Source organism: Acinetobacter sp. YH12145 (assembly GCF_013418335.1).
GTDB classification, from domain to species: domain Bacteria; phylum Pseudomonadota; class Gammaproteobacteria; order Pseudomonadales; family Moraxellaceae; genus Acinetobacter; species Acinetobacter amyesii.
Map to the genome: position 1 here is coordinate 230687 of NZ_VPCE01000005.1, position 55806 is coordinate 286492.

Genomic DNA, 55806 nt, shown 5'->3' on the forward strand with positions numbered 1-55806 from the left:
TTCAACCATACTGATTTTACTGCGAATGCTTTCACGACGAATCGCATCTTGCACATCCGTAGATTTGATCAGACCATGCATCACATTACGACGGTCAGATAAATCCGGACCCAAAACCACTTCACGCTGCGCATCTAAATAATCATTCAGTGTGCTGACAATATAAGTCGCAGGTGACAGGTTTGGATGTGTAGTTTTGGCATATTCAACCAAACGACGCAAAGACTGTGGCTCATGGAATTCAAGGTACGATTGACGACCGTGCAAACCAATATTCACCAACTGCTTCACTTTGCTTGGTGTAGACCATGTATCGGTAAATAATAATTTAAACCAAGAATCTTCTTTATCGGGTTCACGACCCCACAGCACGGTTACAGGAACGAGCTCAACATCCGCATCAGGATTTTTTTCCAAAACCTCAATTAAACGCAATAAACGAGGTGGAAAGGCATGTGGCGGTGGATTGAGTAAGTTGTCTTCATCATGATGTTGTAAAAACACCACAGATGCTTTTTCTGTTTGCGTACCCACTGTCATTGGGTCGAGTGCAGGGTGTAGCTTTAAACGACGGGTTTCACCATCGACAATTAAAGCATTACTCCGTGAATGATTTTGCAGAACGTAGCAGGTAATTTTCGTTGTCTGTACGCCGGTATCTGTATCGGTTTCAGTCACTACAGGTTCTACAGGGACTTCACCTAAAACATGCGGTGTTACCACAAGGTCAAGCAGTTTACTCGAAAGCTTTCGATACATCTGACCAAAGCCGCTCTTGGACATACAAACTCCTACTTTTCATGACCAAACCACAGAGATTCTGAGGGGAATCTATTCTGCGTAATTGTACTTAAAAACTGTATGTCATTTTCTGACAAATTGCATAGATATTGTAAGATTTTATCGTTAAAAAACGTATTTTTAGCAGTTATATTGCATCAGCAAGGTGACAGATCAGTCAGCGAATCTTTAGGGTTTTAGTCTGGATTTATGGCAAAATGGAAAATATATTTAAACATCTGTTGATGTTGCCTGCGTTAGCTTAATCCCGAATGATAGATAGGTTTGTTATGAATGCCTTAACACAAGAGTTGGTTGATTTACTCAGCCTTGAAAAATTAGAAGAAAATATTTTTCGTGGGCAAAGCCGAAATTTGGTCGGGAAACGTGTCTTTGGCGGACAGGTTTTAGGTCAGGCGCTACGTGCGGCATCTTATACGACAGATCGACCTGCTCATTCTTTACATGCCTATTTCTTATTTGGCGGTGATATCAATGCACCAATCATTTATGAAGTGGATCGTATTCGCGATGGACGCAGTTTTGTGAGTCGTCAGGTTCGTGCGATTCAACATGGTAAAACCATTTTTATGTGTATGGTGTCATTTGCAGAGCAAGAAGAAGGGTTGAACTACCAAGTTGCAGAGCCAGAATATCCAGCCGTCGAAGATTTAAAATCTGAAGCTGAGTTGAAACGAATGATGGTGGAGTTTGTCCCTGAAAACGTCCGTGCATCTTTTATGCGCGACCGCCATGTGGAAATTCGCCCGATTGATCCACAAAACCCGTACCAACCCCAGCCTGCTGCGCCATCGTATGCACACTATATTCGTACCCATGACACGATTGCTGCCGATGTTGATGACATCTCTTTACATCAGGCCATTGCAGCATTCTATTCAGACTTTACGCTGATGACGACTGCACTACGTCCACATGGTTTAAGTTATTTATCACCAAGTTTGCAGTGTGCGAGTATTGACCATGCCATGTATTTCCATAAGCCATTCCGTGTGGATGAGTGGATGCTTTATGACATGGATGCCACAGTCAGTGCTAGTTCACGTGGTTTAAATTTCGGTCGCATGTGGCAAAATGGTGAGTTGGTCTGTAGTACGACACAAGAAGGCTTGATCCGTTTACGCGAAATTGAAACCCAATAAGCTTTGAACAAGATGTGTTAAGTCGTACATGGTGAATACTCAAAAAACCGAATCTTCTGATTCGGTTTTTTATATCTGTCAATTTTGGGTATGAAGCTACTCACGGAATCGAGTTATCTAATTAGGGTACTGTACAAGTTGAACGGAGCTGAATTCATGCTTTGCAGAATTGTAGCAGTATATGTGACAAAAAATTCCTCGATTCCCAGTGGGGCGCATGGCATAGTGCCTGAATAAAGGAAGATAAATGCAAGGCACAATGAGCTTAAATACGCAGATTTTAATTGCCGCAATATTGGGTGTGGCATTTGGGTTTTTATTAATTCAGTTTCCAGAGACGCAGTTTTTATCCGCCAGCCTGTATGGCTTGGGGATTGCCAGTAGTATTTTTATTGGTTTGCTGAAAATGATCTTGGTTCCGCTGATATTTAGTTCGATCGTGGTGGGGGTATCGAATTTACAAGCGGGTGGTCAGCTGAGTCGAACGTGGAAAATTACCTTAGCTTGCTGTGTCACTACCACAACTTTGGCACTAATCTTAGGTCTAGCATGTGCGCATATTTTTAAAGTCGGGCAGGGCGTGGACATCGTCATGTTCCAAGATGCAATGCAACAGCATCAGAGCCCTGACACCCTCACAGCAGGTTCATTCTTTACCAATTTTATTCAAAATACACTGATCAATCCGTTTAAAGCTTTTAGTGATGGCAACGTACTCGCAGTCGTGGTGTTTTCACTATTTCTAGGTGTAGCCTTGGTCAAAGGTGGTGAAAAGTTCCGAAGTGTGAGAAAGCTCAGTCAGCAATTTTTTGACATTATGATGATGATTATCGGCTGGGTGATGAAGCTTGCACCGATTGGTATTTTTGCATTATTGGCTAAATTGATTGCTACAGAAGATATTTCGGTGTTGAGTCGCCTCGCGGAGTTTGCTGCCGTAGTCACAGGGACGACGATTTTCCATGGGGCAGTGGTGTTACCTCTGTTGCTTTGGATTTTTGGGAAAATGAGTCCACTGACATTTTTTAGAGGAACACGAGCTGCCTTAATCACTGCTTTTGCAACCAGTTCAAGTTCAGCAACGATGCCACTGTCGATGAAATGTGCGCAGGAAAATTTAGGCGTACGTCCTCAAACAGCAGGTTTTGTGATTCCATTGGGCACACAGTTAAATATGGATGGTACAGCGTTGTATGAAGCTGCTGCTGCGTTATTTATTGCTAACTTGATGGGCTTAGATTTAACCTTGGGTCAGCAGTTAATTGTCTGTGCAACCGCCATGATTGCGTCACTCGGCGCACCGGGCATTCCAAGTGCTGGAATGGTGACAATGATTATGGTTTTACAATCGGTTGGGCTTCCTGCAGAAGCCATTGCGATATTGCTGCCGATCGATCGTCTATTGGATACGGTACGGACTGTGGTGAACGTACAGGGTGATATGATGATTAGTGTGGTGGTGGATCGTCATACGCGAGATGTAGATGAACCAGCGTTGTCGAATTAAGCAGATAAACAGCTAAAATGTGGGTTGTAGACGATCTCCCACAGATGCCCATCTAAGTCTTGAAAATAGCCTGCATAACCACCGTAAAACGTGGGCTGTGCGGGCTTAATTGTTTTTGCACCTGCGCGTTGGGTTTGTTGCATGATTTGATCGACGGCTGCGGGACTGTTGACGTTATGTCCGAGAGACATTTGAGTTGGACAAAACGCTGATGTACTGATTCCGGTGTCATGACTCAGGCTATCTTGCGGCCAGAGTGCGAGCTTTAAACCGTGTTGTAAATCAAAAAATGCCACAGCGCCATGTTCAAATTCAGTCCCAATAATCCCCGCGCTATTAGGACCTAAACCCTCTTGATCAAACGCGAATGCAGCATGTAAATCTTTCACGGCCAGTGTAATGACGGAGATGTGAGCGTGCATGGAGATGCTCCTGAATGGCTTATTTTTATTTTAGGATGAGACTGAGTATAAATACATTTTAAAGAGAATAGGGAACTCGGAATAACTGTACTTTAAACCTTGAACTTATGAGCCTATCCATCTTGAGTTTGTTGATTGCTCAATAAAAAACGGAGCGTAATGGATGTGAGCACAAAAAAAGCAGGGCGAACCCTGCTTAATACAGATTTTAAAGTGGTGTTTAAGCGACTTTCAGTGCGGCACGTTTTGCAGCAGGAGAGTTGTCGAGGTATGCAATCGCATCTTCCGTTTTTGCTTCATGCACAGGATCGTACCAAGGCATTAAATACCCCAATTGCTGCGACACTAACCAAAGTGGATGTGGCAATAAGCGATTGTCTTTTTGCGCGATACGCGCCCATTCACGCCAAATCCACGGTTTATATACGGCAGGTTTAATCGATGCATAGCGCGAGTCTTGCTGCATGATATGTGCTGCACCATCGACCCATAGACCTAGTACGGCTGCAATTACGATCACACTTTGATAATAGCGAGAAATATAGCCCCCACCAAGATGACGATACAAATCAAAAGCCACGGTACGATGTTCTATTTCCTCTGCACCATGCCATTTTACTAGATCGAGCATATTCGGATCAGAGCCTAGTCGTTCCCACTCTTTGTTATATAAAGCATATTTACCTAGTACACAGGTCATGTGCTCAACTGTTGCAATCACCCCTAAACGAAAGAGATCCCATTGATGATCCAAGGCTTTGGGTACGTTGAGCCCTAAAGGTTGGTCCGCAAGCAGTTTGCCAAAGAGAAAGTCCATGATTTCGAGGTTGCGTTGAATACTGATATTGCGCTGAGACAGATATTCTTTATTGGCAGAGTTATGCGCCTGAGCATGCATGGCTTCTTGGCGGATAAATGCTTTAACGTCCTCTGCTAATTTTTCATCTCTAATTTGTGGCAATACTTTGTTATACAGACGGCAAAACCAAAATTCACCTGCCGGTAAGATCATATTAATTTCATTAATAAAATAGCTGACAAAAGGTTGGTTAGGCACCCAGTCAACTTGAGTATCTTGCCACTCAAATTTCACTTTACGTGGCTTAATTTTATATTCGATTGATGATCCAAGTTTTGTGTTTCTTAAGCGGGAGAGTAATTTCATGACCTATCCTTGTTTTTATGTGATCGAGTACACATCTGATTTATTCAGTATCCAAAAAAAATCCTGCATTGTGATTAGCAATACAGGACATTTCATTATCTTCAGATGATACTTTTTGTCAGACAATCATCCTTGCGCTGACTTTAAAAATAATGGATTAGTGGTCTGATTTTTTGTCTTCAGCTTGGGGTAAATCTTCAGATGTAGTGTGGAAGTCATTGAATGCTTCCGCGTCCACATCGATTTCAATATCATCTTCCGATGCTTCAGGTATGCTGTCGAGATCAAATTCTGTGGATTGTTCTAGAGTGAAGTTTAGACGACCCGCCATGACACTCGCTAACTCTTCTAAACCTTGTTTATTCAATGATGAGAACAGTTGAATAGAGAAGTTCAGCTTCATTTTTTTCAATGCTGCTTTCACTTCTTGTAGTGCTTTAGAGGCTGGGCCACGGTTTAATTTATCTGATTTGGTGAGCAGTACATGTACGAACAATTTACGTGAATGTGCCCATTCCAACATCATGACGTCAAAATGTTGTAGTGGATGACGGATATCCATCAACAGCACAAGACCTTGTAAACTTTCACGGTGTATGAGATAGTTTTCTAACTCTTTTTGCCACACGATTTTCATCGCTTCAGGTACAGCGGCATAGCCATAACCCGGTAAGTCGACCAAACGTTGATCAGGATTTCCTAGACTGAAAAAGTTGATCATTTGGGTACGACCCGGTTTTTTCGACGCACGTGCCAATTGTTTTTGGTTAGTGAGCGCATTAATGGCACTCGACTTACCCGCATTGGAACGGCCAGCAAAGGCAATTTCATAGCCGGTATCTTCAACGCAGAGGTTGAGTTTAGGCGCACTCATTAAGAACTCAGCTTTGCGTAGCCAGTTGAGCGAGCGCACAGCGTATTCAGTAATCGCAGAGTCTACTTTTTTCTCATAAGTAATCTTTTGCTTCGGCGCATTGGCCGCTTTACTGTTTCGTGATTTTCCTCTGTGCTGATGCATAACCCAACTTCAATAACTGATTTAACAACACGCATTATAAAGGAAGTCGGGCAGGCAAGCGAATTTTGTCGCAGGTAAAGTGAAATTAGAGATTGATCATTTGAATTGGAGATTGTGTTGTAAATTTAGATGCGCTGCTTGGTTGTAAGACGTCAGCAAGTTTGTACTGATCGAGACTTTGATAAAACTGTTCTAAAGCTTGGTCTAAGATGCTTTTTAAACCACACTGACTGCGCAGTACGCAGGGTGGGTCGTTACATTCAACAATCTGGTGATTACCTTGCAAAATTCGCACAATTTGACCGAGTTGAGCGTCAAGTGCTTCAGGGTTTAGACGAATACCGCCACCTTTGCCGCGGCTGGTGATTAACCAGTTTTGCTTTGCCATAAAATGCACAATTTTCACCAAGTGATTACGCGAAACGTGCAGGTCTTCCGCAATTTCAGCAATGTTATAAGGCACATCACGAGGGCGTGCGATATAGAGCAAAATGCGTAATGCATAATCGGTGAATTTATTGAGTTGCATGATAATACTGTGAATCTGAGAGAAATAAATAAGGGCTAGTCTAGCATAACTAAACTAACCCTTTGTATTTCAGGTGAATAGCTTAGTTAGTGTTTTACACCACCAGTGCCGAAAGCTTCGCTGTGAATATTGCTAGCAGGAATACCACGAGCAATTAAAGCTTTCTGTTGTTCAGCCATAAATGGCATTGGACCGCAAAGGTAATAATCCGCATTGATCGGTAACAGTGCAGTATCCATGCTGCCTAAGTCTAGACGACCAGCAGCATCATAATCTTCACCTAATTTATCATTAGCATGAGGGAACTCATACGCTGTAAAAGTGCTAAGACGTGGGTATTTTGCTTCCAAATCCTGAATGTGTTTATGCATTGCATGCACTTGTTTGCTACGGCAGGCATGGATAAAGGTTACAGGTTGTGGCATGTCTAAAGTCACCAACTGATTCAGCATCGCAATCATTGGTGTTAGACCTACACCACCACTGATAAAGACATTGCGTTTTTGTGAATCAATCAGGAAGAAATTACCTGTTGGTGCAGACACTTCGATTTCTGAACCGATCTCCAAGCCATGCAGTGTATTTGATACCCAACCTGGAACCAAGTCACCTTTCTGATCTTCACGTTTTACAGAGATACGTAAGTAGTTGTCTTGTGGGCTGGTAGACAGTGTATATTGACGTGGTTGTTTTAGACCCAGCTCATCGACCAATACACGTACAGAGATGTACTGACCTGCTTCATATTTTGGTAAATCACCACCATCAGAAGGCTCAAGGTAGAATGAGGTGATTTCATCACTTTCAGCCACTTTTTTCGCGATTTTGAAATTACGCCAACCTAACCAACTGCCTTTAGTTTGCTGATGTTGCTCATAAATCGCTTTTTCAGTGCTGATAAACAAGTCTGCCAATTGTCCATATGCTGCTGCCCAAGCTGCAATCAGTGGATCTTCCATTGAAATGCTTAATACTTCACTGATCGAGTGCAGCAAATTTTCGCCGACAATATTATAGTCTGGAGCTTGAATGTTAAGACTCACATGTTTATGCGCAATTAATTCTACAACTGGTAAAAGTACAGATGGGTCCTCAATATTTTCAGCATAAGCCAATACAGCACCCGCCAAAGCTTGTGCCTGAGCACCGCTGCGCTGATGTCCCATGTTAAAGGTTTCTTTGAGGTCAGGGTTATTGCCCAACATACGATTATAGAAGTAACCAGTCAGCGCGACACCATTTTCACGTAGAACAGGAACAGTAGCTTTTACTAGGTCAATTTGCTGCGGAGTCATAACTGATCTCTCATGGCTGTTATTTATAAGATGTATTTAAAATACATTTTTAAATACATCCGCGCAATACATGTTTTAGTAAAAACCATAAAAAAAATATGGGATATTAAAATATCCCATAAATTCAGCATAGATAATCGTAATGGCGAATTATTTTTTACCAAACAGTGAACCTAGCAAACCGCGTACGATTTTCTGACCTGTCGACCCACCCAAGCTGCGTGCAGCACTTTTTGCAAAAGTTCCTACCGTGTCTTGAATCAGTTTTTCACGTTGTTTGGCTGAACGCTCAGCTTCTTTTTGTTGTTCGCGTGCAAGTCGTTCTTGTTCACGCGCTTGCTGTTTGGCGAGTGCATCTGCTTCTTTGGCTTGTTGTTTGGCTAACGCTTCTTGTTCTTTGGCTTGTATTTTATCTTGTTCCGCTTGGACGGCTTGTTGTTGGCGCTCCGCCACTTTATTTTGTAAAAGTTCATAGGCACTTTCACGGTCTGCTTCGGTGTCATACACGCCTGCAACAACGCTATTTGTCATGAGTGCTTTGCGTTCTTCTACAGCAATTGGGCTAAATGATGAGTAGGGTGGCATCACCCAAGCACGTTCAACGATTTGTGGTGTGCCTTGTTCATCTAAACAGCTAATTAATGCTTCACCTACAGCCAGTTCCGTAATTACTTGATCGACTTTAAACGCAGGATTAGCTCGGAAAGTATCTGCTGCCGTTTTAACTGCTTTCTGATCTTTTGGGGTAAATGCACGTAGCGCATGCTGAACGCGGTTACCCAGTTGTCCTAAAACACTCTCAGGTAGGTCAAGTGGGTTTTGCGTTACAAAGTAAATCCCAACGCCTTTAGAGCGAATCAGACGAACCACTTGCTCAATTTTTTCTTGTAAAGCAGGGCTGGCATTATCAAACAATAAATGCGCTTCATCGAAGAAGAACACTAGTTTGGGTTTATCCATATCTCCAACTTCGGGCAATTGTTCAAACAGTTCTGACAGCATCCAAAGTAAGAAAGTCGCATAGAGCTTAGGGGTATTCATTAACTTGTCGGCTGCGAGCAGGTTGATGTTGCCACGACCTTGCGCATCCGTTTGAATGAAATCCATGATATTGAGCGCAGGCTCACCAAAGAACTTGTCACCGCCTTGATCTGCCAATGCAAGCAAATTACGTTGAATTGCACCTAAGCTTGCAGATGATAAATTGCCATATTCATTTTTAAATTCGGATGCATGTTCACTGACGTAGCTGATCATGGCTTTTAAGTCTTTAAAGTCGATGAGCAATAAGCCCTGATCATCGGCAATACGAAAGACCGCAGATAACACACCTTCTTGCGTGTCATTTAAGTTGAGGATTCGGGCAAGGAGCAGTGGACCAATTTCAGAAATGGTGGTGCGAATGGGATGTCCTTGTTCACCAAACAAATCCCAAAACACCACAGGGGAGGCAGCAAAAGGAATGCTCTCGATATTTAAACTTTTAATTCGTTCGTCAAACTTAGGATTGCTTTCACCTGCTTTTGCAAGGCTAGAAACATCCCCTTTGGCATCGGCTAAAAATACGGGTACACCCAGCCGAGAAAAACTTTCTGCCAACACCTTCAACGTTACCGTCTTACCAGTACCTGTGGCGCCAGCAATCAAACCATGGCGGTTTGCAAATTGTGAATGAAGCACCACATCTTGTGTGGTGTCTTGTGTTTTTTTGCCAATAATAATTGGTGTACCCATAGATGTTCCTGTATTTATTCGAGTTGCTGTTTATTAAAATGTTGTAGTGCGTTTTCTATATCTTGTATTAAATCTGCAGGATGTTCTAGTCCTATACAGAAGCGAACCAGTAAGCCGGCTTGAATATGTGAATGTTCGAGTACACGCATATCTTTTAAGTTATATAGCATGACTAAACTGACTGGGCCACCCCAGCTAAAACCGAGTTTAAATAGTTTCAGCGCATCACAAAAGCGGCGTACATCTTGCAAGCTATATTTTTCATTAAATACCACGCTGACCAAACCGGCACTGTGTTGTTCTGTACAAATTTCTTTCCAATACTGATGTCCTGCGGAAGCTTCATCAGCAGGATGTAAAACCTGTACAAAGGCTGGTTGCTGTTTTAGCCAATTTAATAAAGTTAAAGCACTTTGTGACTGGTGTTCATAGCGCAGTCGCATAGAAGCCAGACTGCGTTGTACTTGCGCGGCGTCATCACCAGAGATACTAATGCCTTGAATGGCGTGCGCACGAAACAGTTTGTGATGAAGCTTTTTATCTCGTGTAATTACCGAACCCATCAAAATATCCCCGCCGCCACTTGGGTATTTGGTCAAGGCATGCACACTGATATCGACACCCAGATGCTCAGCACTAAAATCAAAAGCATTAAAGGCAAGTCCTGCGCCCCATGTATTGTCCAGTGCAGTGAGCATGTTATGTGCTTGGGCCTTTTTGACCAAGCCGACTAAATCTGGAAACTCTAAAGTGACAGAACCCGCCGCTTCTAACCAGATAAGCTTGGCTTGCGCTGAAGGGCTAAATGAATCGACATCAATAGGGTTATAAACCTTGACCACGATGCCATAGCGGGTTTCTAGGTTGCGTAGATGTTCCATATTTGGGCCATAGATATTATCTGCGACCCAAACTTCATCCCCTTGACTTAAAAAACATGAATTGACCAAATTAATTGCAGACAAACCGCTAGGTGCCAGTAAGTGATACAAGCCACCTTCAATCTGAGCAATCTGATCGCCTAGGGTAAATGTAGTGGGTGTGCCATGTGTTCCATAGCTATAGTCATAATCATCAGTCCAATGGCGATTAAATAGCGCATCTGTATTTTCGAAAATTATAGTGGATGCACGAAACAGGGGAGGTTGAACACTATTGATGTATTGCGGTGCCTTTCTTGGTGCATGAATGAGTTCGGTTTGAGGATTCTTTTTCACGTGGCGCTCTGAAATGATCAAAATAATAATGAATGTTCAAAAGAATACGACTAAAACGCATGGATTTACGATGCTTTGTATAGAAAATTAAGTGAAAAGCAAAGTTGGCTTCATTCTTGCAAAACCGATATCAGAGCAACAACAATAGGTTTAGCGCATGAAGTCGCATTTAAAAGTACATTATTTTCAGCATATTGCTGGCGAAGGGTTCGGCAGTTGTTATGAATTTTTAAAACAGCATCAGGCCAAAATTACGGCCACAGAATTCTTTGCATTACCTGTCGATCAAGCCTTAGATCTCGAGGCTTTGCCGCATGTTGAAGATGTTGATTTACTTATCATTATGGGTGGAACCATGAGCGTAAATGATGAGGCAAATTTCCCATGGTTAAAAATAGAAAAGCGTTGGTTGCGACGCTATTTAGCCCTCGGTAAACCCGCAATCGGGCTTTGTTTAGGTGGGCAATTGATTGCTAATGCTTTGGGTGGTGCGGTGAGTCGAAATGCACAACAAGAATTGGGTTGGACGACCATCCGTAAGGTCGCTAACGTACCGCATGGCTGTTTCAAACTACCGGAAGAGTTTAAAGTCATGCAGTGGCACAGTGAAACATTTGAAATTCCCAAAGGAGCGGTATTACTGGCGGAAAATGATGCATGTCGTAATCAAATGTATCAAATTGGACAAAATGTTTTGGGCTTTCAATTTCATCCTGAAATTACCCCTGAAGTACTCGATTTATTTTTGGAAAATGATGAAGAGTTGGCATTTTTTTCAGGAACACATGTACAGCCAGTACATGATCTGCGGAAAAGCGCAAAAAACAAATTTATTGAGGGAAATCAAATACTAAACCAAGCAATAGAGTATGTATTAAGAAAAAATGCCTGTTGATTAAAAGTTAAGCAATTGATCTTGCATAAAAAATGAAAAATATAAGAAAAACAGCAAAAGGGATTTGCTTATGCATTAAACAATAGCTATAATGGGCGACCCTTTGATGAAGGGGTTAGCTACGAATAAAGTAGTTAACATCGTGACAGTCACGGCATCGATCGTGACCTTAGTGATATTTCACTGCTCTTGACACTTGCCTCTTTTAAAGTGGGGTGAGATGCGTCAAGGGTGATTCTTTATATATTTGGCTTGGAGTTAACTGGTATGTCTAACCAGAGAATTCGTATCCGTCTTAAGTCTTTTGATCACCGTTTAATTGATCAATCAGCTCAAGAAATCGTAGAAACAGCAAAACGTACTGGTGCACAAGTTTGTGGTCCAATCCCGATGCCTACACGTATCGAACGTTTTAACGTTTTAACATCACCACACGTTAACAAAGATGCGCGTGACCAATACGAGATCCGCACTTACAAACGTTTGATCGATATCGTTCAACCTACAGATAAAACTGTTGATGCATTGATGAAATTAGATCTTGCAGCTGGTGTTGATGTTCAGATCGCTTTGGGTTAAGGCTTTCGGTTAATTAACGCTCTAAGTTAATTAGGCCGCTTTTTTAGAGGTTTATGCACATGGCTATTGGTTTAGTCGGTCGCAAGTGCGGTATGACACGTATCTTTACAGATGCTGGTGTTTCTGTACCTGTAACAGTGATTGAGGTTGATCCTAACCGCATCACACAAATCAAAACGCTTGAAACTGATGGTTATCAAGCGATTCAAATCACTACTGGTGAACGTCGCGAATCTCGCGTAACTAACGCTCAGAAAGGTCACTTTGCGAAAGCTGGTGTAGCTGCTGGTCGTCTAGTTCAAGAATTCCGCGCTACAGAAGCTGATCTTGAAGGTCGTGAAGTTGGCGGAACTATCGGTGTAGATGTGTTCACAGTGGGTCAAATTGTTGACGTTACTGGTACATCTAAAGGTAAAGGTTTCCAAGGTGGTGTTAAGCGTTGGAACTTCCGTACTCAAGACGCTACACATGGTAACTCTGTATCTCACCGTGTTATCGGTTCTACAGGTCAAAACCAGACTCCTGGTCGCGTGTTCAAAGGCAAAAAAATGCCTGGTCACTTAGGTGCTGAACGTGTGACTACACAGGGTCTTGAAATCGTTGCTATCGACGCAGAACGTTCAGTTCTAGTTGTTAAAGGTGCGGTTCCTGGTGCTACTGGTGGCGACGTTACTGTTCGTCCTACTATCAAGGCCTGAGGGGAAATAACGTGAATTTAAATACTGTTTCCGGCTCTGCTGTTGAGTTATCTGAAGTTGCGTTTGGTCGTGATTTTAACGAAGCTCTTGTACACCAAGTTGTTACAGCTTACTTAGCTGGTGGTCGTCAAGGTTCTAAAGCGCAAAAATCACGTGCTGACGTTTCTGGCGGTGGTAAAAAACCTTTCCGTCAAAAAGGTACTGGCCGCGCTCGTGCTGGTTCTATTCGTAGCCCAATCTGGGTTGGCGGTGGTAAAACTTTTGCTGCTCGTCCACAAGACTGGTCTCAAAAAGTAAACCGTAAAATGTATCGCGGTGCTATGCAATGCATCCTGGCTGAGCTTGTTCGTCAAGATCGCCTTGTTTTAGTTGAAGAAATTGCTGTTGCAGCTCCAAAAACTAAAGAATTGCTTGCAAAACTTAACGACTTGAATGCACCTCGTGCATTAATCGTTACAGATGCTGTTGATGAGAACTTGTATCTTGCTGCTCGCAACATTCCACACGTTGATGTGGTTGATGCTGCTGCAATCGATCCTGTTAGCTTGATCGCGTTCGATAAAGTTGTTATGTCTGTTGCTGCTGCTAAGAAAATTGAGGTAGAACTCGGATGAACAACGAACGTATCTATCAAGTCCTACAAGGACCTGTATTCTCAGAAAAAGCACAAGTTTTAGGCGAAACTGCTGGTGTTCAAGTGTTCAAAGTTGCACTAGATGCAAACAAACTTGAAATCAAAAAAGCTGTTGAGCAACTATTTGGTGTTCAAGTTGTTAAAGTTAACACAACGATCACTAAAGGTAAGACTAAACGCTTTGGTAAAACATTAGGACGTCGTTCTGATGTTAAAAAAGCATACGTCACCCTGAAAGCTGGCCAAGATGTTGAAATGGCTGACTTGGGCGATACCGCTGAAAACGCAGCGGAATAAGGACGAAAATTATGCCGATTCAAAAATGTAAGCCAACGTCTCCAGGACGTCGCTTTGTAGAGAAAGTGGTTCATAACCACCTTCACAAAGGCGCGCCATATGCTCCGTTGGTTGAAGCTAAAAAACGTACTGGCGGTCGTAATAACAACGGTCACATTACAACTCGTCACGTTGGTGGTGGTCATAAACAGCACTACCGTATCGTAGACTTCAAACGTAACAAAGACAGCATCCCTGCTGTAGTTGAGCGTATTGAATACGATCCAAACCGTACAGCTCATATTGCTTTATTGAAATATGCTGACGGTGAACGTCGCTATATTATTGCACCTAAAGGCCTTCGCGCTGGTGATCAAGTTCAATCTGGTAACGATGCTCCAATCCGTCCAGGTAACTGCTTGCCACTTCGCAACATGCCTATCGGTTCTACTCTTCACAACATCGAGCTTAAAATCGGTAAAGGCGCACAATTAGTACGTTCTGCTGGTACATCTGCTCAATTGTTGGGTCGTGACGGTTCTTACGCTATCATTCGTCTTCGTTCAGGTGAAATGCGTAAAGTACACGTTGAATGCCGTGCTGTGTTAGGTGAAGTTTCTAACTCAGAAAGCAACCTTCGTTCACTTGGTAAAGCAGGTGCATCACGCTGGCGTGGCGTTCGTCCTACCGTACGTGGTATGGCGATGAACCCAGTAGACCATCCACATGGTGGTGGTGAAGGACGTAACAAAGGTATTCAGCCTGTAAGTCCATGGGGTCAAAAAGCTAAAGGGTACAAAACACGTACCAACAAGCGTACGACTAAGATGATCATTCGCGACCGTCGCGTTAAGTAACAAGTAAAGGAATCTGACAATGCCTCGTTCTCTGAAAAAAGGCCCATTCGTCGATGCGCACTTGTTCGCTAAGGTTGAAGCGGCTATCGCGGCTAATAACCGTAAGCCGATCAAAACTTGGTCGCGTCGTTCGATGATCTTACCGGATTTTGTTGGTCTAACAATTTCTGTACACAATGGCCGTAACCATGTTCCAGTGATCGTATCTGAGCATATGGTTGGTCATAAATTAGGTGAATTCGCGCCAACTCGTACCTATCGTGGTCACGGTGTTGACAAGAAGTCTAAACGTTAATAGGTGCTATGATGGAAGTAACTGCTAAATTACGCGGTGCCGCTATCTCGGCACAAAAAGCACGTTTGGTTGCAGACCTAATTCGCGGCAAATCTGTTGCGCATGCTTTAAATATCTTAAACTTCAGCAACAAAAAAGCTGCAGTTTTAGTTAAAAAAGCATTGGAATCTGCGATTGCAAACGCTGAACACAATAACAGTTTAGATGTAGACGACCTTAAAGTTTCTACGATCTACGTTGATGAAGGCATGAGCCTGAAACGTATTTTGCCACGTGCTAAAGGCCGTGCAGATCGTATTACTAAGCGTACTTGTCACATTACCGTTAAGGTAGGGGTTTGATATGGGTCAGAAGGTTCATCCAATCGGTATCCGCCTAGGTGTTGTGAAACGTCATAACGCTAACTGGTATGCGAATCCGAAACAATATGCTGAATATTTGCTAAAAGATCTTCAAGTTCGTGAGTTTTTAACTAAAAAACTTAAGAATGCGATGGTAAGCAATATTCTTATCGAACGCCCTACAGGCGCAGCTAAAGTAACTATTAGCACTGCACGTCCTGGTATCGTGATCGGTAAAAAAGGCGAAGACATTGAGAAATTACAACGCGAATTAACAGCCATTATGGGTGTTCCTGCGCAAGTAAGTATCAACGAAATCGATCGCCCAGATTTAGACGCTCGTTTAGTTGCTGAAGCAATCGCTTCTCAATTGGAAAAACGTGTAATGTTCCGTCGTGCTATGAAGCGTGCGGTTCAAAACTCTATGCGTGCTGGTGCTAAAGGTATCAAAGTAGAAGTTTCAGGCCGTTTAGGTGGTGCTGAGATTGCTCGTACTGAATGGTATCGTGAAGGTCGTGTACCTCTTCATACTCTTCGTGCTGACATCGACTATGCTACTATGCGTGCTGAGACTACTTACGGTACGATCGGCGTTAAAGTATGGATCTTCCGTGGTGAGATCTTGGGTGGCATGAAACAAGTCATGAACCCAGCTCCAGCTGAAGAACGTCCAGCTAAACGTGGTCGTGGTCGTGGTGAAGGTCAAGAGCGTCGTGGTCGTCGCAATGATCGTTCTGCTGAAAAAGGAGAATAATCCATGTTACAACCTAAACGTACTAAATTCCGTAAAGTGCAAAAAGGCCGTAACACTGGTCTAGCACATCGCGGTAGCTCAGTATCTTTTGGTACTATTGCACTTAAATCAATTGAACGTGGTCAAATGACTGCACGTCAAATTGAAGCAGCGCGTCGTACAATCAGCCGTCGTATTAAACGTGGTGGTAAGATCTTTATCCGTGTTTTCCCAGACAAACCAATTACTGAAAAACCATTAGAAGTTCGTATGGGTAAAGGTAAAGGTTCTGTGGAATACTGGGTTTGCCAAATCAAACCAGGTAAAGTCTTGTACGAAATTGATGGTGTTAACGAAGAACTTGCTCGCGAAGCATTTACGCTTGCTGCTGCAAAACTTCCGTTTAAAACCACTATCGTGACTCGGACGGTAATGTAATGAAAACTAATGATCTACGTGAAAAGTCGGTAGAAGAGTTGACAGCTTTGCTTGATGAGCAACAGCTTAACCAATTCCGTCTTCGTATGGCGAAAGCAACTGGTCAATTGGGTAAATCGCACGAAGTTGCGCTTACTCGTAAAACTATTGCTCGTATTAAGACACTCCTAACCGAAAAACAGGGGAACGGACAATGAGTGAACAAACAGTTCGCACGTTAACCGGTAAAGTAGTTAGCGACAAGATGGACAAGTCTATCGTTGTTCTTATCGAACGCCGCGTTCAACACCCGTTGTATGGCAAATTAATCCGCCGTTCAACTAAATTACACGCTCATGATGAAAACAATGTTGCTAAAGTTGGCGACGTAGTAAGCATCAAAGAAAGCCGCCCAATGTCTAAAACTAAGTCTTGGACTTTAGTTGAAGTTGTTGAAGCTGCTGCTGAGTAATTAAACGTTCTTGCATCATCGGTCAATTTCGAGTACTCTTTGAGCCTTTCGAAATTGCGACCGGTGATGCTCGGTTTTGGAGTAGGGCAATGATTCAAACCGAAAGTATGCTCGACGTAGCAGACAACAGTGGTGCTCGCCGCGTACAATGTATTAAAGTACTTGGTGGTTCACATCGTCGTTATGCTTCTGTTGGCGACATTATTAAAGTTACTGTAAAAGAAGCTATTCCACGCGCACGTGTTAAAAAAGGTGACGTGATGAATGCTGTAGTTGTACGTACAAAATTCGGCATCCGTCGTGCAGATGGTTCAGTTATTCGTTTCGACGATAACGCAGCTGTTATTTTGAACAACAACAAAGCGCCGATTGCAACTCGTATTTTCGGACCAGTGACTCGTGAACTTCGTACTGAACAGTTCATGAAAATTATTTCATTGGCTCCTGAAGTTCTATAAGAGGCACTCATGGCTAAGATTAAAAAGGGCGATCAAGTAATTGTGATCGCAGGTAAAGAAAAAGGCAAACAAGGTACTGTTTTGTCTGTTTCAAATGACCGTGTTAAGGTTGAAGGCCTTAACTTGGTAACGAAGCATCAAAAGCCTAACCGAGCTACTGGCGCTGAAGGCGGCATCGTAACTCAAGAAGCTGAGCTTCATATCTCTAACGTGGCAATTTTTAATGCTACAACCCAAAAGGCTGACCGTGTTGGTTACCAAGTGATTGAAGGCGTGAAAACTCGCGTATTCAAATCTAATGGTGAATCAGTGGCGGTAGCGAAGTAATAGGTTGACTAGGCAATGGCCAGACTTAAAACGCGTTACAACGACGAACTTAAGGCTCAATTAAAAGAAACATTGGGCGTTAAGAATGTGATGGATATCCCTCGCATTACAAAAATTACCATCAACATGGGTGTTGGTGCTGCATCAGCTGACAAGAAATTGTTAGATGGCGCTCTTTCTGATATGCAAGCAATTGCTGGTCAAAAACCAGTACTTACTTTAGCTCGTAAATCTATCGCTGGTTTCAAAATCCGTGATGGTTGGCCTATCGGCTGTAAAGTTACTTTACGTGGCGAACGTATGTACGAATTCTTAGACCGTTTGATCTCTATCGCGATCCCTCGTATCCGTGACTTCCGTGGTTTCTCTGCGAAATCATTTGATGGTCGTGGTAACTACTCAATGGGTCTTAAGGAACAAATCATGTTCCCTGAAATCGATTTTGATAAGATTGATCGTATTCGTGGTATGGACATTACCATCACTACGACTGCTCGCACCGATGACGAAGGCCGTGCGCTTATGCGTGCATTCGGCTTCCCGTTCAAATAAGAGGTCGATATGGCTAAGAAAGGTATGATTAATCGCGAATTGAAACGCGAAGCTACTGTTGCTAAATACGCTGCGAAACGTGCTGAATTAAAAGCAATTATCGCAAACGTAAATGCATCAGACGAAGAACGTTTCGAAGCGATGATGAAATTTCAAGCATTACCACGTAATGCGTCTCCAGTACGTCTACGTAACCGTTGTGGTTTAACTGGTCGTCCTCATGGTTACTTCCGTAAGTTCGGTTTAAGCCGTAACAAATTACGTGAAACAGTAATGCAAGGTGATGTACCGGGCGTTGTTAAGGCAAGCTGGTAAGGAGCACTATAAATGAGTATGCAAGATACCGTTGCCGACATGCTAACACGTGTTCGTAACGCACAAATGGCAAAGAAACAAACTGTTTCTATGCCAAACTCAAAGTTGAAAGTTGCGATTGCTAACGTACTTCAACAAGAAGGTTATATCGCTGATGTAGCTGTTGCTGATAATGAAGGCAAAGCGACTTTAACGATTACTTTAAAATATTTCGAAGGCAAACCAGTTATTGATACTGTGAAACGCGTAAGCCGTCCAGGTCTACGTCAATATCGCGGTAAAGATGCACTTCCTAGCGTTAAGCAAGGTTTAGGTATTGCAATTGTTTCTACAAGCAAAGGCATCATGACTGATCGCGCTGCACGTGCTGCAGGTATCGGTGGTGAAGTTATTGCTTTTGTTTCTTAATAGGTGATTCCTCATGTCTCGTGTGGCTAAAGCCCCAGTAACTGTACCTAACGGTGTTACAGTTACTCAGAACGGCCGGCAGGTCGAAGTGAAAGGCAACAAAGGTACATTGTCTTTCAACCTGCATGCGCTGGTCGAGCTAAAACAGGAAGACGGTACTCTAGTTATTGCTCCTAAAGCTGAATCTAAAGATGCTTGGATGCAGGCTGGTACTGCTCGCGCTGTGCTTAACAACCTTGTAAAAGGTGTTAACGAAGGTTTCGAACGTAAGTTACAGCTTATCGGTGTTGGTTATAAAGCTGCGGTTAAAGGTAACATTGTTAACCTTAACCTTGGTTTCTCTCACCCGATCGACTACAACCTTCCTGAAGGTGTAACTGCAGAAACTCCTACTGCAACTGAAATTGTACTTAAATCAGCTGATAAAGCTAAATTAGGTCAAGTTGCTGCAGAAATCCGTGGTTACCGTCCGCCAGAGCCTTATAAAGGTAAAGGTGTTCGTTATTCTGACGAAGTTGTACTTCGTAAAGAAGCTAAGAAGAAATAAGGCGCGAGGTTCTTATGAACGAAAAGAAACAATCCCGTTTGCGTCGTGCGAAAAGCACACGCTTGCACATCCGTGCATTGGGTGCGACTCGTTTGTGTGTAAACCGCACTCCGCGTCACATCTATGCTCAAGTTATCTCTGCAGATGGTGGCAAAGTATTAGCGCAAGCTTCTACTTTAGACGCTACTCTACGTGCTGGTACTACTGGTAACGTTGAATCGGCTCAGAAAGTTGGTGCTTTAATTGCAGAACGTGCTAAAGCGGCTGGTGTAACTAAAGTTGCATTTGACCGTTCTGGTTTCAAATATCATGGTCGTATCAAAGCCTTGGCTGATGCTGCTCGTGAAAACGGCTTGGAGTTCTAATCATGGCTAAAGTTGAACAAAACGAAGGTCTTGTTGAAAAGCTGGTTGCCGTTGATCGTGTAGCCAAAGTTGTTAAGGGTGGTCGTATCTTCTCTTTCACAGCATTAACTGTTGTGGGTGATGGTAATGGTCGCGTAGGTTTTGGTCGTGGTAAAGCACGTGAAGTTCCAGCTGCTATTTCTAAAGCACTTGAAGCTGCTCGTCGCAACATGATTACTGTTGACCTTGTTGACGGTACTGTTCAGCACCCTATCAATGCTCGTCACGGTGCAAGCCGCGTTTACATGCAACCTGCTTCTGAAGGTACTGGTGTAATTGCTGGTGGCGCTATGCGTGCAGTTTTAGAAGCTGTAGGTGTACGTAACGTATTAACTAAGTGTTATGGTTCTACTAACGCTGCTAACGTAGTAAACGCAACTTTTAACGGTTTGCGTGATATGACTTCTCCTGAGAAAGTTGCTGCGAAACGTGGTTTATCAGTAGCACAAATTCAAGGGTAATCAATCATGAAAACGATTAAAGTTACCCAGACTAAATCTTCATCGCATCGCTTGAAAAATCACAAGCTTAGCCTTAAAGGTTTAGGTCTGCGTCGTATTGGTCATACAGTTGAAGTGCAAGATACGCCTTCTAACCGTGGTATGATCAACCAAGTTTACTATATGGTTAGTGTAGAGGAATAAGCCATGACTCTGCGTTTAAATACAATTGCACCTGCAGAAGGTGCTAAGCGTGACAACCTACGTTTAGGCCGTGGTATCGGTTCTGGCGTTGGTAAGACTGGTGGCCGTGGTGTCAAAGGTCAAAACTCACGTAAGAGCGGTGGTACACGTCCTGGTTTCGAAGGTGGTCAAACTGCGTTATATCGTCGTTTACCTAAATTCGGTTTCACTAGCCAAATGGCTTTGAAAACTGCTGAAGTACGTTTATCAGAACTCGCTAAAGTTGAAGGCGACATCGTGTCTCTTGAAACTTTAAAAGCTGCTAACGTTGTGCGTAAAGATATGTTACGTGCACGTATCGTACTTTCTGGTGAAATTACTCGTGCGTTCACTGTTCAAGGTGTTGCATTGACTAAAGGCGCTAAAGCTGCTGTTGAAGCTGCTGGCGGTAAAGTCGAGGAGTAATCCCCAGTGTCTATGACTCCTAGTTCGACAGGTCATGTTAACATGATGAAAGGCCAGCCTTTTCATGTGAAATATCGTGAAATTATCCGCCGTATGATGTTCCTCATCGGGGCGTTGTTGGTTTTTCGACTGGGAGCACATATTCCAGTACCGGGCATTAACAATGCCGCACTAGAGAATCTGTTTAATGCAAACCAAGGTACGATCCTTGGTTTGTTTAACATGTTCTCAGGTGGTGCATTAGAGCGTATGTCAATTCTTGCTCTTGGGATTATGCCGTATATCTCTGCATCGATTATTGTGCAGTTAATGTCTACGGTTGTTCCTTCGCTGGAAGCTTTAAAGAAAGAAGGCGAACAAGGTAAGCGTAAGATCAATCAATATACGCGACAAGGCACATTGTTTCTTGCACTTGTGCAAGCTGTTGGGATGTGTGCAGGTCTGATTAGTCAAAATATTACTTTGACTAGTGGACTTGCTTTTTACGTTCCTGCTGTAACTTCTTTAGTTGCAGGTACAATGTTCCTGATGTGGTTAGGTGAGCAAATTACAGAGCGTGGAGTAGGGAATGGTATTTCCATGATCATCTTCGCTGGTATTGTTGCTGGTTTGCCGAACTTGGTTCTGCAATCTTTAACCTCAGTAGATAATGGCCAATCAAGTTTAATTGGTCTTGCAATTTTTGCATTGCTGTCTGTTGCAGTGTTAGCAGCAATTGTGTTTATTGAGAAGGCGCAGCGTCGTATTCCAGTAAACTATGCTCAAAAACAACAAGGTCGTCGTGTATTTACTGCCCAGCAAACACATTTGCCATTAAAAATTAATATGGCGGGTGTGATTCCTGCAATTTTTGCGAGTTCATTGCTATTGTTCCCAGCGAGCTTAGGGCAATGGGTAGGCAGCGCAGATCCAAATGCTGGCGTGATTAAACGTGGCCTACAAGATTTGGCACTCGTATTGTCGCCGGGTCAACCGATGTATTTGGTGCTATTTGGCGCATTAATAATCTTCTTCTGTTACTTCTATACTGCGCTAGTATTTAGCCCGAAAGAAGTGTCAGAGAATTTAAAACGTAGTGGTGCTTATGTGCCGGGTATTCGTCCTGGTGAGCAAACTGCACGCTATTTAGATCATATTTTGAATCGTTTGACTTTTATTGGCGCGGTTTATATCACAATCATCTGTTTAATGCCGATGATTCTACAAAGTTCATTTGGTATTCCATTTAGCTTAGGTGGTACGTCTTTACTGATCGTAGTGGTGGTGGTGATGGACTTTATGGCTCAGCTTCAAGCTCATCTCACATCGCATCAATATGACAATCAATCGTTAATGCGTAAAACGACTGCTCATCCGAAAGGATAAGCGCACTTAGAGGTTTCATTATGAAAGTTCAAGCTTCTGTAAAGAAAATTTGTGGTAGCTGTAAAGTTATCCGTCGTAATGGGGTTATTCGCGTAATTTGCAGCGCAGAACCTCGTCATAAGCAGCGTCAAGGTTAATCTGATCAAGACCTGTTGATTTCAGTAGGCTAATTAGGTTATTATCCGCCCCTCAAAGATTTTGTCGGGCGGTTGATTATCTTAACTGCCTTTTTGGAGAAAATTGAATGGCTCGTATTGCCGGTGTAAACATTCCGGATAACAAGCATGCTGTTATCTCTCTAACGTACATTTTTGGTATTGGTCGCCACACTGCAAAAGCTATCTTAGCTGCTGCTGGTATTGCACCAACAACTAAAATTCGTGAATTAGATGACGCTCAGCTTGATGCGATTCGTGCAGAAGTTACTAAGGTTCCTACCGAAGGTGATTTACGTCGCGAAATTTCCATGAACATTAAACGTTTAATGGATTTAGGCTGCTACCGCGGTCTTCGTCATCGTCGCAGCTTGCCTGTCCGTGGTCAACGCACCAAAACTAACGCACGTACCCGTAAAGGTCCGCGCAAACCTATTAAGAAATAAGATTTCTGGAAGCTAAAAGATGGCTAAAGATACTCGCACACGCAAGAAGGTCACTCGTACCGTCTCTGAAGGTGTTGCACACATTCACGCTTCTTTTAATAACACCATTGTGACTATTACCGATCGTCAAGGTAATGCACTGGCTTGGGCTACCTCTGGTGGACAAGGCTTCCGTGGATCACGTAAATCAACTCCGTTTGCTGCTCAGGTAGCTGCTGAGGTTGCTGGTAAAGCTGCTTTAGATTACGGTTTGAAAAACTTGGACGTCCTTGTAAAAGGTCCTGGTCCAGGTCGTGAATCTGCGGTTCGTGCTTTAGGTGCAGTGGGTTATAAAATTAACAGCATTACCGATGTGACGCCAATCCCGCACAACGGTTGCCGTCCACCTAAAAAACGTCGCGTGTAAGGAGAAACATTCATGGCTCGTTATATTGGTCCAAAATGCAAACTCTCTCGCCGCGAAGGGACAGACCTGCAATTAAAATCTGGCGTTAAACCATTTGACGTCAAAACAAAAAAAGCTGCTAAAGCACCTGGCCAACATGGTGGCGCTCGTGGCGGCAAACAATCTGAGTACTCACTACAATTACGTGAAAAACAAAAAGTACGTCGTATGTACGGTGTTTTAGAACGTCAATTTAGTAACTACTACAAAGAAGCTGCTCGTGTTAAAGGCGCAACAGGTGAAAACTTGTTGAAACTTCTTGAAAGCCGTCTAGATAACGTTGTTTATCGCATGGGTTTTGGTTCTACACGTGCAGAAGCTCGTCAGCTTGTATCTCACCGTTCAATCACTTTAAATGGTCGTCGTGTTAACATCGCGTCTATCCAAGTTAAAGCTGGTGACGTTGTTGCAGTTCACGAAGGTGCTAAACAACAATTGCGTATCAAAAACGCAGTTGAGTTAGCGACTCAACGTGGCATTCCAGCTTGGATTGAAATTGATCATTCTAAATTGGAAGGTACGTTCAAAGCTGCACCAGATCGTTCTGATTTACCTGCTGAAATCAACGAAAGCTTGATTGTAGAATTGTATTCTAAATAATCCTTGAGGTAGCAATAATGACGCGTACTGCAAATGAGTTTCTAACTCCGCAAGCGATCAAGGTCGAAGCGGCAAGCGGGACCTCGGCAAAAGTTATTCTAGAACCATTAGAGCGTGGCTTTGGTCATACTCTTGGTAATGCTTTACGTCGTATCCTTTTGTCTTCTTTACCTGGCGCAGCCGTGGTTGAAGTAGAGATTGAAGGTGTCGAGCACGAGTACAGTACTTTGGAAGGCTTGCAGCAGGACATCGTCGAGCTCTTGCTGAACCTAAAAGGATTGTCTATTAAGCTGTTCGATCAAAATGAAGCTTATCTGACATTGGAAAAACAAGGTCCTGGCGACGTTACAGCCGCTGACCTTCGTTTACCACACAATGTTGAAGTGGTTAACCCTGAACACTTGATCGGTACTTTAAGTGCTTCTGGCTCATTAAAAATGCGCCTGAAAGTTTCTCAAGGTCGTGGTTATGAGACTTCTGATTCACGCTTCCCTGAAGGCGAAACTCGCCCAGTGGGTCGTTTACAATTAGATGCTTCTTACAGCCCAATCAAACGTGTGTCTTACACAGTGGAAAACGCTCGTGTAGAACAACGTACTGACCTTGATAAATTGATCATTGATCTTGAAACCAACGGTACTGTTGATCCTGAAGAAGCAATCCGCAAAGCGGCAACAATCTTGCAACAACAAATTGCTATTTTTGTTGATCTTCAGAAAGATCAAGCACCAGTTGCTCAAGAGCCTCGTGAAGAAGTTGATCCGATTTTGCTTCGTCCAGTAGATGATCTAGAGCTTACTGTTCGTTCTGCTAACTGTTTGAAAGCAGAAAATATTTACTACATTGGCGATCTTGTTCAACGTACTGAAGTTGAGTTGCTTAAAACTCCTAACTTAGGTAAAAAATCGTTGACTGAGATTAAAGATGTTCTGGCATCGAAAGGCTTGCAATTGGGCATGCGTTTAGAGAACTGGCCACCGGCTAGCCTCCGCATGGACGATCGCTTTGCTTATCGTAGCCGTTAATTAAGTAGGACTATCACCATGCGTCATCGTAATAGTGGTGTGAAATTAGGCCGTACAAGCAGTCATCGTAAAGCGATGTTCCAAAACATGGCTAATTCTTTGTTCGAACACGAGTTAATTAAAACTACTGTTCCAAAAGCAAAAGAATTACGTCGTGTTGCTGAGCCTTTAATCACTTTAGCTAAAGTCGATTCTGTAGCAAACCGTCGTTTAGCGTTTGCTCGTACTCGTTCAGCTGCAACTGTTGGTAAATTATTTACCGTTCTTGGCCCTCGTTACAAAGAACGTAACGGCGGTTATCTACGTGTTCTTAAAGCGGGCTTCCGTGCAGGTGATGCTGCACCGATGGCTTACGTTGAGCTAGTAGATCGCGAAGTAAACTAATTTCGTGAAGAGCAGCGTACGTTGTTCTAAAAAAGGTCGGTTTTTAACCGACCTTTTTTAATGCCTGCAGTTTTGTGTTGGCTGTATATTGTTAGACAATAATTCAATTTGTCCTTAAAAGATAAAAATAAATCGCCTTTTGCTTAAACTTGACATTGTGCATTGTCAAAAATGTGATTTAATAAATATAAATCTAAGATAGGTTAAAAGAACAACATGGAAAAACAAGTTGATATTCTCATTGTAGGTGCAGGGATCTCCGGTGTAGGTTTGGCTGCGCATCTTTCAAAAAAATGTCCAAATCGTTCATTTGAAATTATTGAACGTCGTGAAAGTTTCGGTGGTACATGGGATCTTTTTAAATATCCGGGTATTCGTTCTGATTCGGACATGTCAACTTTTGGCTTTAATTTTAAGCCGTGGAAAAAATCTAGTGTGCTTGCTGATGGGTCTTCGATTAAAGGCTACCTTTCTGAAGTGATTGACGAATATAAGATTAATGAAAAAATTCATTTTCAGCACCGTGTTGTGAGTGCGAACTACGATTCACAAACTCGTAAATGGTCTGTGGTCATAGAAGATTCAAAAAAGAAACAACAAACTTGGGTCGCAAACTTCGTTTTTGGTTGTACCGGTTATTATAATTATGACCAAGGGTTCCAACCTGAGTTTGCTGGGCAGGAAAATTTCAAAGGAACTTTTATTCATCCACAGCATTGGCCTGAAAATTTTAATTATGCAGGCAAAAAAGTGGTGATTATTGGTAGTGGCGCAACAGCAATTACTCTTGTACCAGCTATGGCAAAAGGCGGGGCAGCTCATGTAACGATGTTACAGCGCTCTCCGACTTATATTGCCTCAGTTCCTTCTGTCGATATTATTTACGACAAAATGCGTAAAGTATTGCCTGAAGATGTAGCCTATAAACTCACGCGTGCACGAAATATTGGTGTACAACGTGCAATTTATGCTGTTGCGCAAAAGCAACCTAAATTACTCCGAAAGTTTTTATTGAAATCGATTGAATTACAATTGAAAGGTAAAGTGGATATGAAGCACTTTACCCCAGATTATAATCCTTGGGATCAGCGCCTTTGTGTGGTGCCAGATGGTGATTTGTTTAAAATTTTACGTGAAGGCCATGCATCTGTTGAAACCGATCAAATAGAAAGTTTTACTGAAAATGGCATTCAATTGAAATCAGGCAAGCATCTAGATGCAGATGTGGTGATTTCAGCTACAGGTCTCAACATTCAAATTTTAGGCGGGATCAGTGCCACAATTGATGGACAGCCACTGAATACCTCTAAACATATGTTGTACCGTGGTGTCATGGTCAGTGATGTACCAAATATGGCGATGATTATTGGTTATATCAATGCTTCATGGACATTAAAAGTTGATATTGCTTCTGAATACATCTGTAAATTGATTAACTATATGGATCAAAATGGTTATAACCAAGTGATTCCACAAGGCGATGCGACCGAGTTGTTAGAAGATACAGTAATGGGAAGCTTGACTTCAGGTTATATTGCACGTGCGGCAGATGTGATGCCAAAACAGGGTAAACATGCACCGTGGAAAGTGAGTAATAACTATTTGGCAGATCGTAAAGAATTAAAGCATGCTTCATTTGAAGATGGGGTGCTGAAATTTGAAAAAAAGTCTGATCAAGTGGCGGCAAAACCCAGATTAGTTTCTTAAGTTAGTTACATAAAAAAGGGAGTATCATGCTCCTTTTTTTTGCTTTAGATATGTGACTTTCTGGTTTTATTTGATGCGCATTATTTGTTGAAAAATATATCATGTTGAAAACAAGGAAAAGCACACAGGGTTAATGTGAATATTCAAGTACATTCAGAATTTATAAAATTAAATGCTTATGAGCTATATACCAAAGCTTGGCAGCCTGAAACTGCAGATAAAGATGCAACTTTGGCTCCGATTATATTGATGCATGATTCACTGGGGAGTGTGGATTTGTGGCGTGATTTTCCTGCGCAATTGGCTTCTGCGTCTGGCAGAAAGGTCATTGCTTATGATCGGTTGGGTTTTGGTCGTTCGTCAGCAAATCCTGATGTATTAAGTACTGATTTTGTCTATGCCGAAGCACAGCAGGGCTTTAAGGCGCTACTTCAACATTATTCCATTCAACAGTTTATCGTGATGGGACATAGTGTCGGTGGGGGAATGTCTGTCGTGATTGCCAGTGAATATACTGAACAATGTCGAGGTCTGATCTCCATAGCAGCACAGTATGAAGTGGAAGAACTGACATTATCGGGTATACGTGAAGCCAAAATAGGGTTTGCGCAGCTGGGACAACTTGAACGCTTGGCTAAATATCATGGGGATAAAGCCCAATGGGTTTTGGATGCTTGGACTGAAACTTGGCTCTCACCGAGTTTTCGTCAATGGAACCTCGAGCAATATGTTGGAAAAGTACGGTGTCCAAGCTTGATCATCCATGGAGAACTGGATGAATACGGGACGACAGCACAAGCTCAGAAACTTTTTTCGGGTATACAAGGTGATGCTGAACTAGAGATTTTGGAAGGGCTTCATCACATGCCGCATAAAGAGCAACCCGCATTGGTCACTGCACTGATCTGTGATTTTGTGAATGATTTAAGTTGATATCGAAAGAATGAAAAAAGCCCATCAGATGATGGGCTTTGTTGTTATAAAGAGCGGGAAATCAGCTCTTTCATAATTTCATTGGTACCTGCATAAATACGATTGGCTCGATTGTCGATATAAGCCCGTGCAATTGGATATTCAAGCATATAGCCATATCCACCATGCAACTGCAGACATTCATCCACGACTTTGGAAAACATTTCTGAAATTTTGTATTTAGCAGCGGCTGCAGCGTCAATACCGAGCTGTTCCTCAAGTTGTAGTTCCATACAGCGATCTAGATAAGCTCGACAAAAATCGATCTCAGTACGTAGTTCTGCCAATTTAAAACGGGTGTTTTGGAAACTTGATACGGTCTTGCCAAATGCCTTACGTTCTTTGGTGTATTGAACTGTGTGCGCAAAGGCTGCTTCTGCACCTGCTTGGCAAATAATCGCAACCAACATGCGCTCCCAAGCCAATTCCTTCATCAGCATCATAAAGCCCATACCTTGCATGCCGAGTAAGTTGCTTTTAGGGACGCGGACATTATCAAAGAACAGTTCACAGGTATCCTGACCTTTCATGCCAATTTTGTTTAAAGGTTTGCCTTTACTAAAACCGACGCGATCTGCCTCGACGATAATTAGCGATAAATTAGCTGAGCCTTTTTCACTATTGCCTGTCTTACAGACCACAATCGCCATGTCACATAAATAGCCATTGGTGATAAAGATTTTTGACCCATTAATAATATAGTCATCACCATCTTCTGTAGCGGTTGTGCGTACGGCTTGTAGGTCTGAACCTGTGCCCGGTTCGGTCATTGCAATGGCAGTCACGGTTTCGCCAGATGCCATTTTCGGCAGCCAATGCAACTTTTGTTCTTCATTGCCAAAGTTATGAATATAATTGGCCACGATGTCGGAGTGCAGTGAAAAGCCGGTAGAGGAGTCCATAGCATAGGCCTGCTCTTCAATCAGAATCATGCTATAGAGTCGGTCTACACCATAGCCGCCATAAGCTTCGGGCATGGTCGGGCAAAGCAAGCCCATGGCACCGGCTTTATTCCATAAGTCACGGTCAACATGTTGTTGTTTTTCATATTTTTCGATATTGGGCACAACTTCTTTTTCATAAAATTTTCGTACTGTTTCACGAAATGCATCATGTTCTGCATTAAATAATTGACGTGGCAGCATGTTGTTGAGTGGGCGAATCGCTCCAGATTGCATTTTGAATATCCTATTCATTTTTATGGCTTTGTCTCAACTTATAAGATGCAGCGTGTGACTACAATGTGCAGAACATTCAAAAGCAAGAATTGCGATGAAGGATTCGGTCAATCTTTGAAAACACTCCACTTCAATGGGGTGGATGAGTTACACTAGACGGGTTCAACGATTGGGGAAGACAATGACTGATGAAATCAGCTTAGAAGAGCGTAAAGTGATCTACCGTGCACGTCGTGGTTTAAAAGAGATTGATGTTTATTTTGATCCCTACGTCAAAAATTACTATTTACAAGCCGATGCAGCTGAAAAAGACATGTTTGCAGAACTCGTTGCTGCAGAAGATCCAGATTTGTTGGATTGGTTTATGGAAGTTAGTGAACCGCCACGTCCTGAATTAAAAACGTTTATTCAAAAATTAAAACATTACGTTCATGGATAATCGGCAATTCAAACTGAAACGCAGTTTTTTATCGCATGCGTTTCAGTTTTTTATTTTTGCGGTATTGATGACGCTGCTTTATCAGTTACTAACACCCATGCTTTGGGGGATATTTTTTCTCATCGGGCTAGTGGTTTATGTTCTGTTTTTCCGTAAGCATTTACACGTCACCAGTCTAGAATATTTGGATGGAACTGATTGGTCTTTGCAACGACTGAACCGCCCGGTGCAACGCGTTCAAATTAGCCATATTTTGGATCATCAAATGTATATCGTGGTGTATTTTATGCATGCGCGTGCAAAACCGGTGATTATTTGGCGCGATCAATTGTCATTGAAACAGTGGAAATCACTCAAAGTATTGGCCAAAATGATCTAATTGTTAGACAGTCTTATTTTTTAAAATTCAATAAAATACAAATATTTCATTATCTTATCTTGTAGGTAAAATAATCTTGTCTGACAGGATTGGATTTTATTGGCAAAATATTTAAATTGTCAGACAATTTTAAGCTGTGTGTTGATTCTCTGCCTATATATTAGCCTTACCAACAGCCGTTAAAGGAAATCATCATGATGATGCCAACTTGGATGTTTCTGGTAATAGCGATTGTGTTAGCAATTGTTATAGGACGACTAGGAACAGTGCTGAAGGAACAGTTAACTCAAAAATAAGCAGTCAAACGCTTTCACAGTTAATAAGTAGCATGTGCCGAACCGTCGCTATGCTACTTTTTTTTGCCTAAAATTTAGTCTTTCTAAAAAATCAGTCAATTGCATTCAGCGTGATTCGTGGCACAGTGTGTCGTTCAAATTAGAGCAAATACTCTTTTATTCATTTTTTGCTTCTGATATGTTTGTCGTGATGGACATAAACACAATTATAGAGGACAGGAAAATGTCGAGCGTCCAAAAAATATGCCAGGGTGTGGCAGTTGTAGCAATAACAAGTACATTATTCGCGGGTTGTTCGCAGGTTGTAAAAACCGGTGCTAATGTTGCACTCGGATTTACCGAAAAACATATTGTGCCACCAATTTTAGCCATGGAAGATGCTGAAATGGTGTGTAATTCAGGTAATTCATTAACTCCAGCCATTATGGCCACTAAAGATATGGGCGCAGACCCAACACGTGTGGCAGTGTTGATGTATTCAGCAGCAGGGATCTGTGCAGAACAAAAAGCCTTGGATGCAGAGTTACGCTATTTACGTGCATCTAAAGCCAACCAAGTGACTGAAGCACAGGATGCCCGTGTTGAGCAAAAGCGTTGGGCGGCACTTGCGGCACAGCGTCAATATACCGGCTATCAATTATTTCAAGATCGTTTTGAAAAGAAGTATAAGAAAAGTCTAGGTGAAGGCTGTCCAAAAATGAACAGCGACATTGACCAAACAGTGTATATGTTGGGAATGTTAAGTGGCTTACAGGCCATGACCAATGATATTAATTCAGGTGGGGCGGTAAACGTTCCGAAAGATATTGCTGCGATTGTTGAACGCGGTATGGTGTGTCTGAATAATGAAAAATTCTGGGGCGCACCAAATGCAACCCGCGCTGTGATCTGGACGTTACTGCCGGGTGCTGGAGATGGCAAACCTGATCCATACCAAACCTTAAAACAATCAGCGCAAATTGGTGAGCAAAAAGGCGTGAGACTATCTCATGCGTTATATGCGGTTGCTGCACAAGCCAGTGGCGATGATACGAAAATTCGTGATGCATTACGTACCTTTGCACAGGCACGTAGCGATGAAAAACCTGTTAACCCGCAATTTAAGCTTATCGACAGTATGGCTGAAAGCATGGTGAAAGGGATTTCAGATCGTTATTGGACTGAACATACAGGCGTTCGTACCGGCGATGATGGTATGGAACATTTCTGGGATGAAAGTGCCAATAGTTCAGAACTTGATGATTTGTTTAGTGGCGATGCTGAAAGCAGTGGTGCTACAGAAACGAGTGGTGCTGCAACAAATTAATAAAGCATGTAGTCCAAATGTGAGGTGCAAGAGGAGCGAAAATGAAAACACAATTTTTAATTCCGAAAATTGTCTTTCTTGCCGTATTCGTTTCGATCTGTGCCTCGCTACAGGTATTTAAAGACTATTTTATCTACTGGCAAGATGATTTATTTCATGACTTTTGGCGCTTATGGACGGCCCATTGGGTTCATGTCGGTTGGATTCATTTTGCTTTAAATATGTTGGCCTTTATCTGCTTACCGTTTATTTTTCCAAGAGTTTCAATATGGCACTTTGTTGCCATCTTATTGATTTTATCCCCTTTAATCAGTCTAAGTTTCTATTTTTTCCTTCCCGATATTGAAGCCTATGCAGGATTATCTGGTGTCTTGCATGGCGCCTATGTTGCGGTCGCTTGCGTACATTTAATGTATAAGCGGGAGCGAAATTTTGCAGCCTTTGTCCTCTTGCTGATTTTGGCAAAATTGGTGTGGGAAAATACCGTAGGGAATACCGGAACTGCAGAATTAATAGGAAGCCCCGTTTTAGTCGAAGCCCATTTATTGGGGGTGATTTGGGGCATTGTCATCGCCGTGTTTTATCTTATTGGTAATTATTTCTGGGATCGCTAACGCACTTTAGGTGATTGGGTTGACAAAAAAAACCGAAAAGAAAATACATATTGTCATTTTAATGTTTTGAATATTGATGCAAATTTAAACGTAATAATAAAACAGTTAGGTCAGGGAAAGGAACTTCTCGAGCCGATAAGGAAAAGGATGCTTAGCCCCGCTAGGCTCCAAAATAAAAAATAGGAAGACTCATGCAAAATGATACACAAAACAGATCCGGCATCGTCGGGCTGTTAAGGTATGTCTGGACAGAATGGATTTCGACTCTAGTCGTGTTGATCTTGCTTCTGCTTACATTGATTATCGGGACAGGGGAGATGATTCATGGTCAGCTTCTGCGTACTGGTGAACGTTTGTATGGTAATGAAAGCATTGGGATGCAGTATTCATTTTTACGTGCAGAACCGACCAAGCCAGATTGTGACCGCCACCCAGATGTAGAAAAAATGGTGCAAACACAAATGAAAGCCAATGCGGCTGACGAATTTGCTGACATTTTTGGTACAGCATCTGAATCCGATGTACGTGCATCAGTCATGGCAGGTGTACAGCAATGTGAAGAAAAATTCCAATTTTATGACAAAGCAAAAGCTTATTTAGATGAGCATCCAAGTATTCGTACTTATCGTGCGATTGAAACGACATTCTTTGGTATCTTTAAATTTGGTTCTGAAAACCGTGTATTGATTCTTTTATTGATGGTCTTGGTATCTGCCATTACCGCTTCAGTGAAATTTCACCATATCGGTCTACGTGCGCCAACAACACGCTTGGATTATAAAGTCTATGCTTTATTCATGGCGATTGGTAATGGCCTATTAACCTTCTCGGTATATAGCCAATTTAATTCAGTCCTGAATTCTGGGGTGAAATCGACCACAGAAACTTTGGCGGTATATTGGTTGTGGCTAGCCCTGTTTGGTATTGTCACCCTCATCAGTATTTATCAATTCTTTAAACCACCTGCGGCGAAAGAGCCGGGGGCGGGGAATATTGGTTTTGCGCTGTTGAGTGTACCGTTGTATGCCTTTATGGCGATTATTACGGGTGTGGCGTTTACCTTCTTTATGGACTATCCAATGGGTCAGGGGATTTACCTTGGACAGTTGGTCGAGTTCTCCGGGATTTTCCTAAACCTTGCATTGTTTATTTGGGCCGGGATGTTATTGACGCAAACGCGCGTGATGGATTTGTTCTTGGGGATTTTACGTCCATGGAACTTAGCACCTGAGACTTTGACGTGGTTAATTCTGATTGCCGCGGCTATTCCAACTGCTTATACCGGCGCTTCCGGGATCTTCGTTGTAGCAGCCGGTGCAATTATTTATAAAGAAGTGTGGAACTCTGGCTCTCGTCGTCAGTTCGCACTCGCTGTATCTGCAATGTCAGGTTCCTTAGGTGTGGTCATCCGTCCATGTCTATTGATTATCCTGATCTCGATGCTTGATAGCCGCCATGTGACGTCAGATGAGCTATTTGATCACGGTATCTATGTGTTCTGGCTCACAGCATTCTTGTTCTTAGGTATTTCACTGTTCTTGGCAGAAACACGTTTCCGTGTGGCATCGCCGAAAGTGGCTATTCCGGGCATGCTGAAAGCGTTCATTCCTGTGATTCCGTATATCGTACTGACCTTGCTTGTCATTGCTTTCTACAAGTACGGTTTAGATACACAAATGGATGAGTTCACCGCACCTGTGGTTCTACCGATTATTCTGATTGTTTACATTATGTTTGATCGTTGGTTTGCAGATCGTTTTACTTCGCAAACTGTAGATGCACATGAACAACTCAGCTTACAACATGAGCAAAGTTCTGAGTTCATGCGTGAACATGGTGGACATGGGGCTAACCGTCGTGGTTTCGGTAGTTCAATTTGGTTTGCTTCTTCAGAAACGGTTGGACACATTGGCGCATTAATTATCTTAATGGCCTTGTCGGCAAGTGTCGGCGGTTTGATTGAACGTACAGAAATCGTTGAATTATTACCAACGCATTTGGGCAATATCTATATTTCATTGGCCTTTATCGCATTGTTGTTGGCGATTATTGGTATGACGACAGATCCATTCGGGGCAGTGATTTTGGTTGCAGCAACGATTGCACCAGTAGCTTATGAAAATGGTATTCATCCGATTCACTTCTGGATGATCGTTTTGGTTGCCTTTGAGCTCGGTTATGTTTCGCCACCTGTAGCGCTGAATCACTTGTTGACACGACTCTCAGTCGGGGATGAGGAGGTGCGGGCAGCAGATGCAGAAGCAAAAGCCCAATACACCAATTTCTATTATCGCTATGAACGTTGGATTTTACCGATCCTTGTATTGTTCCCAGCTTTGGTGATCGTGACTTATGCTCCTTATATTCTGAAACTGTTTGGTTGGTACCAATAAATTCGCAGTGAGCTATACAAAAAGCACCTTCGGGTGCTTTTTTATTGAATAAGGGGTTGTGCATTTGATGGTAAATGAATGAGACTATTATGACTCTTTAAATTTATTTTGTAGGATCGGACTACAAAGCAAAATCGCTAAAAATATAAAAGCAAAGCCGAATAGGCTGTAAATATCTGGCAATTCTTGCCACAGTGTAAAGCCCCAAATACCGGCAAAAATAATCGCTATATAGTTCACGGGGCCAATTTGACCTGCGGGTGCAAGCTTATAGGCATTGGACATAAAAATTTGACTGATATTGGCCAAAAGTCCCGCTGTAATCAGAAAAGCTAACTCCTTTAAACTATAAGGACGCCAGAGCCAGAGCATCGGGATCATCGATATGAACGTGCCAAAAAAGCAGAAATAAAACACGATGCGTTCAGGTGGTTCAGTTGCTGTAAGGGCACGGACAGTGACAAATGCCATGGCTGCCAAGAAGCTTGCGGTTAGTCCGATGAGTGATAACTGATTGAACATTCCTGCATCGGGCTTTGCGACGAAGAGGACGCCAATCAAACCAATGACTGCGGCAATGAGCATACTCAGGGTCATTTTTTCTTTTAAAAATAACCATGCAATTAAGGGGATGAAGATCGGCGAGGAATAGGTGAAAACCATGGCATTGGAAAGTTTTAAGTGTGCGATGGCATAAAAAAAGCCATACATTGCCACCAAGCCTACGATTGAACGCCATGTATGCATCCACAGTTTTTCAGTTCTAAAAAATGTGCTGCCTTTTTGCAAAATCAGGGGTAAAAAGATCAATAAGCCAACCACATTGCGAAAAAATACGATGGTGGCATTATCTACGGTGTGAGATGCGTAGCGTATACAAACCCCCATGATGGAAAAAAGCAGCGCTGATAGCATGAGAAAGCCAATTGCTTTGGGGATATTTTGTGGTGTAGTAGTGGACATAACAAAAAGGCTAGAAAATCTGATGATATTCTAGCCTATAAGTACGCATGGTGTAGCAGAAGTCGGTTATTTTGCTTGTTGTGCTAACTGTGCTTCGAGTAATTTAATTTGTTCTTCTTTCAGTTTAATCAGCTCATCTGCATCTGAATGTTGCTGTTTTAAGCTTTGCTCCTGATCATTCAATTGTTGTTGAATGTCATCTAATTTGGCAATTTCTTCTTTGGCTAAAGAGGCATTTTCAGGTACAGCTGCATCTAAAATGTCTTCTTCGACCAATTTAAGGGTTTCAGTCTCTGCGACAGGGACTGATGCTTCAGTTTCAGATTGGACTGGGACTGCAACAGGCGGTTTAGCCGGTGCAGCGACCATTTCTTCTTGAAGCGCAGATTTATCTGCTGTACTGCTGCTTAACCATTGATATGCAAAAAAAATAGCAATCAATAACGTTAAGCCCCCAATGATTCCAACTAACAATTTTGGATTATGTCTTTGATCTTCTGTCATTGTTTGACCTTAATTTTTATTTAGGCTGACGTGGCTTAAATTGGATCACACCGATATCGTCTGGCACGGCAGGTTGTTCAGGTTGATCGACATGAGTCGGTCGATTTTCACTGTAACCACAATCAATGCATTCGATCCATTCGTCTTCGCCAGAGGTCAGCATGACAACCCGGTCCATCGCTTGGCATTTTGGACATTTTGCACCTGCAATGAAGCGTCGTTTAATGGTCATCATACTTACCTTGAATCTAACTAAGGTCCCTAGTTTAAGCGTTTTTAGATGCGTTCGTCCAACCTTGATGACGCAGCAAAGCATCTATTTTTGGCTCGCGTCCGCGGAAATTGATAAATGCGTCAAGTGCCGTATCTTTTCCGCCAACTGCTAGAATAAATTGTCTAAACGACTTGCCAGTCGAAGTATTAAAAATTCCTTCATTTTCGAATCGGTCGAAGGCATCACTTGCCAAAACCTCTGCCCATTTGTATGAATAATAGCCAGCAGCGTAACCACCTGCGAAGATATGACTGAAACCATGTTGGAAACGGTTGTACGAAGTGGTGGGTGCAACTGCATATTTTTGACGAATATCATCTAAGGTTTGTTGGATGCCTGCAGCGTCCAAAGCAGGGTTGGCCTTATGGATATTTAAGTCAAACATGGCAAATTCAATTTGACGTAAAGTTTGCATCCCAGACTGGAAGAAACGTGCATCTTGCAGTGCTTTTAGCAGATCGGCTGGTAAAGTTTGTTTTGATTCGATATGTTCACTGAGTAAATCTAAACTTTCTTGATCCCAAGTCCAAAATTCCATGAATTGACTTGGTAGCTCTACTGCATCCCACGCCACGCCATGTGTACCAGCCACAGCAATATTATCGACTTCAGTGAGCATGTGATGTAAGCCATGACCAAATTCGTGGAACAACGTCGTTACTTCATCATGGGTAAGTAAAGCAGCTTGCTCACCGACAGGTGGGGTAAAGTTGCAGACCATGTAGCAAATTGGTTTTTGCAGACCATTTTCAGTTTGCATGCGTGAACGGAAGCCGCTCATCCATGCGCCGCCACGTTTACCGCTTCGTGCATACAGGTCAAAGTAAAAACCGCCAATCACGCTGCCTTGATCTTCAAGTTCAAAATAACGTGCATCAGGATGCCAAACAGGCGCTTCACGCTCGATTACATTGATGCCATAGAGACGATTTACAATGCTGAACAAGCCTTGAATAATCTTAGGTGCAGGGAAGTAGGGCTTCAGGTCTTCTTGTGACAAATTAAACTGTTGAACTTTGAGTTTTTCTGAGTAGAAAGTGGCATCCCACGGTTGTAACTCAGTGATACCGTCTTGCGCTGCAATGGCTTTCAGTTCAGCGATTTCTTTCTCTGCTGGTACACGCGCATGTTCTGCCAGTTCAATCAGGAACTGATCTACAGTTGCCACATCGGGTGCCATTTTGCTTGCCAAGGACAATTCGGCGTAGTTGTTAAAACCAAGCAGGTTAGCCATTTCCTGACGTAGTTTCAAGATTTCTTCCATGACCGCTGTATTATCAAATTCAGCAGAGTCTGCCTGATCAGAAGCACGTGTGGTATAGGCTTTATAGAGTGCTTCACGCACTTCGCGGTCTTCTGCATAGGTCATAATGGCAATATAAGACGGGAAGTCGAGTGTGGCTACAGCCTGTTCGAGTTCGCGTTGCTGACCATATTGTTTCAGAAGTTCAATACTGCCTTGAGGTAGTCCTTTGAGCTGCGCTTCAGTTAAAGGTTTGAAGTAGGCTTGGGTGGCATCCAATACGTGATTGGAAAAGTCTGATGACAACTGTGAAAGTCGTGCAGATATTTCTGCATAGCGTTTTTTCGCTTCACCTTCTAAGGCTACGCCTGAAAGTTTAAAATCTCGTAACGCAAGTTTAATCGCGCTTTGCTGTGCTGCAGGAAGCGTGTCGAATACACTGTTGTCATGTACATGCTGATACGTTTGATACAACACTGTATGTTGACCTAGCTGCGTATAGTACTCACTCAGGCTGGGTAATAAAGATTGGTAGAGCTCTCGAGTTTCAGCATTATTCATCACGGCGTTCAGATGCGATAGCACGCCCCAAGCTTCACTCATATTATTTTCAAGGTCATCGACCTGTTCTAAAGTATTCAGTTGTTTTTGTACCGAATCTGGAACAACCGTCAGTTCATTTAGAAATTGTTGACCGTGTTGAATCGCATTTTGAATTTTTTCTTTGAGTTGATCTAAAGTGATTTGATCAAATTGAGGAACGGGCAAAGTTGCCTTTTCTAAAGTCATATTTTCTACTTCATATAAATCCTGAGTTATTTATAGATGTAGGGTTTGTTGCAGGTTAAATCAAGACTAAATCAGGAATTATTCATCTTCTGCAGAGGTCACTCAGCCTTTACTGACCTGAAGAATCAAAAAGAGCGCCGAAGCGCTCTTGATTTAAACCTTAATCCGCAGATGATTTTGCATTAGATTTTTTCTTTTTCGGTTTGGATTTTTTCTTCACTTTATCTTTAGCCTTCGCTTCAGATTTGCTTGCAGATTTTTTAGCAGGCTTTTTACCGAATGAACTGGGCTTAGATTTCGATTTTTTGCGTCGTATGGGCTGTTCTCCATCTTCAGCAGCATTGGTTTTACGCTCTGAAAAGACTTCTTCTTTGGCTGTAGGCTTTGCAACACGAGGTGCACGCGCTCGAATAGCACGACCTGCATGGCTCAATTGTTGAATCAATTCAAAGTCAATTTTGCGCTCTTCTAGATTTACACCAGCGACTTTAATTTTCACTTCATCGCCGAGACTGAAAACTTGACCGCGAGATTGACCAATTAAGCTCTGACTCGGTTGGTCATAGACGAAGAAGTCATCACCCAATTGGCTGACGTGGATCATGCCATCAACATATAAGTCTTTGAGCGTTACAAAAAGGCCAAATTCAGCAGTTGCACTGATGGTGCCGACAAACTCTTCACCCAAATGCTGCTGCATATAATGGCACTTCAACCACGTAGTGACAGAACGTGAAGCTTCATCTGCACGGCGCTCTGTCGCAGAGAAGTGTTCACCTGCATCATCCAGCGAAGCGCCAGAAATTGGGTAAGGTTTTTTCTTCAATTGTGCTTTGATGGCACGGTGAAGTAACAAGTCTGGATAACGACGGATTGGAGATGTGAAATGCGTATACGCTTCATAAGCCAAGCCAAAGTGACCTGCATTGTTCGCGCCATAATAAGCTTGCATCATTGAGCGGAGTAAAACGGCATGAATGCTTGGAGCATCAATACGGTCTTTGGTGGCATCAATCACGGCTTGATAGTCAGCTTGAGTCGGCTGTTCAGGGAATGGTAGCCCCAATAACTTCACAAAATCACGAACCTTTTGAATGCGTGAAAACTCAGGTGGCTCATGCACACGGTACAGCATTGGAATTTCATTTTTTAATGTATATTCTGCCGCTGCGACGTTTGCCAGCAACATACATTCTTCAATCAGTTTGTGTGCATCATTACGGCTACGCGGTAGGATTTCGTTAATACCGCCTAGCTCATCAAAGGTCATATAAGTTTCAACGGTTTCAAATTCCATCGCGTGGCGTTCAGCACGTAAGCCTTTCAACACTTGATACAATTGGAATAAGGTATTGACCGATTTACGTACATCACGGTCTTCAGGAATGGCTTGACTATTACCCTCAAAATATTCGGCCACTTGAGTATAGGTCAAACGAGCTTTTGAATGCATTACACCCGGATAGAACTCAAACTTAGTGACACGACCCGCGCGAGATAAGTTTAAATCACAGACCATACATAAACGGTCTACGTGTGGGTTCAAAGAACATAAACCATTCGACAGCGCCTCAGGCAACATCGGCAATACAAAATGAGGGAAGTACACCGATGTACCGCGCTCTTGAGCTTCGTCATCGAGCGGTTTACCCGGACGTACATAATGGCTGACATCGGCAATTGCCACCACAACACGATAACCACCACCCGGACGTTTTTCCGCATACACGGCATCATCGAAGTCGCGGGCATCTTCACCATCAATGGTGACAAGCGCTAAATCACGTAAGTCGACACGATCTTCACGATCTTGTTCTGATGGCTCTTTAAAGCTGTTGGCTTCTTGTTGTACCGCTTCAGGGAATTCGTAAGGTAAACCAAATTCTAAAATGGTTTGTGGAATAATAATTTCAGTGTCTGCTTTATCTGCCATCGACTGAACAATATGACCTGTCGCAAATTCTTCTTTGGTTGGGTAGCTGTCAATCGCAATACGCACAGAGTCGCCGAGTTTGACTTTGGCATGCTCGATTAATTCTTTTTCTAAAGTAATCGGTTGGTGTGCATTGGGATTTGCCGGCTGAATAAAATATTCACCTTCATATTCAGACACTTTACCGATAATTTCTTTGACACGATGCTGTAGAACTTCAGTAATAAAGCCCCATGCCTTGCCTTTACGGTCTACCGATGTTTGGCGGACTTTAACGCGGTCACCATTAAACACCTGACGCAACTCACGTTCAGGAAGTAAAAGGTCATCTTCACCGCTAATATTGGCTGTGCCTAAACCTTTTGAGTTGATATAAACCGTTGCTTCATGAGTCGGTTGCTCAGCTGCAAGCTGGAACTTAAATCCATCTTTAATCAACTGACCATCTCGAACCATCGCAATCAGACGATGACTCAGTGCATCAATACTTTTTTGATCGGCAATTTCAAAATGTTCTACAAGATCGGCATGCGACATTGCAGTTTTCAGTTGTTCAATCGTCTCTTGAATTAGAGTACGGCTTGGAATTGGATTGTCATAACGTTCGGCTTCAGCTTTTGCTTCAGGGTCGACCCAGTTTTTCATATGTATTTGGCTTCAAATCAGAAGATTAGGATTAGCATAAGTCATGCAAGCAGATACTGCACGCAATTGATTGCAATAAAGTGTTTTATGCCGATATTTTATAATGTTTAAAGCCGAAAAGTAGGGGATAGCAGCGCGTGCTGAACTAATTTTGCACTAATTTTTTGAAAATCGTTTAAAAAATATCTAATTGAGTAAAAAAATGAAAAAAATATAACGACTGTGCTTGCAGTCGTATCATGATCTTTGTATTATGGCGGCACGTTACGGTGAGATGGGTGAGTGGCTGAAACCACATCCCTGCTAAGGATGCATACGGGCAACTGTATCGAGGGTTCGAATCCCTCTCTCACCGCCACGATTTACTTATGTCGCGCTCATAGCTCAGCTGGATAGAGCACTTGGCTACGAACTAAGGGGTCGGGAGTTCGAATCTCTCTGAGCGCACCAATAAGTAAATCTGAAAACGTAGTCTTTTAAGACGACACAAGTTACGCGCTCATAGCTCAGCTGGATAGAGCACTTGGCTACGAACTAAGGGGTCGGGAGTTCGAATCTCTCTGAGCGCACCAACTTGAACAAATTACCGCACATGTTGCGGTTTTTTTGTGCTTGTGATTTATCGCTTTGATATAGCTGTCTTTTGTTTGGATTCTATTAAGCGTTCTATTTCATAAAACTACCCATCAGTAAATTTCAATTTTGCTTATCTTCTATAGATAACCCTTTTTTCAGATATTCATAGTGATGCAATTTTTTTAAATCAAAGTTTAAAAAAGAATTGAGTGAGTTAAAGCAGTGATTCAATGATGGCGATAGATTTATTATCTATCTTGAGCATTTATACGTGAGTATTGCTAAGTTTAAATTCCAAACTTGTGATGCAAAAGCCATTAAAAAAGTAAATCTAGCTGATTTTTAGCGTGTTTAAAGGGTAATTGTTTATTTGCTGTGCGTTTGGTTAAATTTATATGAAAAAGCTCTTAACAAAAAATAAAAATCACGTATAATGAGCCTCATCAAGACGTCGCGCTCATAGCTCAGCTGGATAGAGCACTTGGCTACGAACTAAGGGGTCGGGAGTTCGAATCTCTCTGAGCGCACCAACTTGATCAAGATTGAAAAAACCGCATATGTTGCGGTTTTTTTGTGTCTGAAATATAGCTAAAAACAATAAATTCAGCTCATCAATCAAGGTTCTAACTTAACTTCTGTTTAACTTTAAGTGCAAAGACCGTATTTCCGCCTAAAGCCGGCAACATGTCGTGATACGGCATACTGCGCATAGCACGAAGTAAAAACGGTGCTTTGTCATCAATCTTCATCGCACTGGTCAATTGTAATAACGACCCTTGTTGTAAGGGGCGAATATGCATGGCACCTCGGACAAACTTTAAGTCCCCACCTGTCGCGGTGTATTGATTTTGCAGTAAGTCTGGGTAGTTAAAACGCATTTTAAAATCAAAGGGAATATTGATCACGCCTAAACCCACCGAAATTTTATAGTCGGCATCCATGAGGTGCGGATTAATTTTCTGCACTTGCATATGTTTAACTTGTCTTGGAAATAAGTGCTTGAACGAAGACACATTAATCCAGCGCTGTAAGCTCGAAGGCTCTTGTGCATAATATTGAAAACTGGTGCTAAAGCGCATCAATTCATAATTTTGCCCAAAGGGAACGCGTTGCGCTGTCAAAATAAAGGACACAGGTTCTTTCGAGCTTTGACTTAATTGAGTGACCTTGTCGATTTGAGAGGCATTTAATTTGAGTTCAGGCAATTGATTTGCAGCGAGAGTTTCACTGCTAAAGGCTTTAAATCGGCGCTGTAATGATTCGAGTAAAAAACCATTGGTTCCCGCAGGAATCCCTAACTTGGCATCGGGTAAGGCATTTAATATTTTGCTAAACAAAAAACCTTTGGGCTGATTTAAATCGCCCCATTGGGTCACACTAATCAAGGTGTGTTGTGCATCGATCTCAAACCATTCAATTTTTCCTGCACCAAAGGGCACCGGTGCTTGCAGAACCAAACTATTAATGCTGTTGTGATCAATTTGGTGCTGCATCACCACGGTTTCTTTAAAGTTTAAAACTGGAATCGGCGTCGGGATGTGGATGCGATATTCAACTTGGCTGGTTGAACCTTGCTGTTGCAAAACCTCAGCAGATTTTAGTGTGGGAAATAAGCCGGCATAGTTTGGATAATTACTGAGTAATCTTGCCACATTTTTGCTGTTGGTTGGGACAACCACAGCGGCACTTTGAAATTTACCAACGACTTTTTGACCTGCTTTCATCGTGGGCAAACTAATCTGTTGTGAGGGATGCGCAAAAATCACGATGTGATCACCAGCAAGATTGGCCAAGGCTTTGGCATTGCCATTAAACAAGTCCAAACTGCTCGGGATCTGGGGTTGCCATTGAACGAATTTGGCCCAACTGGTCGATATGCTCAGTCCACTCAGAAACACTAGCATCATGATTATTTTTGTTATCTGCATGTCACATCCTGCGTATGCAATCTTTTATTTGTTGCTGTTTTTAACGTATTTCTAGGTGGAAGGGAAGTAGTGAAGTGTTACAACCGACCATTAAAAAGCATGAAGCAAGTTTGAATTGTGGTGTAGTATTTAGCGCAATTCATTTTTAAATATTCATAAGCTTATGTCTGAGAATCTACCTGCATTATCGCTGCGCTATTTTTTAAATCTAGAAGAATCACAGGATGGTTTTGCACTAGCTACTTTTGGCAAAAAGCAATTTACGCGTTTTTTAACGCCAGCCATTAGCCTTGGGATTATCATCTGGGGTTTTTACTTGGGTGTAGATGGTGTCGGTGCCTACTATGTTGGGCTGGGTGCTTTCTTTTTACTTCTTCAGGGTATCATGCGTTATTGGTTTTTACCGATGATGTTTAAACGTCAGTTTGTAAAATACCAATTAGGCAAAAGTGAACAAGGTATTGATTTATTTCAAGACTATGCAGAAATTCATGCCAATGGTCGTAAGAATGTCTTCCATTATGCTGAAGTGGCAAATTTTGCTGAAGGCAAATTGACCTATATGCTTGAACTGAAAAATAAAACCGTGATTATTGTGCCGAAAAGTGCATTTAAAGATATTGCGGACCAAGCGATTTTTACCAATACTTTTCAGCACTAAGACAATCTATTCATAACAAAAGAGGGAGTAGTATGCAGTCACGTCCATCTAAAATTGTTTGCGTCGGTCGTAGTTATGCAGATCATGCCAAAGAATTAGGCAATGCAATTCCTGACCGTCCTGTACTTTTTATGAAGCCGCCAAGTGCATTAACCGCATTAGACCAAGGCATCTCATGGAATCCTGCATGGGGCAGTTGCCACTATGAATGCGAATTAAGTTTACGTATTGATCGTCCTTTATCGGCTGAAACTGATCCACGCAAAGCCTTAGAAGCAGTCGGAGCTGTGACTTTGGGTCTTGATCTGACCTTGCGTGATCTACAAGATGACTTAAAGAAAAAAGGTCAGCCGTGGGAACGTGCCAAAGCTTATGATGGTTCTTGTATCCTTGCGGATTGGGTCGATGTCCAAGAAGTGGTTCAAGATTGGAAAAATGTGCATTATACCTTGCATGTCAATGATGAACTTCGTCAGAACGGTGATACTGCATTGCTGATTTTTGATGTGGGTACATTACTGGCCGATATTAGCCAAGTGTTTAGTCTTGAAGCGGGTGATGTGGTCATGACAGGTACGCCTGCAGGTGTCGCGGCACTACAGTCAGGTGAGCAGTTGAAAATGACCCTAAAAGGAAAAAATCAGGATTATATCTGGACAACCTTTGTCAAATAAACTGTGAACGAAATACAAAAAAGGCTGCTTAATGCAGCCTTTTTTGATTGATCTATTCAGTGCTACTTGATGGCGGTGGCTCATTGGGTTGTAAAGGACCAGTGTCTTTCCATGTTTCATAGTTGTCGGCCATATGCTGTGAGTCGGTGTCTCCCAATGCACCTGCTTTGCCATACCATTGTCGCGCTTTTTCACCATCTCGAATATCATAATGATAATAATGTGCCATTTTCATCGCCGCGTCAGCATCTTGCCCTTGTTCTGCGGCATAGCTTAAATATTCAGCTGCTTTGTCGGGTGTTGACGAAGGATGTTCAGAAAAATAATGTTGATTTCCCAAGACTTTGATCGCTTCGACATTCTTTTGTTTGGCTGCTTTTTCATACCAAATTTGCGCTTGGTGCTTATCTTGAATTAAGCCTTTTCCAGTGTCGTACATCCAACCAACGGTATATTCAGCAGCAGGATCATGAGTCTTTTTTGCAAGGTCTAGCACCCAGTGTGCAAGTAAAATATTGCCTTCTTGCTGCATCTTTCGAATCACTTGATCTGCATGTGGGTTGCCTTGATAGGCTTGAGTCATTAACCATGCGAATGCGTCCGTAGTGCCTTGATCCGCAGCAGCTTTGTACCAATGTACACTTTGTTCGATATTTTGTTCTGTGCCCGTTCCACTGAGGTATAAATCACCCACTTTCATTTGTGCGGTCGCATCGCCCGTTTGAGCGGTTTTGAGTGCAGATTTAAATTCACGCTGTTCTTTGGAACTACAAGCCGTTAAAAATACGGCAGATAAACACAGCGCTAAAATGGTTTTTTTATTCATTCGAAATGGAGTCATTATTATTCTTTGTGGATTTTTTGATCTTAGCGGATTGTTGAATCACTTTATAGAGATACTGTGGGCTAAATTTAAACTAATTTAGGGCTTTAAAGCGGATTTCCTAAACTGATCTGGGGTGCAAAGCATCCATTTTTTAAACATATTTATAAACGCTGAGGCATTGGCATAGCCAAGTTCTAAGGCAATATTTTCGACGGTTTGGCCTGCGTTGAGCATGGACATGGCTTTCATGACTTTAAGACGTTGTCGCCATTCATGCAGTGACATCCCAAGTTCTTTTTGACAATAACGCGCAAGAGTACGTTCCGTCATATTTATCCGCTGTGCCAATTGCTCAAGCGCGCTCTGATCTGCAGGATGTTGATGTAAATAATCAAGCAGTTGTTTGAGGGCAGGGTGTTCCGAATGCGGTAAATAGCTACTGACCAATTTGGCTTGATGCAGTTGATCTAAGATCACATGGAGTAAGCGTTGATATTCGGCCGTATTTTCCATGAGGTCGGCTTGTTGATGCAACAGACGCAAATGGCTGAAGATCGCGGTGACTAAGGGGGAACTGAGTAAAATCCCCGGTTGTTTCGGCAAGTGGGTACATAGTGATTCATGTACATATAAGGTTCCATGTGAAACCGCAGTACGATTTAAACCACTGTGTTCTAAGTGTGGGGGAAGCCAAATGCCATAAGGTGGAGGGGTAATATAGTCTATCTGGTTGATGTTCACTTCCATTACGCCATTAAAGGCATAGACAAATTCACCCCAAGCATGCCCGTGGACGGGATAAACAGACAGTGCAGGATCGTCACGAAAACTGATCCACAGCGTTGCTTGAATTTCATCGTTGGTGGGAAGTTGTTGCAACTGCGTATGATCTGCACGAGCTTTATGACGCATGAGAAATTTTGCCTGAATAAGAAGATCACTTGTCTACTTTGAAGTATATATTTTATTTCTGACAGTTCTATAGTGTTGCTTATCGTATTGTCGAGTAAATAGTGTGGAACAGCGTAAGGCGCTAGATGCAAAAGCTTCTGGTTTGATGATTATTTTGTGCATGATTTTAGGGATTCAACAGGTCATTTTGAAATTGGCCGCGGTTGATATTGCGCCGATCATGCAAATTGCCATCCGATCGGGTTTGGCTGCGCTGTTGGTCTTTCCACTGATTCGTCTTAAGCCGGGGACACATTTATATACTCGAGAATACTTGCTGCCGGGTATCTGGTTGGCGTTTTTATTTTCAGCCGAATTTATTTTAGTGGCAGAATCCCTGCGCTATACCTCTGCATCACATACCGTTGTCTTGCTCTATACCGCACCGATATTCGTGGCACTAGGTTTACATTGGAAGTTGCCTGAAGAAAAGCTTACAGCGATCCAATGGGTCGGTATTTTTATTGCCTTTTCAGGAATAGTACTGTCGTTTATGGGACGTGAAAGTAGTACTACAGTCAACACTCAAGCCCTGTTGGGTGATGCGATGGCATTACTTGCTGGGGTGATGTGGGCCTTGACCACCATTTCATTAAGACTCACCAAACTCTCTGATGCACCTCCGACTCAGACCTTGTTTTATCAGTTGGTTGGTGGTTGTGTATTTTTATTACCCGTGGCGTGGCTGACAGGACAAATGACTGTACATTGGACGGTGTTGTCCATCAGCAGTATGATTTTTCATGTGCTCATTATTTCATTTTTTAGCCTGATGCTTTGGTTTTGGCTGTTAAGTAAATATCTGGCCAATGGTCTGGGCGTTTTTTCATTCCTTACCCCAATCTTTGGACTGGTCTTTGGCGTATTGATCTTAAACGAAACGATTGAACTGAATTTTATCTTGGGGACGGCCTTAGTAATGGTCGGAGTGATGACGGTAACCTTGCATCGGTGGTTGTCTAAATTGATGGGACGTCAGCGCACAGCGACCTAAGATCATGTATAAATAAAAAAGGAGAGCTACGGCTCTCCTTTTTTTATTTACGCTTATTTTTCTTCAAAAATAGTCGCAAGTGGAATCGAGAGTTTGGCCGCGAGATAATCATCCGATTCGACCAGTTGCGGCCCAATTTTTTCCATCCAAACATCATCTGGATCGACGCGACCTAAATCTTGCCGTTTAGGGAGCGGATAGGGCAGCTTACTGTAAAAACTCCAAAAGTCCACTTGGGTTAAATTACGAACTAAAACATAATGATCATCATCTGTACGTTTAATCAGGTGTTGCTCTTCAAACAATAAAATATAGCTTGGCAGGCGGCCGATTTCGTCACGCCCTAAAACCTCAAGTGCTTCTTTTTCTGTCACGCTCTGACCGAGTTTTTGCTTTTTATAAAATAATTCAAGCAAATCCATCAACATAATCACAGGATGGCGTTTTTGGTCGTTGCCCGAATTGAAAGCTGTCAGTGCATAACTAATTTCTACCCCAATCAGCACGATATTCCATGAAAGGAATATCCAAAGCAGGAAAATTGGCACTGCAGCAAAAGCACCGTAAACGATTTGATAACTGGTGAAATTTGACATGACAAAGCCAAAGAGGTTTTTGAGCAGTTCAAAGACCACCGCACTAAAGACACCCGCGATCAGCGCCGCCTTAATCGGCACACTGCGGTTGGGAATCGTCCAATACAGAATGAAAAAACCTAAAATGGTCAATGAAAAAGACAAGATCCACAGCAGAAAAGCCCCATCCAGTTCATAGCCGGCAAAATTATTGCTGAGGACATTCATAGAGGCCAAGGTAGATGACACAACAAATGCGCTACCCAGTAAGATTGGGCCTAATGAGATAATAGTCCAATAGCGCATAAAGCCAATAATGCCGCCACGTGTCTCACGCACCCGCCAAATTCGGTTAAATACTGTCTCAATGCTGGTCAGCATCATAACTGTGGTAATGAATAAAAACAGTACACCAATAACAGTCAGGTTACTGGATTTATCGGTGAATGCATTCAGTGCTTTATCAAAAGCAATTGTCGTTTTCGGTAGGAAATTACTATAAATCAATTGTTGAAGCTGTTGACGAGCAGGTTCTAAAGCTTTAATTGAGGAGATGATGACCAAGAATACGGTCAACATGGGTACCACTGCAAACAAGGTGGTATAGGTTAATGATCCTGCTTGTTCACGGCAGCGATCGGCTTCAAAACGTCGAATGACAAATAAAACAAACTGAAACCATTTCTTGTCGTAAAAGGGAAGTTTTTTTAAAAATGCTTCGATCATTCGTTCAAGTCTCGAGTTATTTTAGTCATGTTTATGCAATTTTCATCACTTAGCTTAACCAAAAAATAGGAAAAATACCGTATAGTTTTCTTTTTTCATTGAATTTATAAAAATGACGCAAGCTTATGTACTAGTGCTGTATTACAGCAAATATGGTTCAACACGTGAGATGGCACATTTGATTGCCAATGGAATTGAAGCGTCGGGAATGGCGGTAAAAATACGAACCGTTCCAAATTTATCCGCTGTGGTGACTGACGTGCAGCCCGGTATTCCTGCCGAAGGCGATATTTACTGTAGCTTAGATGACTTAGCGCATTGCTCAGGTTTAGCCCTTGGTTCGCCAACACGTTTTGGTAATATGGCGTCGGAAATGAAATATTTCTGGGATCAAACCACAGCGCTTTGGCTCAATGGCGCATTACATGGCAAACCTGCCTGTGTGTTTACCAGTTCAGGTTCAATGCATGGGGGACAGGAAAGTACTTTGCTGACCATGCTGCCACCTTTGTTTCATCACGGAATGATGGTTATGGGTTTAAGTAATGCCCATCCTGCATTATCGAATACCAAAACGGGTGGTACACCTTATGGTGCAAGCCATGTCAGTGGTCCACGCCATGATCAGTTATTGAGTCAAGATGAGCGTAACTTGTGTGAAGAGCTGGGTAAACGCCTAGGCGAAGTCGTCAAAAAGTTGATTTGATACTTACTTGTTCTAGGAAGTTGCGCTAACTTTGTAGCGAACGGGCAAGAAAAGGCTTAAATATTGCACTTTTCTTGCTTTATTTACGTGTGACGTCTTTTTATTTATGTCGTTGTATACCGACCAAAATATAAAAATAAATCTGTCGAACTATTCCTGAAATATTAAAAATAAATGATATCAACAATATATTGAAAGTTTTTAAATACAGCCTGCTCAGTGATGGTTTCGAGTCGAATATTGCTCTCTCTTTGGGCGCGTTATTTTTATTTTTTGATTACATGATTTGTATTTAAATTTCTTCTTAGGGGTGTGATGTCTATTATTAATTTTATAATGACTTTCTTATGTTCCGTATTGGTTGCATCTTCCTTGTGTACGGCAATGCCAGTTTATACATTATGGATTTCCCGCAAGAGAAAAAGCCGAAGAAAAAGAATTTTTAGCGAAACAAGATCAAGTTAAAGTGGACTCAAAATAATTAACTGATGTTTCAAAATAATTGATTCGCCATGGTTTTCGAATAGCATTTCAATAGACTAGAAATACATATTAGAAAAACAATAACCTATAAAAAAAGAGCGCTGATGCGCTCTTTTTTTATATCCAAATTAGTCTTGATCCGAAGTCTTTGCAGCGTCTTCAGGCTGTTGCTCAACTTCAAAGCGCTGTTTGCAATCTAAACATTGGTAGTCGAGAAAAATATTTTGATCGACGATCACGCCGGCTTTTTTACCAAAACGGTGTCCGAGGAAACCGCCTGTGATACCGACGCTAATTGCACCAACAAAAGTCCCGATGGTTCCGCCCATAATCACGCCAAGTGGGCCAGCAGTCACGCCACCAATCGCAGCACCAATAGATGCGCCAGATGCCGCACCACCGACAGTCCCTGCAGCAGTTCCTGCACCACTGAGTAAGACACCACCAATTTTTTGTAAGTTTTGTTCATGGTTACGCTTTTCAATATGGGTTGATCCACATTTTGGACATTTAACTGTCGATTCCATGTTTTGATCTTCTGTATTCATAACTTTCCATAGCCTTAAAAAATAAAGTGGCCGAATTTATGGTGCAGCATAATGTAATTTGACAGATGAGTAGTTGACCCATTCGATCAAATGCAACGATTTTCCTGAATTTTATCGAGTTTTGCACACAGATGTTTTGTCAGCTTGTAACTAAGGCGTTAAAAAGTGCGCTTTATGTCACCTTAATGGCAAATTTTTAGCAAAAAAAAAGAACACCTGATGTGTTCTTTTTTTCTTTTGAACGCAAACTAGTCACGAACAAATTCAACTGTACCATTCGCCAGCGATTTCACACGTGCCAATGATTCAACGCGATAACCTTTTTCAAGCAAAATATCACGACCAGGTTGGAATGATTTTTCAATCACGATACCGATACCCAATACTTCAGCACTTGCTTGATGAATAAGATCTGCAAGACCTAAAGCCGCTTGACCATTGGCCAAAAAGTCATCAATCACTAAAACTTTATCTTCAGCATTGATGTGCTTTTTAGAAATCGCGATCGTGCTTTCAGTTTGTTTGGTAAAAGAAAACACTTTTGAGCGATACAAATCATCTTTTAAGGTCAAAGATTGATATTTACGTGCAAAAATCACAGGAACACCAAGTTCAAGACCAGCCATTACTGCAGGTGCAATACCTGATGCTTCAATCGTAATGATTTTTGTGATGCCAGCATCTTTAAAAAGACGGGCAAATTCTTGACCAATTTGTTGCATCATCACAGGGTCAATTTGGTGGTTCAGGAAAGAATCGACTTTCAGAACTTCTTCAGAGAGAACGATACCTTCAGCTAAGATTTTCTGTTCCAGAGCGTGCACGGGAGAATCCTCGAGGGGCAGGTGCTTTTTAAAGCAAAAGCGTATTTTAAAAAGCACCGTGAAAAATGCAAGCGAAATTGATCAAATCAATTAATTTGTTGCACCTTTATAGCCCGTTAACAATAAACCGTAAGAGGTTTTATTGTCTTGGTGGGAAACTTTGACAGGTAGATAATCTAGTTTTGGTGCTAACCAGAAAGTCGTTTGACGGCCTGGTTTGTCATGACGCATCACGACTTTCACGGTGTCAAAAGTTCCATAAGTGGTTTTCACTTTTTCAGTGCCTTGTTTCACGAACTTACGAGCTTCAACCTCTTTGGCATCGGCAATGTAGTAATTCGATTTCAAACCACCATTTTTTAAATCTTCACGAATTTGCAATTCAGCATTGAGTTCATCTAACACACCTGATTTCCACGCAAATGAACGCGCTTTATCATCTTTTTTGGTATTAATGGTTTTTGCGCCAGCATTAAAATTAATATTCATGGTGTTGTTGTGCACCAAAATTTTGCTGCTGCGGCTAAAGCTGTTCGAGTGAATTTGGCTGCCATTTAAACTAAAACGACTGGTTTCAGTTGCAGAGGCCATCGCACCAGCTTTTGCTGCGAAAACATAGGTCCAGTTATTCCCAGATTGTTTTAGGGTACGTGTTGCAGAACCCAAGTTTTTGCCGTTGTAGTTAAATTGGTAGTTGGCTTGGAATGGACTCATGGCAAATGACTGACTTGAGAAACCAGTCAAAAGCAGTGTAGTCGATACCCCAGCAACAAGACCTAAATTTTTCAAAAGTGAATGTGCCATAAGTATGGTTTTCCTATTCAATAGAAGTGTGGTGGGCTAAACCACCTGATATATTTATTATGCGGCTGGATTGTGGAGAATCTCGTCGCAAATCCGTGCCTAATGTATATGTTGTGTAGTGTTTTATAGGCTCAAGATATCTAAGTACAGGATAAGTCTAGCTTTCCTTTTGTTTAATTGGCGTGACTTCATCGTCTTTTAAATTTGAGTCATCCCAGTCTTCTATCCGTTCTTGCGACATCTTGGTGAACAATGCGGTTAAATTAACATTACCAATCACCACCAATTCGGCCTCACGTAAAACAGCATGGTTGACATGGACTTTGCCCAGTGTGTCGATAATCGATCGACTTTTACCGAGCCAGCGATTCAGGTCTAAATACAGTAAATCATCTTTAACTTTGATCACATTGAGCTTTTCCAAAATCATACCCAATGGATCTTGGTTGAGTACTTTTTGATAGAACCATAACGCCATGCGCACGCCCATCTTATACAGAACATTCGGATACTTCGCTTCAATGACTTGAGTATCACTAATTTGTTCAAATACGATCAATTGGGTTTGTTTGTTGAGTTCCATCTGTACCAGTTTTAAATCAACAGAGAGTGTTATGATCAGCCCGTTATAATCCAATGTGGCATACAGTCGAAGCCAGTCATCATGCAGGTCAGCATGCAAGTCTTTGAGCATTTTCACATTATCGGTCACAAAGCGCTGAAATGTCGCATTTAAAAACACTTGAGACATTGGGAATTCACGCTCATCTTCAATAAATCCTTCAGCTTTTTGGTACACTTGGCGTATACGTTTAGCGATATTGGAAACTAGCGTTTGCATAAGAAGTGCATCCTGACAAATTATGTTTTTTGACGATGTTTATCTTGTCGATTTCTATAAAAACACAAGGTTTTGATCTTGCAGTTTAGCAAAATAAATTGCACCATTTTCATGATTTTAATTGTGCATTATCTATGTGTTGATGGATTTCTCGTTTTCATCAAAAAATGAATACGAGTTTTATTTTATACTGTTTTAAGCAGTTTGGGGAATGCGGCAAATTGTCGGTTTAATGTGATGCTGAAAAAAATAACGTTCATGCCCTTGATGAAAGAGTGGTGGAAAGATCCCATATTTGCAACTGCATTAGTGTTTGCTGCTGTGTTGCATTTGGCTTTTTTAACCATGCAATTTTCCATGCCCCAAGAGGCGGATTATAACACCAAAGAAATTGCAGTTTCTTTACGTTCTACGACGGAAAAAATTGAACATGCAGACTTTTTAGCACAAGCCGATCAGCAGGGCTCGGGGACATTCCGTGAGTCGCATCGTATGTCGAGTGACATGCCTGCACCGATGATTGAACAAAAAGCCGGTGAGCAAAAAAGTGAAGCTTTAGAACAACTGCAACAAAAGAAAGAGCTGAGCTTTGAAGACAAAGTGTTGATGACAACCTTGAGTTGGCAAAAACAAGCTGAAGAAAACAGTCGCAAAAAAGCCGTTGAGGAGTTGAATAGTCAGTTTCAGGCCAAGGCTGCGATGGTAGCGAGTATCGAAGCTCAATATTTACAACGCCAACAAAATTTTAGCCGTCAGCAAAAAATTAAAACCATTGATGGTATTCAAGCCAAGCAAGATGTTTCTGCTGCTTACATGGAAAAATTTCGCGAAAAAGTCGAATTTTACGGTAACCGTTATTATCCTGAAGCGGCAAAACAGCAACAGCTACGCGGTGAAGTACGTTTAATGGTTATTTTGAACAGTAATGGCGGGATTCGTGCCATTCGTTTGATCGAAAGTTCAGGTTCAAGCTTATTGGATGAAGCAGCAAAAACCTCTGTGCGTAAGGCGGCACCTTTTGGTTTGTTTGATGCCAAAATGAAAGACATCTCAGAACTTCGTATTGTGCGTACTTGGCGCTTCGATCCTGCAGAAGCAGAGTTTGAGGTGCGTTAATCAGTTGTGATTGCGTCGCAAAACTTCGCAGATTTCGACGCTAAAACTCGCATACCATTGGTTTTTCCCCAATTGCTGCGCGACCAGATGTTGTGCATCTTGTTGCCAAGCTCGAATGTCTTCTAATGTATTCCAGTAGGAAAGGGCGATTTCATGCTCACCTTCTGTCAGCGCTTCAAAATGTTGACAGTTAAAGTGTGTCAAGGCTTTGTCTCTAAGCTGCTGTGCAGTCGAAAAATACAGCTCATCAAGCGTACGAATGCGTGCTTTAAAAATCGCGACATATTGCATATTTTTCCTTCCTTGTTTTTTATGACGATAAAAAAAGCGAGCCGGAGCTCGCTTTTTTGGTTCTTAATCTCTTTCCAGATAAGGGTTATCAAACCCCAATTTGGCTAAAATCTCGATTTCCAATGCTTCCATTTCTTCAGCATCTTCATCAGAGGTTTCATGGTCGTAACCCATGAGGTGCAACGTACCGTGTACCAGCATATGCGTAAAGTGGGTCAGGGGTGCTTTGCTTTGTTCTTGTGCTTCACGAAGAACCACAGGAATACAAATCACCAAGTCGCCAATCGGAAATGAGTCTAAAACTGCAGCCATTTCATCGGGGAGATCGCTTGGAAAAGACAACACATTAGTCGGTTTGTCTTTACCACGATATTCCAAGTTCAATTTGTGGCTTTCGTCATTGTCCACACATGCAATACCGATCTCACAATCACTTTGTGTATCGATATGACGTAAAGCCGTTTCCACGACTTTTTTGATATGCGCACGTTTCACCACCAATTCAGGTGACTGAAAATTTTGCTGCAAGGAGAGATTAAGTTTCAAAATGAATCCTTAAATGTTTTCGTCTTGATGCTGCCCATCAGCTTTAGCATCATTGTCCGCCACCAAGGCTTCCTGACGTGCTTTACGTTCTGCACGTTGTTCAGCCGTGAGGCGATGTTGTTCGCTGTCCCATCCCTCATAGGCTTCAACAATTTTTTGAACCAATTGATGACGTACCACGTCACGAGAGTGGAAGCGAGTAATATGAATTTCTTTGATTTTTTCAATCACACGTAAGGCATGTGCCAAACCGGATTGTTGACCACGAGGTAAATCGACCTGTGTAATGTCGCCCGTGATTACTGCACGAGAACCAAAACCTAAACGGGTGAGGAACATTTTCATTTGTTCTGGAGTGGTGTTCTGTGCTTCATCTAAAATCACAAAAGAATGATTTAAGGTACGACCACGCATGTAGGCCAGAGGAGCCACTTCAATCACTTGACGTTCAATCAGTTTAGCGACTTTTTCAAAACCGAGCATTTCATACAAAGCGTCGTATAGCGGACGTAAGTAAGGGTCAATTTTTTGGCTCAAATCACCGGGTAAAAAACC

General features: G+C 42.2%; 68 protein-coding genes and 4 tRNA genes (2 of these 72 only partly in view). 47 read left to right on the plus strand and 25 right to left on the minus strand.

The genetic code is table 11. From position 1 onward, the window contains the following. Positions 1–783, minus strand: partial view of a glycerol-3-phosphate 1-O-acyltransferase PlsB gene (gene plsB / locus FTU80_RS06985; RefSeq protein ID WP_180021599.1) — the 5' end (the start) only. The gene continues 1791 nt to the left of window position 1, outside the view; only the first 783 of its 2574 coding nucleotides appear in the window; it begins with the start codon at positions 781–783; the stop codon falls past the left edge of the window. Positions 784–1070: 287 nt separating this feature from the next. Between plsB and FTU80_RS06990 the strand changes: the two genes are divergently transcribed. Together FTU80_RS06990 and FTU80_RS06995 are read left to right on the plus strand one after the other, a co-directional pair. Then, entirely contained in the window at positions 1071–1943 is an 873-nt protein-coding gene (locus FTU80_RS06990) for an acyl-CoA thioesterase II (protein ID WP_180026061.1), read from the plus strand. A gap of 247 nt (positions 1944–2190) precedes the next feature. Continuing rightward, positions 2191–3450, plus strand: a complete 1260-nt coding sequence (locus FTU80_RS06995) for a dicarboxylate/amino acid:cation symporter (RefSeq protein WP_171525930.1) — start codon at positions 2191–2193, stop codon at positions 3448–3450. Here FTU80_RS06995 and FTU80_RS07000 read toward each other — a convergent pair. The 7 genes from FTU80_RS07000 to FTU80_RS07030 all read right to left on the minus strand — a co-directional run bounded on the left by FTU80_RS07000 (position 3447) and on the right by FTU80_RS07030 (position 10830). Then, a complete protein-coding gene (locus FTU80_RS07000) occupies positions 3447–3872 on the minus strand; it encodes a VOC family protein (protein ID WP_180084608.1) in 426 nt (141 codons plus the stop codon). The two genes, FTU80_RS06995 and FTU80_RS07000, sit on opposite strands and share 4 nt — an antisense overlap. Before the next feature lie 220 nt (positions 3873–4092). Beyond that, positions 4093–5037, minus strand: coding sequence for a metal-dependent hydrolase (locus FTU80_RS07005; protein ID WP_180084609.1), 945 nt, complete (start codon positions 5035–5037; stop codon positions 4093–4095). A 157-nt stretch (positions 5038–5194) separates the two neighbouring features. Beyond that, entirely contained in the window at positions 5195–6055 is an 861-nt protein-coding gene (gene yihA, locus FTU80_RS07010; RefSeq protein ID WP_180084610.1) for a ribosome biogenesis GTP-binding protein YihA/YsxC, read from the minus strand. 85 nt (positions 6056–6140) lie between these two features. Continuing rightward, entirely contained in the window at positions 6141–6584 is a 444-nt protein-coding gene (locus tag FTU80_RS07015; RefSeq protein ID WP_078189285.1) for an Rrf2 family transcriptional regulator, read from the minus strand. A gap of 86 nt (positions 6585–6670) precedes the next feature. Then, positions 6671–7879, minus strand: a complete 1209-nt coding sequence (gene hmpA, locus FTU80_RS07020; protein ID WP_078192460.1) for an NO-inducible flavohemoprotein — start codon at positions 7877–7879, stop codon at positions 6671–6673. Between the two features lie 150 nt (positions 7880–8029). Beyond that, positions 8030–9613, minus strand: coding sequence for a helicase HerA-like domain-containing protein (locus FTU80_RS07025; protein WP_180084611.1), 1584 nt, complete (start codon positions 9611–9613; stop codon positions 8030–8032). Positions 9614–9627: 14 nt separating this feature from the next. Beyond that, complete coding sequence (locus FTU80_RS07030; RefSeq protein WP_180084612.1) at positions 9628–10830, minus strand: PLP-dependent transferase; 1203 nt, start codon at positions 10828–10830, stop codon at positions 9628–9630. A 157-nt stretch (positions 10831–10987) separates the two neighbouring features. Here FTU80_RS07030 and FTU80_RS07035 point away from each other — a divergent pair, with 157 nt between their 5' ends. From FTU80_RS07035 to FTU80_RS07185, 31 genes are all read left to right on the plus strand, one after another. Continuing rightward, positions 10988–11725: a type 1 glutamine amidotransferase gene (locus FTU80_RS07035; RefSeq protein ID WP_180084613.1), complete on the plus strand. Its 738-nt coding sequence runs from the start codon at positions 10988–10990 to the stop codon at positions 11723–11725. Between the two features lie 267 nt (positions 11726–11992). Then, positions 11993–12304, plus strand: a complete 312-nt coding sequence (gene rpsJ, locus FTU80_RS07040) for a 30S ribosomal protein S10 (protein WP_000070912.1) — start codon at positions 11993–11995, stop codon at positions 12302–12304. A 59-nt stretch (positions 12305–12363) separates the two neighbouring features. After that, positions 12364–13002 carry a 50S ribosomal protein L3 gene (rplC, locus tag FTU80_RS07045; protein ID WP_078189280.1) on the plus strand — a complete coding sequence of 213 codons (639 nt, stop codon included), beginning with the start codon at positions 12364–12366 and terminating at the stop codon, positions 13000–13002. Between the two features lie 11 nt (positions 13003–13013). Next, complete coding sequence (gene rplD / locus FTU80_RS07050) at positions 13014–13616, plus strand: 50S ribosomal protein L4 (RefSeq protein ID WP_078189279.1); 603 nt, start codon at positions 13014–13016, stop codon at positions 13614–13616. Beyond that, positions 13613–13933: a 50S ribosomal protein L23 gene (gene rplW, locus FTU80_RS07055; protein WP_005012992.1), complete on the plus strand. Its 321-nt coding sequence runs from the start codon at positions 13613–13615 to the stop codon at positions 13931–13933. The genes rplD and rplW overlap by 4 nt, the downstream gene beginning before the upstream one ends. An 11-nt stretch (positions 13934–13944) precedes the next feature. Beyond that, complete coding sequence (rplB, locus tag FTU80_RS07060) at positions 13945–14769, plus strand: 50S ribosomal protein L2 (protein WP_078189278.1); 825 nt, start codon at positions 13945–13947, stop codon at positions 14767–14769. A gap of 19 nt (positions 14770–14788) precedes the next feature. Continuing rightward, on the plus strand, positions 14789–15064 hold the full coding sequence (gene rpsS / locus FTU80_RS07065) for a 30S ribosomal protein S19 (protein WP_004281508.1): 276 nt from the start codon (positions 14789–14791) through the stop codon (positions 15062–15064). Positions 15065–15075: 11 nt separating this feature from the next. After that, the gene (rplV, locus tag FTU80_RS07070) at positions 15076–15405 is read left to right on the plus strand and encodes a 50S ribosomal protein L22 (RefSeq protein WP_035265103.1); all 330 of its coding nucleotides are present in this window, start codon (positions 15076–15078) and stop codon (positions 15403–15405) included. A 1-nt stretch (position 15406) separates the two neighbouring features. Further along, positions 15407–16159, plus strand: a complete 753-nt coding sequence (gene rpsC / locus FTU80_RS07075; protein ID WP_078189277.1) for a 30S ribosomal protein S3 — start codon at positions 15407–15409, stop codon at positions 16157–16159. Positions 16160–16162: 3 nt separating this feature from the next. Then, positions 16163–16576, plus strand: a complete 414-nt coding sequence (rplP, locus tag FTU80_RS07080; protein ID WP_078189276.1) for a 50S ribosomal protein L16 — start codon at positions 16163–16165, stop codon at positions 16574–16576. Further along, entirely contained in the window at positions 16576–16773 is a 198-nt protein-coding gene (gene rpmC / locus FTU80_RS07085) for a 50S ribosomal protein L29 (RefSeq protein ID WP_005012982.1), read from the plus strand. The genes rplP and rpmC overlap by 1 nt, the downstream gene beginning before the upstream one ends. Then, a complete protein-coding gene (gene rpsQ, locus FTU80_RS07090; RefSeq protein ID WP_078192456.1) occupies positions 16770–17027 on the plus strand; it encodes a 30S ribosomal protein S17 in 258 nt (85 codons plus the stop codon). Before rpmC ends, rpsQ begins: the two co-directional genes overlap by 4 nt. 89 nt (positions 17028–17116) lie before the next feature. Then, complete coding sequence (gene rplN / locus FTU80_RS07095) at positions 17117–17485, plus strand: 50S ribosomal protein L14 (RefSeq protein ID WP_005012978.1); 369 nt, start codon at positions 17117–17119, stop codon at positions 17483–17485. 9 nt (positions 17486–17494) lie between these two features. After that, a complete protein-coding gene (rplX, locus tag FTU80_RS07100) occupies positions 17495–17812 on the plus strand; it encodes a 50S ribosomal protein L24 (RefSeq protein WP_078189274.1) in 318 nt (105 codons plus the stop codon). 15 nt (positions 17813–17827) lie between these two features. After that, positions 17828–18364 (plus strand): 50S ribosomal protein L5, encoded by a 537-nt coding sequence (gene rplE, locus FTU80_RS07105; RefSeq protein ID WP_067762907.1) that lies wholly within the window; start codon positions 17828–17830, stop codon positions 18362–18364. A gap of 9 nt (positions 18365–18373) precedes the next feature. After that, positions 18374–18679 carry a 30S ribosomal protein S14 gene (rpsN, locus tag FTU80_RS07110; RefSeq protein WP_067762906.1) on the plus strand — a complete coding sequence of 102 codons (306 nt, stop codon included), beginning with the start codon at positions 18374–18376 and terminating at the stop codon, positions 18677–18679. A 12-nt stretch (positions 18680–18691) separates the two neighbouring features. Further along, positions 18692–19087 carry a 30S ribosomal protein S8 gene (rpsH, locus tag FTU80_RS07115; protein ID WP_078189273.1) on the plus strand — a complete coding sequence of 132 codons (396 nt, stop codon included), beginning with the start codon at positions 18692–18694 and terminating at the stop codon, positions 19085–19087. A 13-nt stretch (positions 19088–19100) separates the two neighbouring features. Beyond that, entirely contained in the window at positions 19101–19634 is a 534-nt protein-coding gene (gene rplF / locus FTU80_RS07120) for a 50S ribosomal protein L6 (RefSeq protein WP_180084614.1), read from the plus strand. Positions 19635–19648: 14 nt separating this feature from the next. Then, positions 19649–19999, plus strand: a complete 351-nt coding sequence (gene rplR, locus FTU80_RS07125) for a 50S ribosomal protein L18 (RefSeq protein ID WP_067762903.1) — start codon at positions 19649–19651, stop codon at positions 19997–19999. A gap of 2 nt (positions 20000–20001) precedes the next feature. Further along, a complete protein-coding gene (gene rpsE, locus FTU80_RS07130; protein WP_067762902.1) occupies positions 20002–20499 on the plus strand; it encodes a 30S ribosomal protein S5 in 498 nt (165 codons plus the stop codon). Positions 20500–20505: 6 nt separating this feature from the next. After that, positions 20506–20682 carry a 50S ribosomal protein L30 gene (gene rpmD, locus FTU80_RS07135; RefSeq protein WP_005012961.1) on the plus strand — a complete coding sequence of 59 codons (177 nt, stop codon included), beginning with the start codon at positions 20506–20508 and terminating at the stop codon, positions 20680–20682. Positions 20683–20685: 3 nt separating this feature from the next. Further along, positions 20686–21126 carry a 50S ribosomal protein L15 gene (gene rplO, locus FTU80_RS07140; protein WP_078189271.1) on the plus strand — a complete coding sequence of 147 codons (441 nt, stop codon included), beginning with the start codon at positions 20686–20688 and terminating at the stop codon, positions 21124–21126. 45 nt (positions 21127–21171) lie between these two features. Then, on the plus strand, positions 21172–22491 hold the full coding sequence (gene secY / locus FTU80_RS07145) for a preprotein translocase subunit SecY (RefSeq protein ID WP_171263746.1): 1320 nt from the start codon (positions 21172–21174) through the stop codon (positions 22489–22491). Between the two features lie 20 nt (positions 22492–22511). Further along, positions 22512–22628 carry a 50S ribosomal protein L36 gene (gene rpmJ, locus FTU80_RS07150; RefSeq protein WP_000867907.1) on the plus strand — a complete coding sequence of 39 codons (117 nt, stop codon included), beginning with the start codon at positions 22512–22514 and terminating at the stop codon, positions 22626–22628. A 107-nt stretch (positions 22629–22735) separates the two neighbouring features. Beyond that, entirely contained in the window at positions 22736–23092 is a 357-nt protein-coding gene (rpsM, locus tag FTU80_RS07155) for a 30S ribosomal protein S13 (RefSeq protein WP_078189269.1), read from the plus strand. A gap of 19 nt (positions 23093–23111) precedes the next feature. Continuing rightward, on the plus strand, positions 23112–23498 hold the full coding sequence (gene rpsK, locus FTU80_RS07160; RefSeq protein WP_001040166.1) for a 30S ribosomal protein S11: 387 nt from the start codon (positions 23112–23114) through the stop codon (positions 23496–23498). Between the two features lie 12 nt (positions 23499–23510). Continuing rightward, positions 23511–24137 (plus strand): 30S ribosomal protein S4, encoded by a 627-nt coding sequence (rpsD, locus tag FTU80_RS07165; protein ID WP_078189268.1) that lies wholly within the window; start codon positions 23511–23513, stop codon positions 24135–24137. A 17-nt stretch (positions 24138–24154) separates the two neighbouring features. Beyond that, positions 24155–25162 (plus strand): DNA-directed RNA polymerase subunit alpha, encoded by a 1008-nt coding sequence (locus FTU80_RS07170; protein ID WP_004650465.1) that lies wholly within the window; start codon positions 24155–24157, stop codon positions 25160–25162. Between the two features lie 18 nt (positions 25163–25180). Then, positions 25181–25546 (plus strand): 50S ribosomal protein L17, encoded by a 366-nt coding sequence (rplQ, locus tag FTU80_RS07175; protein ID WP_005012953.1) that lies wholly within the window; start codon positions 25181–25183, stop codon positions 25544–25546. Between the two features lie 216 nt (positions 25547–25762). Beyond that, entirely contained in the window at positions 25763–27253 is a 1491-nt protein-coding gene (locus FTU80_RS07180; protein ID WP_180084615.1) for an NAD(P)/FAD-dependent oxidoreductase, read from the plus strand. A gap of 135 nt (positions 27254–27388) precedes the next feature. Next, the gene (locus tag FTU80_RS07185) at positions 27389–28186 is read left to right on the plus strand and encodes an alpha/beta fold hydrolase (RefSeq protein ID WP_373685183.1); all 798 of its coding nucleotides are present in this window, start codon (positions 27389–27391) and stop codon (positions 28184–28186) included. A gap of 44 nt (positions 28187–28230) precedes the next feature. Here FTU80_RS07185 and FTU80_RS07190 read toward each other — a convergent pair whose 3' ends face one another. After that, the gene (locus FTU80_RS07190) at positions 28231–29403 is read right to left on the minus strand and encodes an acyl-CoA dehydrogenase family protein (protein WP_168379120.1); all 1173 of its coding nucleotides are present in this window, start codon (positions 29401–29403) and stop codon (positions 28231–28233) included. A 181-nt stretch (positions 29404–29584) separates the two neighbouring features. Here FTU80_RS07190 and FTU80_RS07195 point away from each other — a divergent pair, with 181 nt between their 5' ends. From FTU80_RS07195 to FTU80_RS07215, 5 genes are all read left to right on the plus strand, one after another. Further along, positions 29585–29842: a succinate dehydrogenase assembly factor 2 gene (locus tag FTU80_RS07195; RefSeq protein ID WP_078189264.1), complete on the plus strand. Its 258-nt coding sequence runs from the start codon at positions 29585–29587 to the stop codon at positions 29840–29842. Then, positions 29835–30221, plus strand: coding sequence for a hypothetical protein (locus tag FTU80_RS07200; protein ID WP_111885419.1), 387 nt, complete (start codon positions 29835–29837; stop codon positions 30219–30221). Before FTU80_RS07195 ends, FTU80_RS07200 begins: the two co-directional genes overlap by 8 nt. Positions 30222–30740: 519 nt before the next feature. Beyond that, positions 30741–31823, plus strand: a complete 1083-nt coding sequence (locus tag FTU80_RS07205; protein ID WP_180024354.1) for a hypothetical protein — start codon at positions 30741–30743, stop codon at positions 31821–31823. 41 nt (positions 31824–31864) lie between these two features. Continuing rightward, complete coding sequence (gene rrtA / locus FTU80_RS07210) at positions 31865–32437, plus strand: rhombosortase (protein ID WP_078192449.1); 573 nt, start codon at positions 31865–31867, stop codon at positions 32435–32437. 191 nt (positions 32438–32628) lie between these two features. Next, positions 32629–34830, plus strand: coding sequence for a TRAP transporter large permease subunit (locus tag FTU80_RS07215; RefSeq protein ID WP_180084616.1), 2202 nt, complete (start codon positions 32629–32631; stop codon positions 34828–34830). A gap of 87 nt (positions 34831–34917) precedes the next feature. On the opposite strand, the gene FTU80_RS07220 is transcribed toward FTU80_RS07215, so the two are convergent. The 5 genes from FTU80_RS07220 to rnr form a co-directional block, all read right to left on the minus strand. Further along, positions 34918–35793, minus strand: a complete 876-nt coding sequence (locus FTU80_RS07220; protein WP_180084617.1) for a DMT family transporter — start codon at positions 35791–35793, stop codon at positions 34918–34920. A 66-nt stretch (positions 35794–35859) separates the two neighbouring features. Beyond that, entirely contained in the window at positions 35860–36297 is a 438-nt protein-coding gene (locus tag FTU80_RS07225) for a hypothetical protein (RefSeq protein WP_078192446.1), read from the minus strand. A 16-nt stretch (positions 36298–36313) separates the two neighbouring features. Continuing rightward, positions 36314–36523 (minus strand): YheV family putative zinc ribbon protein, encoded by a 210-nt coding sequence (locus tag FTU80_RS07230; protein ID WP_171256675.1) that lies wholly within the window; start codon positions 36521–36523, stop codon positions 36314–36316. A gap of 40 nt (positions 36524–36563) precedes the next feature. Further along, positions 36564–38603, minus strand: a complete 2040-nt coding sequence (locus FTU80_RS07235) for a M3 family metallopeptidase (protein WP_180084618.1) — start codon at positions 38601–38603, stop codon at positions 36564–36566. 160 nt (positions 38604–38763) lie between these two features. Then, entirely contained in the window at positions 38764–41181 is a 2418-nt protein-coding gene (rnr, locus tag FTU80_RS07240) for a ribonuclease R (RefSeq protein WP_180084619.1), read from the minus strand. A 268-nt stretch (positions 41182–41449) separates the two neighbouring features. Between rnr and FTU80_RS07245 the strand changes: the two genes are divergently transcribed. The 4 genes from FTU80_RS07245 (at position 41450) to FTU80_RS07260 (ending at position 42287) form a co-directional block, all read left to right on the plus strand. Next, a tRNA-Ser gene (locus FTU80_RS07245) sits at positions 41450–41539 on the plus strand. A 15-nt stretch (positions 41540–41554) separates the two neighbouring features. Continuing rightward, positions 41555–41631 (plus strand) — tRNA-Arg (locus tag FTU80_RS07250). 45 nt (positions 41632–41676) lie between these two features. Further along, positions 41677–41753 (plus strand) — tRNA-Arg (locus tag FTU80_RS07255). A 457-nt stretch (positions 41754–42210) separates the two neighbouring features. Then, positions 42211–42287, plus strand: a tRNA-Arg gene (locus FTU80_RS07260). A gap of 93 nt (positions 42288–42380) precedes the next feature. Here FTU80_RS07260 and FTU80_RS07265 read toward each other — a convergent pair. Next, positions 42381–43664 carry an SRPBCC family protein gene (locus FTU80_RS07265; RefSeq protein WP_257221454.1) on the minus strand — a complete coding sequence of 428 codons (1284 nt, stop codon included), beginning with the start codon at positions 43662–43664 and terminating at the stop codon, positions 42381–42383. Positions 43665–43848: 184 nt separating this feature from the next. Here FTU80_RS07265 and FTU80_RS07270 point away from each other — a divergent pair, with 184 nt between their 5' ends. Then, on the plus strand, positions 43849–44346 hold the full coding sequence (locus tag FTU80_RS07270) for a YcxB family protein (protein ID WP_180084621.1): 498 nt from the start codon (positions 43849–43851) through the stop codon (positions 44344–44346). A gap of 8 nt (positions 44347–44354) precedes the next feature. Further along, positions 44355–45020, plus strand: a complete 666-nt coding sequence (locus FTU80_RS07275) for a fumarylacetoacetate hydrolase family protein (RefSeq protein ID WP_267967533.1) — start codon at positions 44355–44357, stop codon at positions 45018–45020. Between the two features lie 52 nt (positions 45021–45072). On the opposite strand, the gene FTU80_RS07280 is transcribed toward FTU80_RS07275, so the two are convergent. Beyond that, entirely contained in the window at positions 45073–45861 is a 789-nt protein-coding gene (locus tag FTU80_RS07280) for a tetratricopeptide repeat protein (RefSeq protein ID WP_180084623.1), read from the minus strand. 81 nt (positions 45862–45942) lie between these two features. After that, positions 45943–46758 (minus strand): helix-turn-helix domain-containing protein, encoded by an 816-nt coding sequence (locus FTU80_RS07285; RefSeq protein ID WP_180084624.1) that lies wholly within the window; start codon positions 46756–46758, stop codon positions 45943–45945. Positions 46759–46861: 103 nt separating this feature from the next. Between FTU80_RS07285 and FTU80_RS07290 the strand changes: the two genes are divergently transcribed. Then, on the plus strand, positions 46862–47791 hold the full coding sequence (locus FTU80_RS07290) for a DMT family transporter (RefSeq protein ID WP_180084625.1): 930 nt from the start codon (positions 46862–46864) through the stop codon (positions 47789–47791). A 53-nt stretch (positions 47792–47844) separates the two neighbouring features. Here FTU80_RS07290 and FTU80_RS07295 read toward each other — a convergent pair whose 3' ends face one another. Continuing rightward, positions 47845–49092 carry a YihY family inner membrane protein gene (locus tag FTU80_RS07295; protein ID WP_078192438.1) on the minus strand — a complete coding sequence of 416 codons (1248 nt, stop codon included), beginning with the start codon at positions 49090–49092 and terminating at the stop codon, positions 47845–47847. A 112-nt stretch (positions 49093–49204) separates the two neighbouring features. On the opposite strand from FTU80_RS07295, the gene wrbA reads away from it, so the two are divergent. After that, complete coding sequence (gene wrbA / locus FTU80_RS07300) at positions 49205–49798, plus strand: NAD(P)H:quinone oxidoreductase (RefSeq protein WP_180084626.1); 594 nt, start codon at positions 49205–49207, stop codon at positions 49796–49798. Between the two features lie 611 nt (positions 49799–50409). On the opposite strand, the gene FTU80_RS07305 is transcribed toward wrbA, so the two are convergent. From FTU80_RS07305 to FTU80_RS07320, 4 genes are all read right to left on the minus strand, one after another. After that, entirely contained in the window at positions 50410–50808 is a 399-nt protein-coding gene (locus tag FTU80_RS07305; RefSeq protein ID WP_143221668.1) for a hypothetical protein, read from the minus strand. Between the two features lie 269 nt (positions 50809–51077). Further along, positions 51078–51653 carry a xanthine phosphoribosyltransferase gene (locus FTU80_RS07310; protein WP_078189246.1) on the minus strand — a complete coding sequence of 192 codons (576 nt, stop codon included), beginning with the start codon at positions 51651–51653 and terminating at the stop codon, positions 51078–51080. A gap of 90 nt (positions 51654–51743) precedes the next feature. Beyond that, on the minus strand, positions 51744–52457 hold the full coding sequence (locus tag FTU80_RS07315) for a DUF3108 domain-containing protein (RefSeq protein ID WP_180008408.1): 714 nt from the start codon (positions 52455–52457) through the stop codon (positions 51744–51746). Between the two features lie 157 nt (positions 52458–52614). Continuing rightward, positions 52615–53298 (minus strand): hypothetical protein, encoded by a 684-nt coding sequence (locus tag FTU80_RS07320; RefSeq protein ID WP_078192433.1) that lies wholly within the window; start codon positions 53296–53298, stop codon positions 52615–52617. A 258-nt stretch (positions 53299–53556) separates the two neighbouring features. Here FTU80_RS07320 and FTU80_RS07325 point away from each other — a divergent pair, with 258 nt between their 5' ends. Then, complete coding sequence (locus tag FTU80_RS07325; RefSeq protein WP_218948631.1) at positions 53557–54414, plus strand: energy transducer TonB; 858 nt, start codon at positions 53557–53559, stop codon at positions 54412–54414. Here the strand turns inward: FTU80_RS07325 and FTU80_RS07330 are convergent, their stop codons facing one another. The 3 genes from FTU80_RS07330 to FTU80_RS07340 all read right to left on the minus strand — a co-directional run. Further along, positions 54415–54705 (minus strand): antibiotic biosynthesis monooxygenase, encoded by a 291-nt coding sequence (locus tag FTU80_RS07330; protein WP_180084628.1) that lies wholly within the window; start codon positions 54703–54705, stop codon positions 54415–54417. A gap of 63 nt (positions 54706–54768) precedes the next feature. Then, on the minus strand, positions 54769–55251 hold the full coding sequence (gene ybeY, locus FTU80_RS07335; RefSeq protein WP_078192431.1) for an rRNA maturation RNase YbeY: 483 nt from the start codon (positions 55249–55251) through the stop codon (positions 54769–54771). A gap of 9 nt (positions 55252–55260) precedes the next feature. Beyond that, positions 55261–55806 carry the 3' end of a PhoH family protein gene (locus FTU80_RS07340; protein WP_111885944.1) on the minus strand. The gene runs 546 nt beyond the window's last position, so the window shows 546 of its 1092 coding nt (coding positions 547–1092); its start codon lies beyond the right edge, outside the window — the gene reads right to left on this strand; the stop codon is at positions 55261–55263.

Coding starts and splice junctions, on each gene's coding strand:
- FTU80_RS06990 (WP_180026061.1), top strand. CDS start 1,071: ATGAATGCCTTAACACAAGAGTTGGTTGATTTACTCAGCCTTGAAAAA.
- FTU80_RS06995 (WP_171525930.1), top strand. CDS start 2,191: ATGCAAGGCACAATGAGCTTAAATACGCAGATTTTAATTGCCGCAATA.
- FTU80_RS07000 (WP_180084608.1), bottom strand. CDS start 3,872: ATGCACGCTCACATCTCCGTCATTACACTGGCCGTGAAAGATTTACAT.
- FTU80_RS07005 (WP_180084609.1), bottom strand. CDS start 5,037: ATGAAATTACTCTCCCGCTTAAGAAACACAAAACTTGGATCATCAATC.
- yihA (WP_180084610.1), bottom strand. CDS start 6,055: ATGCATCAGCACAGAGGAAAATCACGAAACAGTAAAGCGGCCAATGCG.
- FTU80_RS07015 (WP_078189285.1), bottom strand. CDS start 6,584: ATGCAACTCAATAAATTCACCGATTATGCATTACGCATTTTGCTCTAT.
- hmpA (WP_078192460.1), bottom strand. CDS start 7,879: ATGACTCCGCAGCAAATTGACCTAGTAAAAGCTACTGTTCCTGTTCTA.
- FTU80_RS07025 (WP_180084611.1), bottom strand. CDS start 9,613: ATGGGTACACCAATTATTATTGGCAAAAAAACACAAGACACCACACAA.
- FTU80_RS07035 (WP_180084613.1), top strand. CDS start 10,988: ATGAAGTCGCATTTAAAAGTACATTATTTTCAGCATATTGCTGGCGAA.
- rpsJ (WP_000070912.1), top strand. CDS start 11,993: ATGTCTAACCAGAGAATTCGTATCCGTCTTAAGTCTTTTGATCACCGT.
- rplC (WP_078189280.1), top strand. CDS start 12,364: ATGGCTATTGGTTTAGTCGGTCGCAAGTGCGGTATGACACGTATCTTT.
- rplW (WP_005012992.1), top strand. CDS start 13,613: ATGAACAACGAACGTATCTATCAAGTCCTACAAGGACCTGTATTCTCA.
- rplB (WP_078189278.1), top strand. CDS start 13,945: ATGCCGATTCAAAAATGTAAGCCAACGTCTCCAGGACGTCGCTTTGTA.
- rpsS (WP_004281508.1), top strand. CDS start 14,789: ATGCCTCGTTCTCTGAAAAAAGGCCCATTCGTCGATGCGCACTTGTTC.
- rplV (WP_035265103.1), top strand. CDS start 15,076: ATGGAAGTAACTGCTAAATTACGCGGTGCCGCTATCTCGGCACAAAAA.
- rpsC (WP_078189277.1), top strand. CDS start 15,407: ATGGGTCAGAAGGTTCATCCAATCGGTATCCGCCTAGGTGTTGTGAAA.
- rplP (WP_078189276.1), top strand. CDS start 16,163: ATGTTACAACCTAAACGTACTAAATTCCGTAAAGTGCAAAAAGGCCGT.
- rpmC (WP_005012982.1), top strand. CDS start 16,576: ATGAAAACTAATGATCTACGTGAAAAGTCGGTAGAAGAGTTGACAGCT.
- rpsQ (WP_078192456.1), top strand. CDS start 16,770: ATGAGTGAACAAACAGTTCGCACGTTAACCGGTAAAGTAGTTAGCGAC.
- rplN (WP_005012978.1), top strand. CDS start 17,117: ATGATTCAAACCGAAAGTATGCTCGACGTAGCAGACAACAGTGGTGCT.
- rplX (WP_078189274.1), top strand. CDS start 17,495: ATGGCTAAGATTAAAAAGGGCGATCAAGTAATTGTGATCGCAGGTAAA.
- rplE (WP_067762907.1), top strand. CDS start 17,828: ATGGCCAGACTTAAAACGCGTTACAACGACGAACTTAAGGCTCAATTA.
- rpsN (WP_067762906.1), top strand. CDS start 18,374: ATGGCTAAGAAAGGTATGATTAATCGCGAATTGAAACGCGAAGCTACT.
- rpsH (WP_078189273.1), top strand. CDS start 18,692: ATGAGTATGCAAGATACCGTTGCCGACATGCTAACACGTGTTCGTAAC.
- rplF (WP_180084614.1), top strand. CDS start 19,101: ATGTCTCGTGTGGCTAAAGCCCCAGTAACTGTACCTAACGGTGTTACA.
- rplR (WP_067762903.1), top strand. CDS start 19,649: ATGAACGAAAAGAAACAATCCCGTTTGCGTCGTGCGAAAAGCACACGC.
- rpsE (WP_067762902.1), top strand. CDS start 20,002: ATGGCTAAAGTTGAACAAAACGAAGGTCTTGTTGAAAAGCTGGTTGCC.
- rpmD (WP_005012961.1), top strand. CDS start 20,506: ATGAAAACGATTAAAGTTACCCAGACTAAATCTTCATCGCATCGCTTG.
- rplO (WP_078189271.1), top strand. CDS start 20,686: ATGACTCTGCGTTTAAATACAATTGCACCTGCAGAAGGTGCTAAGCGT.
- secY (WP_171263746.1), top strand. CDS start 21,172: ATGAAAGGCCAGCCTTTTCATGTGAAATATCGTGAAATTATCCGCCGT.
- rpmJ (WP_000867907.1), top strand. CDS start 22,512: ATGAAAGTTCAAGCTTCTGTAAAGAAAATTTGTGGTAGCTGTAAAGTT.
- rpsM (WP_078189269.1), top strand. CDS start 22,736: ATGGCTCGTATTGCCGGTGTAAACATTCCGGATAACAAGCATGCTGTT.
- rpsK (WP_001040166.1), top strand. CDS start 23,112: ATGGCTAAAGATACTCGCACACGCAAGAAGGTCACTCGTACCGTCTCT.
- rpsD (WP_078189268.1), top strand. CDS start 23,511: ATGGCTCGTTATATTGGTCCAAAATGCAAACTCTCTCGCCGCGAAGGG.
- FTU80_RS07170 (WP_004650465.1), top strand. CDS start 24,155: ATGACGCGTACTGCAAATGAGTTTCTAACTCCGCAAGCGATCAAGGTC.
- rplQ (WP_005012953.1), top strand. CDS start 25,181: ATGCGTCATCGTAATAGTGGTGTGAAATTAGGCCGTACAAGCAGTCAT.
- FTU80_RS07180 (WP_180084615.1), top strand. CDS start 25,763: ATGGAAAAACAAGTTGATATTCTCATTGTAGGTGCAGGGATCTCCGGT.
- FTU80_RS07190 (WP_168379120.1), bottom strand. CDS start 29,403: ATGCAATCTGGAGCGATTCGCCCACTCAACAACATGCTGCCACGTCAA.
- FTU80_RS07195 (WP_078189264.1), top strand. CDS start 29,585: ATGACTGATGAAATCAGCTTAGAAGAGCGTAAAGTGATCTACCGTGCA.
- FTU80_RS07200 (WP_111885419.1), top strand. CDS start 29,835: ATGGATAATCGGCAATTCAAACTGAAACGCAGTTTTTTATCGCATGCG.
- FTU80_RS07205 (WP_180024354.1), top strand. CDS start 30,741: ATGTCGAGCGTCCAAAAAATATGCCAGGGTGTGGCAGTTGTAGCAATA.
- rrtA (WP_078192449.1), top strand. CDS start 31,865: ATGAAAACACAATTTTTAATTCCGAAAATTGTCTTTCTTGCCGTATTC.
- FTU80_RS07215 (WP_180084616.1), top strand. CDS start 32,629: ATGCAAAATGATACACAAAACAGATCCGGCATCGTCGGGCTGTTAAGG.
- FTU80_RS07220 (WP_180084617.1), bottom strand. CDS start 35,793: ATGTCCACTACTACACCACAAAATATCCCCAAAGCAATTGGCTTTCTC.
- FTU80_RS07225 (WP_078192446.1), bottom strand. CDS start 36,297: ATGACAGAAGATCAAAGACATAATCCAAAATTGTTAGTTGGAATCATT.
- FTU80_RS07235 (WP_180084618.1), bottom strand. CDS start 38,603: ATGACTTTAGAAAAGGCAACTTTGCCCGTTCCTCAATTTGATCAAATC.
- rnr (WP_180084619.1), bottom strand. CDS start 41,181: ATGAAAAACTGGGTCGACCCTGAAGCAAAAGCTGAAGCCGAACGTTAT.
- FTU80_RS07265 (WP_257221454.1), bottom strand. CDS start 43,664: ATGATGCTAGTGTTTCTGAGTGGACTGAGCATATCGACCAGTTGGGCC.
- FTU80_RS07270 (WP_180084621.1), top strand. CDS start 43,849: ATGTCTGAGAATCTACCTGCATTATCGCTGCGCTATTTTTTAAATCTA.
- FTU80_RS07280 (WP_180084623.1), bottom strand. CDS start 45,861: ATGACTCCATTTCGAATGAATAAAAAAACCATTTTAGCGCTGTGTTTA.
- FTU80_RS07285 (WP_180084624.1), bottom strand. CDS start 46,758: ATGCGTCATAAAGCTCGTGCAGATCATACGCAGTTGCAACAACTTCCC.
- FTU80_RS07295 (WP_078192438.1), bottom strand. CDS start 49,092: ATGATCGAAGCATTTTTAAAAAAACTTCCCTTTTACGACAAGAAATGG.
- wrbA (WP_180084626.1), top strand. CDS start 49,205: ATGACGCAAGCTTATGTACTAGTGCTGTATTACAGCAAATATGGTTCA.
- FTU80_RS07305 (WP_143221668.1), bottom strand. CDS start 50,808: ATGGAATCGACAGTTAAATGTCCAAAATGTGGATCAACCCATATTGAA.
- FTU80_RS07315 (WP_180008408.1), bottom strand. CDS start 52,457: ATGGCACATTCACTTTTGAAAAATTTAGGTCTTGTTGCTGGGGTATCG.
- FTU80_RS07320 (WP_078192433.1), bottom strand. CDS start 53,298: ATGCAAACGCTAGTTTCCAATATCGCTAAACGTATACGCCAAGTGTAC.
- FTU80_RS07325 (WP_218948631.1), top strand. CDS start 53,557: ATGCCCTTGATGAAAGAGTGGTGGAAAGATCCCATATTTGCAACTGCA.
- FTU80_RS07330 (WP_180084628.1), bottom strand. CDS start 54,705: ATGCAATATGTCGCGATTTTTAAAGCACGCATTCGTACGCTTGATGAG.